At 67.3% G+C, this 56,262-nt stretch carries 53 protein-coding genes, 2 pseudogenes and 1 riboswitch (1 of these 56 only partly in view); of the genes and pseudogenes, 19 read left to right on the top strand and 36 right to left on the bottom strand.

The genetic code is table 11. The features are described from left to right. On the bottom strand, positions 1-525 hold the 5' portion of the coding sequence (locus tag CSC71_RS07610; protein ID WP_162373764.1) for a hypothetical protein. Its footprint begins 357 nt before the window's first position; 525 of the gene's 882 nt are visible here — the first part of the coding sequence; its start codon is at positions 523-525; its stop codon lies off the left edge, out of view. A 140-nt stretch (positions 526-665) separates the two neighbouring features. Next, positions 666-790: riboswitch (glycine riboswitch) on the top strand. 48 nt (positions 791-838) lie between these two features. On the opposite strand from CSC71_RS07610, the gene gcvP reads away from it, so the two are divergent. Together gcvP and CSC71_RS07600 are read left to right on the top strand one after the other, a co-directional pair. Further along, positions 839-3,697, top strand: a complete 2,859-nt coding sequence (gene gcvP / locus CSC71_RS07605; RefSeq protein WP_425501930.1) for an aminomethyl-transferring glycine dehydrogenase — start codon at positions 839-841, stop codon at positions 3,695-3,697. Positions 3,698-4,093: 396 nt separating this feature from the next. Then, positions 4,094-4,528: a nuclear transport factor 2 family protein gene (locus tag CSC71_RS07600; protein WP_246192065.1), complete on the top strand. Its 435-nt coding sequence runs from the start codon at positions 4,094-4,096 to the stop codon at positions 4,526-4,528. A gap of 69 nt (positions 4,529-4,597) precedes the next feature. Here CSC71_RS07600 and CSC71_RS07595 read toward each other — a convergent pair whose 3' ends face one another. Continuing rightward, complete coding sequence (locus CSC71_RS07595; protein WP_162373761.1) at positions 4,598-7,255, bottom strand: M1 family metallopeptidase; 2,658 nt, start codon at positions 7,253-7,255, stop codon at positions 4,598-4,600. A 183-nt stretch (positions 7,256-7,438) separates the two neighbouring features. Between CSC71_RS07595 and CSC71_RS07590 the strand changes: the two genes are divergently transcribed. From CSC71_RS07590 to CSC71_RS07570, 5 genes are all read left to right on the top strand, one after another. Continuing rightward, complete coding sequence (locus CSC71_RS07590) at positions 7,439-9,793, top strand: GH92 family glycosyl hydrolase (protein WP_162373760.1); 2,355 nt, start codon at positions 7,439-7,441, stop codon at positions 9,791-9,793. Further along, positions 9,790-11,418 carry a family 20 glycosylhydrolase gene (locus tag CSC71_RS07585; protein ID WP_162373759.1) on the top strand — a complete coding sequence of 543 codons (1,629 nt, stop codon included), beginning with the start codon at positions 9,790-9,792 and terminating at the stop codon, positions 11,416-11,418. Before CSC71_RS07590 ends, CSC71_RS07585 begins: the two co-directional genes overlap by 4 nt. A gap of 334 nt (positions 11,419-11,752) precedes the next feature. Continuing rightward, positions 11,753-12,631 (top strand): acyltransferase, encoded by an 879-nt coding sequence (locus tag CSC71_RS07580; protein WP_162373758.1) that lies wholly within the window; start codon positions 11,753-11,755, stop codon positions 12,629-12,631. A 234-nt stretch (positions 12,632-12,865) separates the two neighbouring features. Then, positions 12,866-13,426, top strand: a complete 561-nt coding sequence (locus tag CSC71_RS07575) for a YaeQ family protein (RefSeq protein WP_162373757.1) — start codon at positions 12,866-12,868, stop codon at positions 13,424-13,426. A 13-nt stretch (positions 13,427-13,439) separates the two neighbouring features. After that, positions 13,440-14,630: a BaiN/RdsA family NAD(P)/FAD-dependent oxidoreductase gene (locus CSC71_RS07570; RefSeq protein WP_162373756.1), complete on the top strand. Its 1,191-nt coding sequence runs from the start codon at positions 13,440-13,442 to the stop codon at positions 14,628-14,630. Between the two features lie 22 nt (positions 14,631-14,652). Here CSC71_RS07570 and CSC71_RS07565 read toward each other — a convergent pair whose 3' ends face one another. After that, positions 14,653-15,123 (bottom strand): VOC family protein, encoded by a 471-nt coding sequence (locus CSC71_RS07565; RefSeq protein ID WP_162373755.1) that lies wholly within the window; start codon positions 15,121-15,123, stop codon positions 14,653-14,655. A gap of 36 nt (positions 15,124-15,159) precedes the next feature. Beyond that, positions 15,160-15,627, bottom strand: a complete 468-nt coding sequence (locus CSC71_RS07560; protein WP_162373754.1) for a RidA family protein — start codon at positions 15,625-15,627, stop codon at positions 15,160-15,162. 154 nt (positions 15,628-15,781) lie between these two features. On the opposite strand from CSC71_RS07560, the pseudogene CSC71_RS07555 reads away from it, so the two are divergent. Then, positions 15,782-16,222: pseudogene (locus CSC71_RS07555) on the top strand (IS110 family transposase); the annotation flags it as partial. A gap of 262 nt (positions 16,223-16,484) precedes the next feature. Here the strand turns inward: CSC71_RS07555 and CSC71_RS07550 are convergent. From CSC71_RS07550 to rlmE, 10 genes are all read right to left on the bottom strand, one after another. Then, positions 16,485-17,777: an adenylosuccinate synthase gene (locus CSC71_RS07550; protein ID WP_162373753.1), complete on the bottom strand. Its 1,293-nt coding sequence runs from the start codon at positions 17,775-17,777 to the stop codon at positions 16,485-16,487. 316 nt (positions 17,778-18,093) lie between these two features. Next, positions 18,094-18,957 (bottom strand): protease modulator HflC, encoded by an 864-nt coding sequence (gene hflC / locus CSC71_RS07545; protein WP_162373752.1) that lies wholly within the window; start codon positions 18,955-18,957, stop codon positions 18,094-18,096. Further along, positions 18,954-20,060 (bottom strand): FtsH protease activity modulator HflK, encoded by a 1,107-nt coding sequence (hflK, locus tag CSC71_RS07540; protein WP_162373751.1) that lies wholly within the window; start codon positions 20,058-20,060, stop codon positions 18,954-18,956. The genes hflC and hflK overlap by 4 nt, the downstream gene beginning before the upstream one ends. 142 nt (positions 20,061-20,202) lie before the next feature. Beyond that, a complete protein-coding gene (hflX, locus tag CSC71_RS07535) occupies positions 20,203-21,495 on the bottom strand; it encodes a ribosome rescue GTPase HflX (RefSeq protein WP_162373750.1) in 1,293 nt (430 codons plus the stop codon). A gap of 113 nt (positions 21,496-21,608) precedes the next feature. Next, positions 21,609-21,878, bottom strand: coding sequence for an RNA chaperone Hfq (hfq, locus tag CSC71_RS07530; protein WP_162373749.1), 270 nt, complete (start codon positions 21,876-21,878; stop codon positions 21,609-21,611). A 124-nt stretch (positions 21,879-22,002) separates the two neighbouring features. Then, positions 22,003-22,962 (bottom strand): tRNA (adenosine(37)-N6)-dimethylallyltransferase MiaA, encoded by a 960-nt coding sequence (gene miaA / locus CSC71_RS07525; RefSeq protein ID WP_162373748.1) that lies wholly within the window; start codon positions 22,960-22,962, stop codon positions 22,003-22,005. Continuing rightward, positions 22,963-23,118, bottom strand: a complete 156-nt coding sequence (locus CSC71_RS07520; protein WP_162373747.1) for a hypothetical protein — start codon at positions 23,116-23,118, stop codon at positions 22,963-22,965. A 5-nt stretch (positions 23,119-23,123) separates the two neighbouring features. Further along, entirely contained in the window at positions 23,124-24,017 is an 894-nt protein-coding gene (gene folP, locus CSC71_RS07515) for a dihydropteroate synthase (RefSeq protein ID WP_162373746.1), read from the bottom strand. 74 nt (positions 24,018-24,091) lie between these two features. After that, the gene (gene ftsH, locus CSC71_RS07510) at positions 24,092-26,011 is read right to left on the bottom strand and encodes an ATP-dependent zinc metalloprotease FtsH (protein ID WP_162373745.1); all 1,920 of its coding nucleotides are present in this window, start codon (positions 26,009-26,011) and stop codon (positions 24,092-24,094) included. 48 nt (positions 26,012-26,059) lie between these two features. Further along, positions 26,060-26,692, bottom strand: a complete 633-nt coding sequence (rlmE, locus tag CSC71_RS07505) for a 23S rRNA (uridine(2552)-2'-O)-methyltransferase RlmE (RefSeq protein ID WP_162373744.1) — start codon at positions 26,690-26,692, stop codon at positions 26,060-26,062. An 82-nt stretch (positions 26,693-26,774) separates the two neighbouring features. Here rlmE and yhbY point away from each other — a divergent pair, with 82 nt between their 5' ends. Both yhbY and CSC71_RS07495 read left to right on the top strand, forming a co-directional pair. Next, a complete protein-coding gene (yhbY, locus tag CSC71_RS07500; protein WP_162373743.1) occupies positions 26,775-27,080 on the top strand; it encodes a ribosome assembly RNA-binding protein YhbY in 306 nt (101 codons plus the stop codon). A gap of 43 nt (positions 27,081-27,123) precedes the next feature. Further along, positions 27,124-27,498, top strand: coding sequence for an Mth938-like domain-containing protein (locus tag CSC71_RS07495; protein ID WP_162373742.1), 375 nt, complete (start codon positions 27,124-27,126; stop codon positions 27,496-27,498). A 79-nt stretch (positions 27,499-27,577) separates the two neighbouring features. On the opposite strand, the gene CSC71_RS07490 is transcribed toward CSC71_RS07495, so the two are convergent. From CSC71_RS07490 to surE, 5 genes are read right to left on the bottom strand one after another with little or no spacing between them, the layout of a single operon-like run. Further along, entirely contained in the window at positions 27,578-27,889 is a 312-nt protein-coding gene (locus CSC71_RS07490; protein WP_162373741.1) for a DUF5076 domain-containing protein, read from the bottom strand. 17 nt (positions 27,890-27,906) lie between these two features. After that, a complete protein-coding gene (locus CSC71_RS07485; protein WP_162373740.1) occupies positions 27,907-28,710 on the bottom strand; it encodes a peptidoglycan DD-metalloendopeptidase family protein in 804 nt (267 codons plus the stop codon). Positions 28,711-28,747: 37 nt separating this feature from the next. Further along, positions 28,748-29,365: a YqaA family protein gene (locus tag CSC71_RS07480; RefSeq protein WP_162373739.1), complete on the bottom strand. Its 618-nt coding sequence runs from the start codon at positions 29,363-29,365 to the stop codon at positions 28,748-28,750. Beyond that, positions 29,365-30,057, bottom strand: a complete 693-nt coding sequence (locus CSC71_RS07475) for a protein-L-isoaspartate(D-aspartate) O-methyltransferase (RefSeq protein WP_162373738.1) — start codon at positions 30,055-30,057, stop codon at positions 29,365-29,367. The genes CSC71_RS07480 and CSC71_RS07475 overlap by 1 nt, the downstream gene beginning before the upstream one ends. Continuing rightward, positions 30,054-30,848 (bottom strand): 5'/3'-nucleotidase SurE, encoded by a 795-nt coding sequence (gene surE / locus CSC71_RS07470; RefSeq protein ID WP_162373737.1) that lies wholly within the window; start codon positions 30,846-30,848, stop codon positions 30,054-30,056. The genes CSC71_RS07475 and surE overlap by 4 nt, the downstream gene beginning before the upstream one ends. Before the next feature lie 86 nt (positions 30,849-30,934). Between surE and CSC71_RS07465 the strand changes: the two genes are divergently transcribed. Next, complete coding sequence (locus tag CSC71_RS07465) at positions 30,935-31,501, top strand: Smr/MutS family protein (RefSeq protein WP_162373736.1); 567 nt, start codon at positions 30,935-30,937, stop codon at positions 31,499-31,501. Here the strand turns inward: CSC71_RS07465 and truD are convergent. The 9 genes from truD to CSC71_RS07420 all read right to left on the bottom strand — a co-directional run bounded on the left by truD (position 31,488) and on the right by CSC71_RS07420 (position 39,633). Further along, the gene (gene truD / locus CSC71_RS07460; protein WP_162373735.1) at positions 31,488-32,528 is read right to left on the bottom strand and encodes a tRNA pseudouridine(13) synthase TruD; all 1,041 of its coding nucleotides are present in this window, start codon (positions 32,526-32,528) and stop codon (positions 31,488-31,490) included. The genes CSC71_RS07465 and truD overlap by 14 nt on opposite strands. Before the next feature lie 89 nt (positions 32,529-32,617). Further along, the gene (ispF, locus tag CSC71_RS07455) at positions 32,618-33,103 is read right to left on the bottom strand and encodes a 2-C-methyl-D-erythritol 2,4-cyclodiphosphate synthase (RefSeq protein WP_162373734.1); all 486 of its coding nucleotides are present in this window, start codon (positions 33,101-33,103) and stop codon (positions 32,618-32,620) included. Next, the gene (gene ispD, locus CSC71_RS07450; RefSeq protein ID WP_425501931.1) at positions 33,100-33,804 is read right to left on the bottom strand and encodes a 2-C-methyl-D-erythritol 4-phosphate cytidylyltransferase; all 705 of its coding nucleotides are present in this window, start codon (positions 33,802-33,804) and stop codon (positions 33,100-33,102) included. The genes ispF and ispD overlap by 4 nt, the downstream gene beginning before the upstream one ends. Beyond that, a complete protein-coding gene (gene ftsB / locus CSC71_RS07445; RefSeq protein WP_162373732.1) occupies positions 33,804-34,151 on the bottom strand; it encodes a cell division protein FtsB in 348 nt (115 codons plus the stop codon). The genes ispD and ftsB overlap by 1 nt, the downstream gene beginning before the upstream one ends. A 13-nt stretch (positions 34,152-34,164) precedes the next feature. Then, positions 34,165-35,457: a phosphopyruvate hydratase gene (eno, locus tag CSC71_RS07440; RefSeq protein WP_162373731.1), complete on the bottom strand. Its 1,293-nt coding sequence runs from the start codon at positions 35,455-35,457 to the stop codon at positions 34,165-34,167. Between the two features lie 569 nt (positions 35,458-36,026). Further along, on the bottom strand, positions 36,027-36,869 hold the full coding sequence (locus tag CSC71_RS07435) for a sel1 repeat family protein (protein ID WP_162373730.1): 843 nt from the start codon (positions 36,867-36,869) through the stop codon (positions 36,027-36,029). Positions 36,870-36,917: 48 nt separating this feature from the next. Next, positions 36,918-38,597, bottom strand: coding sequence for a CTP synthase (gene pyrG / locus CSC71_RS07430; RefSeq protein ID WP_162373729.1), 1,680 nt, complete (start codon positions 38,595-38,597; stop codon positions 36,918-36,920). A gap of 127 nt (positions 38,598-38,724) precedes the next feature. Next, a complete protein-coding gene (locus tag CSC71_RS07425) occupies positions 38,725-38,988 on the bottom strand; it encodes a hypothetical protein (protein ID WP_162373728.1) in 264 nt (87 codons plus the stop codon). A gap of 153 nt (positions 38,989-39,141) precedes the next feature. Next, complete coding sequence (locus CSC71_RS07420) at positions 39,142-39,633, bottom strand: hypothetical protein (RefSeq protein WP_162373727.1); 492 nt, start codon at positions 39,631-39,633, stop codon at positions 39,142-39,144. A 170-nt stretch (positions 39,634-39,803) separates the two neighbouring features. Between CSC71_RS07420 and parE the strand changes: the two genes are divergently transcribed. Beyond that, the gene (gene parE, locus CSC71_RS07415) at positions 39,804-41,693 is read left to right on the top strand and encodes a DNA topoisomerase IV subunit B (protein WP_162373726.1); all 1,890 of its coding nucleotides are present in this window, start codon (positions 39,804-39,806) and stop codon (positions 41,691-41,693) included. A gap of 118 nt (positions 41,694-41,811) precedes the next feature. Then, positions 41,812-43,767 (top strand): alpha/beta hydrolase family protein, encoded by a 1,956-nt coding sequence (locus CSC71_RS07410; protein ID WP_162373725.1) that lies wholly within the window; start codon positions 41,812-41,814, stop codon positions 43,765-43,767. Positions 43,768-43,814: 47 nt separating this feature from the next. Here CSC71_RS07410 and hutG read toward each other — a convergent pair whose 3' ends face one another. The 4 genes from hutG to CSC71_RS07390 all read right to left on the bottom strand — a co-directional run bounded on the left by hutG (position 43,815) and on the right by CSC71_RS07390 (position 48,163). Next, positions 43,815-44,591, bottom strand: a complete 777-nt coding sequence (gene hutG / locus CSC71_RS07405; RefSeq protein ID WP_162373724.1) for an N-formylglutamate deformylase — start codon at positions 44,589-44,591, stop codon at positions 43,815-43,817. Positions 44,592-44,601: 10 nt separating this feature from the next. Further along, positions 44,602-46,209, bottom strand: coding sequence for a DUF418 domain-containing protein (locus CSC71_RS07400; protein WP_162373723.1), 1,608 nt, complete (start codon positions 46,207-46,209; stop codon positions 44,602-44,604). Between the two features lie 78 nt (positions 46,210-46,287). Beyond that, positions 46,288-47,538 carry an NAD(P)/FAD-dependent oxidoreductase gene (locus CSC71_RS07395; RefSeq protein ID WP_162373722.1) on the bottom strand — a complete coding sequence of 417 codons (1,251 nt, stop codon included), beginning with the start codon at positions 47,536-47,538 and terminating at the stop codon, positions 46,288-46,290. Positions 47,539-47,683: 145 nt separating this feature from the next. Then, positions 47,684-48,163: an FKBP-type peptidyl-prolyl cis-trans isomerase gene (locus CSC71_RS07390; protein WP_162373721.1), complete on the bottom strand. Its 480-nt coding sequence runs from the start codon at positions 48,161-48,163 to the stop codon at positions 47,684-47,686. 76 nt (positions 48,164-48,239) lie between these two features. Between CSC71_RS07390 and CSC71_RS07385 the strand changes: the two genes are divergently transcribed. Beyond that, the gene (locus CSC71_RS07385; protein ID WP_211367927.1) at positions 48,240-48,782 is read left to right on the top strand and encodes a C40 family peptidase; all 543 of its coding nucleotides are present in this window, start codon (positions 48,240-48,242) and stop codon (positions 48,780-48,782) included. A 121-nt stretch (positions 48,783-48,903) separates the two neighbouring features. Then, the gene (locus CSC71_RS07380) at positions 48,904-49,752 is read left to right on the top strand and encodes a C40 family peptidase (protein WP_425501929.1); all 849 of its coding nucleotides are present in this window, start codon (positions 48,904-48,906) and stop codon (positions 49,750-49,752) included. Positions 49,753-49,822: 70 nt separating this feature from the next. Here the strand turns inward: CSC71_RS07380 and CSC71_RS07375 are convergent, their stop codons facing one another. Genes CSC71_RS07375 through CSC71_RS07365 form a run of 3 tightly spaced genes read right to left on the bottom strand, consistent with a single transcriptional unit; the run spans position 49,823 to position 52,105 of the window. Then, entirely contained in the window at positions 49,823-50,302 is a 480-nt protein-coding gene (locus CSC71_RS07375) for an acyl-CoA thioesterase (protein ID WP_162373720.1), read from the bottom strand. Positions 50,303-50,360: 58 nt separating this feature from the next. Continuing rightward, positions 50,361-50,786 (bottom strand): GNAT family N-acetyltransferase, encoded by a 426-nt coding sequence (locus tag CSC71_RS07370; RefSeq protein ID WP_343037678.1) that lies wholly within the window; start codon positions 50,784-50,786, stop codon positions 50,361-50,363. Beyond that, a complete protein-coding gene (locus CSC71_RS07365) occupies positions 50,783-52,105 on the bottom strand; it encodes a dicarboxylate/amino acid:cation symporter (protein WP_162373810.1) in 1,323 nt (440 codons plus the stop codon). Before CSC71_RS07365 ends, CSC71_RS07370 begins: the two co-directional genes overlap by 4 nt. A gap of 258 nt (positions 52,106-52,363) precedes the next feature. On the opposite strand from CSC71_RS07365, the gene CSC71_RS07360 reads away from it, so the two are divergent. Next, positions 52,364-54,055 (top strand): alkaline phosphatase family protein, encoded by a 1,692-nt coding sequence (locus CSC71_RS07360; protein ID WP_162373719.1) that lies wholly within the window; start codon positions 52,364-52,366, stop codon positions 54,053-54,055. A 27-nt stretch (positions 54,056-54,082) separates the two neighbouring features. Here the strand turns inward: CSC71_RS07360 and CSC71_RS07355 are convergent. Then, positions 54,083-54,289, bottom strand: a pseudogene (locus CSC71_RS07355) (phage integrase N-terminal SAM-like domain-containing protein); the annotation flags it as partial. A 188-nt stretch (positions 54,290-54,477) separates the two neighbouring features. On the opposite strand from CSC71_RS07355, the gene CSC71_RS07350 reads away from it, so the two are divergent. From CSC71_RS07350 to CSC71_RS07340, 3 genes are all read left to right on the top strand, one after another. Further along, positions 54,478-54,993, top strand: coding sequence for a hypothetical protein (locus CSC71_RS07350; protein WP_162373718.1), 516 nt, complete (start codon positions 54,478-54,480; stop codon positions 54,991-54,993). Between the two features lie 57 nt (positions 54,994-55,050). Beyond that, positions 55,051-55,320, top strand: a complete 270-nt coding sequence (locus CSC71_RS07345; RefSeq protein ID WP_162373717.1) for an Imm32 family immunity protein — start codon at positions 55,051-55,053, stop codon at positions 55,318-55,320. Between the two features lie 91 nt (positions 55,321-55,411). Continuing rightward, positions 55,412-55,771 carry a hypothetical protein gene (locus CSC71_RS07340; RefSeq protein ID WP_162373716.1) on the top strand — a complete coding sequence of 120 codons (360 nt, stop codon included), beginning with the start codon at positions 55,412-55,414 and terminating at the stop codon, positions 55,769-55,771. Positions 55,772-56,262: the final 491 nt, after the last annotated feature.

Here is a 56,262-nt window from a genome sequence, read left to right as displayed (position 1 = left end):
CATGCCCAGCAGGATTCCGGTCGGGAACGAAAACCCCGACCAACCCATCACGCGCTGCAGGAAACCGCCGCGCTTTTCCCGGTACGGGAACACCAGCAGCAGGCGTCCCCACCAGTGGCCGCGCACCCGTTCGTAATACGCCTGCCCTTTTTCCCGTGCGTACTCGTGGAAGTTCAGCAACAGCATCAGCGCCATCGCCAACGCGACGATCAGCAGGTTGACCGGATCGCGCAGGCCGACGGTGATGTAGTCGCTGGGGTCCATGTAGTCCATCACCGGGATGCCGAAGCTGGCGAAGAACCAGTAGCTGGCCCACAGGCCCAGCGCCGACGCGCCCAGGTAGAACAGGGTCAGCGCATGCGCCGGCTCGTGGCGCAGCGCGTCCAGCAGCCAGTCGACCCAGGTGGCGGGGGCCGGCGCGGCAGGTTCGGCGGCGACCGCTTCGGTCGCGGCGGCGGCGGTGGATGCGGGCACGGCCCGGGCTTCGGGCGCCGCAGGCGGCGCTACGGTGGTTTCGGTGGTCATGGGGCCATTCTATCCGGCGCCGGGCCGGGGACCGGCCGGGCTATAATGCCGGGGCAATTCCCGGTGGGAGAAGCGCGGGCCCCGGCCCCGCTGCCGAAGGCGCAAACGCCCGTAATCGCTCAGGCCGAATACCACCATCGCAACAACACTCTGGAGAGACCGGCCCGCCAAAGCATCGGCGCACGCCGGCGCCGAAGGGGCACGAGGCCGGCTTCCATCGGAACGCCGCCTCCAAACTCTCAGGCAAAAGGACAGAGGGGCACCCGCGCGCGGTTTCGCGCGCGATTCCGTCAGCCCCTTCCGGATGCAGCCCATGTCCAAGCCCTCCCTGCGCGACCTCGAACACCCCCAAGCCTTCGTCGAACGCCACATCGGCCCCAACGATGCCGAAGCCGCGCAGATGCTGCACGCGCTCGGCTACGACTCGCTGGACGCGCTGACCGACGCCATCGTTCCCGCCACGATCAAGTCGCCCGCCCCGCTCGACCTGCCCGCCGGCCTGTCGGAAGTCGAGGCGCTGGCGAAGATCCGCGCGATCGCCACCAGGAACGACGTGTTCCGCAGCTTCATCGGCCAGGGCTACTACGGCACCCACGTGCCGAACGTCATCCTGCGCAACATCCTCGAGAACCCGGCCTGGTACACCGCGTACACGCCGTACCAGGCGGAGATCTCGCAGGGCCGCATGGAGGCGCTGGTCAACTTCCAGCAGATGGTCGCCGACCTGACCGGCATGGAGATCGCCAACGCCTCGCTGCTCGACGAGGCCAGCGCCGCGGCCGAGGCGATGACCCTGGCCAAGCGCGCATGCAAGTCGAAGTCGAACACCTTCTTCGTCGCCGACCACGTGCATCCGCAGACCCTGGAGGTGCTACGCACCCGCGCCGAACCGCTGGGCATCGAGCTGCAGGTCGGCCCGGTCGCCGACGCGCTGGACGCCGATGCCTTCGGCGTGCTGGTGCAGTACCCCGACACCTGGGGCCACGTCGCCGACCACGGGGCGCTGGCCGATGCGGTGCACGCGCGCGGTGGCCTGCTCGCCGTGGCCAGCGACCTGCTCGCGCTGACCCTGCTCGCCGCGCCCGGCGAATGGGGCGCCGACATCGTGGTCGGCAACTCGCAGCGCTTCGGCGTGCCGTTCGGCTTCGGCGGCCCGCACGCCGCGTTCATGTCGTGCCGCGACGCGTACAAGCGCTCGATGCCGGGCCGCCTGATCGGCGTCTCGGTCGACGCCGAAGGCAATCCCGCCTACCGCCTCACGCTGCAGACCCGCGAGCAGCACATCCGCCGCGAGAAGGCGACCTCGAACATCTGCACCGCGCAGGTGCTGCTGGCGGTGATGGCCTCGATGTACGCGGTCTACCACGGTCCCGAGGGCCTGACCCGCATCGCCCGCCGCGTGCACCGCTACACCGCGATCCTGGCCGCCGCACTGCGTGGCGCCGGCCTGCGGGTCGGCGACGCCTTCTTCGACACGCTGCGCGTCGATGGCGTCAACGCCGACGAAATCCACCTGTACGCCAGCCACGACCGGATCAACCTGCGCAAGATCGGCCCGGACAGCGTCGGCATCAGCCTGGACGAGACCACGACCCGCCACGACGTGGTCGCGATCGCCAGGATCTTCGGCGTCGGCATCGACGACATCGACGCGCTCGATGCCGCCACCGCCGACGCCCTGCCCGCCGGCCTGGTGCGCACGTCTCAGTTCCTGCAGCATCCGATCTTCAACACCCACCACAGCGAGCACGAACTGCTGCGCTACCTGCGCCAGCTGGCCGACAAGGACCTGGCGATGGACCGCACGATGATCCCGCTGGGCTCGTGCACGATGAAGCTGAACGCGACCGCCGAGATGATCCCGGTGACCTGGCCGGAGTTCGCCGGCATCCATCCGCTGGCCCCGGCCTCGCAGACCCGCGGCTACAAGGAGCTGGTCGAGACGCTGGAAGCGATGCTGGTCGAGATCACCGGTTACGACGCGGTCAGCTTCCAGCCCAACTCCGGCGCGCAGGGCGAATACGCCGGCCTGCTGGCGATCCGCGCCTACCACCGGTCGCGCGGCGAAGGCCATCGCGACATCTGCCTGATCCCGGAATCGGCGCACGGCACCAATCCGGCATCGGCGCACATGGCCGGCATGAAGGTCGTGGTGACCAAGTGCGACGCCAACGGCAACGTCGACGTCGAAGACCTGCGCGCGAACGCCGAGAAGCATTCGGCCAACCTCGCCGCGCTGATGATCACCTACCCGTCCACGCACGGCGTGTTCGAGGAAGACATCGTCGCGATCTGCGACATCGTCCACCGGCACGGCGGCCAGGTCTACACCGACGGCGCCAACATGAACGCGCTGGTCGGCGTGGCCAAGCCGGGCAAGTGGGGTTCGGACGTGTCGCACCTGAACCTGCACAAGACCTTCTGCATCCCGCACGGCGGCGGCGGCCCCGGCGTCGGCCCGTGCGCGGTGAAGGCGCACCTGGCGCCGTTCCTGCCGAAGGCGTTCGGCGGCGAAGGCGGCGGCATGGTCAGCGCGGCGACGCACGGCTCGGCCTCGATCCTGCCGATCAGCTGGATGTACATCGCGCTGATGGGCGCGGCCGGCCTGCGCAAGGCCACCCAGGCCGCGCTGCTCAACGCCAACTACATCGCCAAGCGGCTGGAACCGCACTACGAGACGCTGTACACCGGCCGCAATGGCCTGGTCGCGCACGAATGCATCCTCGACCTGCGTCCGCTGGAGAAAGCCACCGGCATCACCGCCGAGGACGTGGCCAAGCGCCTGGTCGACTTCGGCTTCCACGCGCCGACGCTGAGCTTCCCGGTCGCCGGCACGCTGATGGTCGAGCCGACCGAAAGCGAATCCAAGCACGAACTGGACCGCTTCATCGACGCGATGATCCAGATCCGCGACGAGATCCGCGCGATCGAGGACGGCCGCCTGGACCGCGCCGACAACCCGCTGAAGCATGCGCCGCACACCGCGGCGGTCGTTTCGGCCAGCGAGTGGACGCACGGCTACCCGCGCGAACTGGCCGCGTTCCCGCTGCCGTCGCTGAAGCAGAACAAGTACTGGCCGCCGGTCGCGCGCGTCGACAACGTCTACGGCGACAAGAACGTGTTCTGCGCCTGCATCCCGGTGGATGCGTACAAGGAAGAAACCGAGGCCTGAGAAACGCCTCAAGCCCCCCTCCCCTCGGGGGAGGGGTTGGGCGAGGGTACGGCGAAGCGACATTACCCGCACTCGCGACGTTTCATCCGCGGGCGAAGCACCACCCGCCGAATGGCTACCGGCATGCTGGCGTCGCGACTTCCGCCGAACCCTCACCCGCCCCTTCGGTGCACCCCCTGCCTCCGCGGGGGCAGGCCCTCCTCCCGAAGGGAGAAGGAAAAGCAAAAAAGCCCCGCGCAAGCGGGGTTTCCTTTTGCCCGGCTTCCCCGCGACACTAGGCAATCCAGAAACCCAGCGAACGGATCCCGGATGCACCTCAAACGCATTGCCCTCATCGCGTCGATCGTGTTGGCGTCACCCCTTGCCGCACACGCCGAACAGAACAATCCGAAGGACGTGGCCGCGATCCGGGACGTGGTGGAGAAGTTCCGCACGTCGATCATCAACCGCGACAAGGCGACTTTCGTGGCCTTGTTCTTCTCCGAAAAGCCGGAGCAGGTCGTCTGGCAATTCTCGAACGACGACGCGCGCATCGCCCGGTTCCGGAAAACCAAGCCGGAGGCCCGCAAGGCGCGCCACCTGCCCGGGGTCAATTACCTGACCTTCATCGACTCCATCGTCTCCGGCAAGAACACCAGCGAGGAAGTCTTCAAGGACGTCCGCGTCGACACCGACGGCGAGATCGGTTCGGTCGCCTTCGACTACGAATTCCTCTCCAACGGCAAGCAGACCAACTGGGGCCGCGAAATGTGGCAGCTGGTCCGCACCGAGGAGGGCTGGAAGATCATTTCCGTCATCTGGACGATCCACGATCCCGTCGAAATCGGCTGACGATTCCGTGCCGGACAAAACGAACCCGCCTGCCGGCGGGTTCGTCTTTCGGGCCAGGGAGCGACGCGCCTACTTCGCGTTCTTCTTCAACCACGCATCGATCTGCGGGCGGCGGGCGGCGTTGAGCTTGATCCGCGTCTGGATGCCGGCGATCGCCGATTCGGTGTCGCGGCGCGAGGTCGGCGCGATGTACTTGTCGGCGTAGTCCTTCAGCTTGTCGACCATCTTGATGTCGTCCGATCCCGCGCCCAGGCGCGGGTAGTAGCGCGAGCGCGACGTCGAATCGACCAGCTCGTCCACCTGCTCGCGGTGCGCCAGCGCGAAGTCGAAGGCCATGTCCGGGTTCTCGCGGGACACCATGCCGATCATCGCCGCGCTGTTGGTCGCGCCCGGCTCGCCGGTCAACGCCATGTCCAGCGCCTTCTGCGCCAGGGCCTTGTCCTTCGCCGCGGCCAGCAACTGGTAGTACTGGTCGCGGATCATCGACGAGGTTTCCTTCTGCGCCATCGCGTGCAGCTTGTCCCAGGTGGCGGCGTCGGCGTTGCGCGCGACGATGCCCAGCACGGTGCGGCGCAGTTCGGCCGGCAGCGCGGACGGGTCGGTCTCGGAAGCGGCGAAGCGGCGGCGCGCCTCGGCCAGCACCTTTTCGTCGCCCAGGCCGCTCAGCTGCGCGATCAGGCGCGTACGCAGCTGCTTGATGGCGGCCGAATCGTCCGGCTTGTTCTCCCAGCCCAGCTTCTGCAGCAGTGGCGACAGCCGCGACCGCGCGTAGCGCTTGGCCGGCGCCGCGGCCTTCTCGTCGTCGCCGTACACGCCGACCATGCCGCCGAGCGTGCCGGCCACGATCGACCAGACGTCCGGCGAAGCGTCCAGCGACACGCCCTTGGTCAGGTCGAGCGCGTCGGCGACCGGCTGCAGGCCGGCGCTCGACAGCGCGCCGACGTCCATCATCACGCCGAGCTGGTCGACGGGGGCGAGCTGGTCGAAATTCGCGCTCAGCGCCTGGAACTGCTCCGGCGAATACAGCGTGCGGAAATAGCCCTTCTGCCCGGCGTTGACCAGCACCGGCGCGCCGCAGCCCGGCAGCTCGATGCTGGCATTGCCGTCGACCAGCACCTTGACCGGCTGGCCGCCGACGGCCTGCACCGCGACCGGCACGTGCCAGCGCAACGGCTGCTTGTCCGGGCGGTCGACGGTGAATTCGCCCTGCTCCAGTTCGACGACGGTCTTGTGGTCGTCGCAGCGCGCGCTCGCCTTGATCAGCGGAACGCCCGGCTGCAGGGTGAACTCGTGCGCCACGGTGGCGAACTGCTTGCCCGGCGCCACCTGCTCCATCTCCGCCCACAGGTCGTCGGTGGCGGTGTTCGAGTAAGCGTGCTTCTTGATGTAGCTGCGCACGCCTTCGCGCCAGGCATCGGCGCCGATGTAGTCCTCGAGCATCGAGATCACCGCGGCGCCCTTCTGGTAGGTGATGCCGTCGAAGGCCTGGCTGGCCTGCTCGACGGTTTCCACGTGCTGCACCACCGGATGGGTGGTGGCGATGGCGTCCTGGCCCATCGCGCTGCGGCTGGTCATCGCCGGATCGACGCCGTCGATGTCCCATTCCGGGTGCAGCTTGCGGGTGGTGCGGCCGGCCATCCAGGTGGCGAAGCCTTCGTTGAGCCACAGGTCGTCCCACCACTGCATGGTCACCAGGTCGCCGAACCACTGGTGGGCGATCTCGTGCGCGTCGGTGCCGAAGATGCGCTGCTTGTCGCCGATGGTGGAAATGGCCGGGTCGAACAGCAGCGAGCCCTCGAAGGTGAAGATCGCGCCCCAGTTCTCCATCGCGCTGAAGAACTGGCTGCGGCCCGGCGCGGCGATGTTGTCCAGCTTCGGCAGCGGGAACGGCACGCCGAAGTAGTCGTTGTATTCCTCCAGCACCACCTTGCCGGCTTCCAGCGCGTACGCGGCCTGGTCGACCTTGCCGGTCTGCGCGATCACGCCGATCTCCACGCCGTCCTTCGTCTTGGTGGTGGCGCGCTCGAATTCGCCGACGCTGAAGAACAGCAGGTAGGTGGACATCTTCGGCGAGGTGCCGAAGGTCACCTCGGCCAGGCCGTTGCCCAGTTCCTTGCGCGCCTTGACCGGCATGTTGCTGACCGCCATCTGCGCGGCCGGCACGGTCGCGGTCAGGTCGAAGGTGGCCTTGTAGTACGGCTCGTCCCACGACGGCGCGAAGCGGCGGAAATCGGAGTTCTCGAACTGCGTGTACAGCGCGCGCTTCTTGCCGGCCGGCGTGGCGTAGTCGAGCGCGAAGATGCCGTTGGCCTGGGTGCCGATCTTGCCGGCGTAGTCGGTCGAGAGCACGTAGCTGCCCGGCTTCAGCGGCTTGTCGAAAGCGAAGGTGGCGGTCTGCGCCTCGTTGTCGACGGCGACCTTGGCCGCCAGCTTCTTCTTGCCCTGCACCAGCACGGCGTTGGAGAAGCTCATGTCGAGCTGGTTCAGGGTGATCGACGAGGTGGCTTCCAGCACGTCGATGCCGATGTCGACGTGGGCGTCGTAGTCCATCGTCTCGGCGTGCGGGGTGATGCGGATCGCGTAGTGCGAGGGCTTCACGCTGCGCGGCAGCTGGGTGGTGACCGGCGCGCGGGCGGCGGGCGCGGCATCGGCGGCAAAAGCCGCGGGAACGGCGGACAGGCTGCTGGCAATGACCAGGGCGAGGGCGGTAGCGAGCGGACGACGCATCGTGAGTCCTTGGGATGGCAGGCAAAGGAAGGCCCGCCTGCGCGGGCCAATGGGCGATGGTCGCGCGAACGGGCGCGGCGGAGCACCCCCAAAAGTCATGCCCCGCGGCGACGCGCCCGATCCGGCGGCGGACGGCGGCACTCGTGTTAGGTTTCCACCTTCCCCCGCCATGGAGAAGCGCGCATGACCCCGCCCCGGACGAAGTCGTCATTCAGGAACTGGGGGAGCCTGGCCCTGCTCGCCTTCGCGGCGCTGCCCCAGGCCCGCGCCGCCAGCCCGGGCGACGCGGCCTACGCGGCGGTCGATCCGTTCATCGGCACCGGTGGCGAAGGCCACACCTTCCCCGGCGCCACCGTGCCCTACGGCATGGTCCAGCTCTCGCCGGACACGCAGATCAGGTCGCGCAAGGAAGGCTACGGCTGGGCCGCCGGCTACCGTTACGACGACCGCACCATCGTCGGCTTCTCGCACACGCATTTCTCCGGCACCGGGCACTCGGACCTGGGCGACGTGCTGGTGATGCCGACCACCGGCGCGGTGAAGCTGGAGCGCGGCGACGTGGGCAAGCCGGGCAGCGGCTATACCTCGCGCTTCCGCCACGAAACCGAGACCGCGCAACCCGGCTACTACGCGGTGACGCTGGACGATTCCGGCGTGCGCGCCGAACTGCCCGCCAGCGCGCGGGTCGGCCTGCACCGCTACGCCTCCCCCGCCGGCAAGCCGGCGCACGTCGTCGTCGACCTGCGCACCAGCATGTACGACTACCCCGGCAAGGTGCTGTGGTCGCGGCTGCGCGTGCGCGACGACGGCACCGTCACCGGTTTCCGCGAAACCCGCGGCTGGGCCCCGGGGCGGCAACTGTATTTCGCCATGCGCTTCTCGCAGCCGGTCAGCGGCAGGCAGCTGCACGACACCGAACAGGACGTGGCCTACCGGGGCTTCCCGCCGCCGGGCGAAAAGGATCCGCATCGACGCGCGCAGATCGAAGGCCGGCAACTGGTCGCCGCGTTCGACTTCGACTCGGCGACCGGCAGGCAATTGCTGGTGAAGGTGGCGATTTCGCCGGTCAGCGAGGAAGGCGCCATCGCCAACCTCGACGCCGAGGCGCCGGGCTGGGACTTCGACGGCATTCGCAACGCGGCGAAGCGGCAATGGAGCGAAGCGCTCGGCGCGGTCGATGCGCAGGGCGACGAAGCGCAGCGCAAGCGCTTCTACACCGCGCTCTACCACACGATGCTCGGCCCCACCCTGTTCATGGACAGCGACGGCCGCTACCGCGGCCCGGACAACGCCGTGCACCGGGCGAAGGGCTGGACGAACTACTCGACCTTCTCGCTGTGGGACACCTATCGCGCGCTGCATCCGCTGATGACCCTGCTGCAGCCGCCGCAGCGCACCAACGACATCGTCAATTCGATGCTGGCCGCGCGCCGCGAAAGCGCGTACGGCGTGCTGCCGGTGTGGGCGTTCCACGGCCTGGAAACGTGGTGCATGATCGGCTACCACGCGGTGCCGGTGATCGCAGACGCGTACATGAAGGGCATCCGCGGCTACGACGCCGACGAGGCGCTGCAGGCGATGGTCGCCAGCGCCGACTACGGCCCCTACGACGGCATCTCCCAGTACCGCGAGCTCGGCTACGTGCCGATCGACGAGGAGGGCGAAGCCGCCAGCAAGACGCTGGAATACGCCTTCGACGACTGGACCATCTTCCGCATGGCGCAGGCGATGGGCAGGAAGGACATCGCCGCCGAATTCGGCAAGCGGGCGGCGAACTGGAAGCATGCCTTCGATCCTGCCACCGGCTTCATGCGCGCGCGCGGGCGCGACGGCGGTTTCCGCGAACCGTTCGACCCCACCGCCAGCGGCTACGGCACCGATTACACCGAAGGCAACGCCTGGCAGTATTCGTGGTACGTGCCGCAGGACGTGGCCGGGCTGGCCGCCGCGCACGGCGGCGCCGACCGGCTGCTGGACAAGCTGGACCAGGCCTTCGACGCGAAGGTCGATCCGAAGGTGTTCGAGCACATGGAAGACATCACCGGCCTGATCGGCTGGTACGCGCACGGCAACGAACCCAGCCACCACGTCGCCTATCTCTACGCCCATGCCGGCCAGCCATGGCGCACGCAGGCGCGGCTGAAGCAGATCATGGACACGCAATACGCCGCGCGCCCCGACGGTCTGGCGGGCAACGACGACCTCGGCCAGATGTCGGCCTGGTACGTGTTCACCGCGCTGGGTTTCTACCCGGTCGCGCCGGGCAGCAACGAATACATCATCGGCCGCCCGTTCCTGCCGCGCGCCACGCTGGACCTGCCCAACGGCAAGCGCTTCGCCATCGTCGCCGAAGGCCTCGACGATGCGCACGGCTACATCGGCAACGCCACGCTCAACGGCAAGCCGCTGGAGCGCGCCTACCTGACCCACGCGGAAATCATGGCCGGCGGCGAGCTGCGCTTCACGATGCAGGCGGAACCGGACAAGGCGTGGGCGACGGATCCGTCGCAACGGCCGTATTCGATGTCCGCCCGATGAAGCGCGTTGCCTCGCCATCTTCCCGCATCGCGGCCTTCCTTTTCTGCGCGACCCTGGCGGCGCTCGCGTCCGGGTGCGCGGCACTGCCGAAAGCCCGCGGCGGGGATGCGCCCAACAGCAAGCCGTTCGTGGTGCCGGCACTGCAGGAATGGAGCGGCAGGCACGGCCGGGCGCAACTGGGGCCGGCTTCGCGGATCGTGCTGGATGCGGCCGACGCCGGGGCGCTGCGCGGCGTCGCGGAACAGTTGCAGGCCGATCTCCGCGACCTCTGCGGCTGGCGCGTCGCCGTGCACTCCGGCGCGCCGGCCGCCGGCGACATCGTGCTCGATCTGGATGCGGCGCTGGCGGTCGGGCCCGACACGGCACTGACCCGCGACGAAGGCTACGTGCTCGAGGTCTCCGACAAGGCGACGATCAGCGCACGCACGCCGAAGGCGGTGTTCTGGGGCACGCGCAGCCTGCTGCAGATGCTGGCCGCGCAAGCCGGCGCGGACGGCAAGCTGGTGCGCGGCGCGCTTCCGGCCGGCACCGCGGCCGACTGGCCGAACTACAGGACGCGCGGCTTCCTGCTGGATGTCGGCCGCCAGTGGTTCGGCGAGCAGTTCGTGCTCGACTACGTCCGCCACATGAGCTGGTTCAAGTTGAACACCTTCCAGCTGCACCTCAACGACAACCAGATCAAGGCCCCGGGCGGCGACTGGTCGAAGGCTTACGCCGCATTCCGGCTGGCCAGCGACAACCCGGCGTTCGCGGGACTGGCCGCCGCCGACGGCGCGTACACGCGGACCGAGTGGGACGAACTGGAACAGGTCGCCGCGAACCACTTCGTCACCATCGTCCCGGAGATCGATGCCCCCGCGCATGCGCGGGCGTTCATCGCATTCAAGCCCGGACTCGGGCTGGACGGCGGCAACTCCGATCATCTGGATTTGTCCAAACCCGCAACCACCACGTTCATGGCGTCGGTCTACGACGAATTCGTGCCGTGGTTCAGGGGCCCGGTCGTGCACATGGGTGCCGACGAGTATCCGAAGGAACTCGCCGCCGACTACAGGAACTACTTCAACCGCATGGCCGCCCATATCCGCGAACTGGGCAAACAGCCCGCGGCCTGGGGCTCGTTCGTCTGGATGTCCGGCACCAGCGCCGGTTACGACAAGGACGTGCTCATCGAGGCCTTCTCGAAGGACTGGTTCCCCGGATCCCAGTCCCTGCGCGAGGGCTACCACACCATCAACGCCATCGACAGCTGGCTCTACCTCGTGCCGATGGCGAACTACTACCACGGCCGCGGGCTGGAGGGCGAGAAGCTCTTCAACGAGTGGGAACCCCACGTCTTCGGCAACGGGGACGACATGCCGGCGCGGCACCCGTTGCTGGACGGCGCGATATCGTCGCTCTGGAACGACTGCGCGGCCCCCTTCGGCCTCGACTGTTCCGCTCCCGGAAACGGCTACGGGTGGCGCGAGGTGCACCGGCTGCTCGAGCCCACGCTCGGGCTGCTGGCGCAGAAGATGTGGCGGGGCGTCGAATCCGGGCAGACCTATGCCGAATTCATGGCGGGCGTGGCCCGCCTGGGCGTCGGCCCCGGCGCAGGGTTGAGCGAGGCGCGAAGCGCCGACTGACTCGCGCTATCCGCCCCGAGCGGAGCTGCCGGTGCTCATGGATCGCCGGTGAGGATGGATGCCAGGCAGATCATCGCGGCCCGCAAGCAGATGGATGACAACCAGCACCTCGCACTCATGCGCGACCAGATGGGGCTCTGATGCGGTTACAGTCGAGATTTCCGTCGTAAATCAGGCGGCGTCTCGAAATGCCGTTCGAGTGTCATCGAACGACCACTCCTGGCCTTTAGCGCGGCAGACCGGGATGGAACGAAATGCCCCCCGGCGTCCAGGCAGGGTGACGCGCCCGGGTTTCCCCGGGACAATAGGCAACCTCCCGAAGCTCCGCGTTGCCATGCTCCCCCTGCGCCTGGTCCTGATACCCCTGCTGATCGCGGCCAGCACCGTGCTGCATGTGGTGCCGCTGTTGTTGATCACGCTGGTAAAGGCGCTGCTGCCGTTCGACAAGCTGCGGCTGGCCAGCAATCCCCTGCTCACCGGCCTGGCCGAAAGCTGGATCGGGGCGAACAATTGGATGATCGACCGATTCACCCGTACCCGCGTCCACCTGCAGCAAGACGCGCCGCTGCGGGCCGACGGCCACTATCTGGTGCTGGCCAACCACCAGAGCTGGGTGGACATCGTGGTGTTGCAGAAGGCTTTCAACCGCCGCATCCCGCTGCTGCGCTTCTTCCTGAAGCGACAATTGTTCTGGGTGCCGCTGCTTGGACTGGCGTGGTGGGCGCTGGATTTTCCGTTCATGGGCCGCTACACGCCCAAGCAGGTCAAGCGCAACCCAGAGCTGGCAAAGCGCGACATCGAAACCACCCGCCGCGCCTGCGAAAAATTCCGCGCGATCCCGATCTCGATCATGAACTTCGTGGAGGGCACGCGCTTCACGCCCGCCAAGCATGCGACCCAAAGTTCGCCCTTCCGGCACCTGCTCAAGCCGAAGTCCGGCGGCGTGGCGTTCGTGCTGGACGCGATGGGCCAGGGCTTGCACGCGATCCTGGACGTGACCATCGCCTACCCCGCCGGCAGTCCCTCGATGATCGACTTGCTGGCCGACCGCATTCCCGAGGTCCGGGTGCACGTACGCCAACGCCCGATCCCCGACGAGTTCCTGCAGGGCGACTATCAGAACGACCGTGCGTTCCGCGCGCGTTTCCAGCAATGGATGAACGGCCTGTGGCGGGAGAAGGACGAGGACATGGCGCGCCTGCTGGCGGACTGAGGGCTAACGCATGATGCCTATCCTCCCCGCACACATGGGGAGAAGGAAACCTCTGTCAGGTCAACGCCGGACGCCCCCATTTGGACAAATTTTTGTCCATCTTCAGGCTTCCGGGCCCGGCGCTCCGCCCGTTTTGCCCCGCCGGCACCGCCGGAACCCCGCCCGCGTTTTCTGGCCGGGTTTGCGGCAAGCGCCTAGAATGCCGCCTCCGTTCTCGCCCAAGGCATCCCGCACATGGCGCTCAAGGCGACCGTGGTCAAGGCCGAACTGCAGCTCAGCGACCTGGACCGGCACCACTACGCGACCTACCCCCTCGTCCTTGCCCAGCACCCGTCGGAAACCGACCAGCGGCTGATGGTGCGGCTGGTCGCCTTCGCGCTGTTCGCCGACGAGCGCCTGGAATTCGGCAAGGGCCTGAGCACCGACGACGAACCCGACCTGTGGCGCCGCGACTACACCGGGCAGATCGAGCAGTGGATCGACCTGGGCCAGCCCGACGAGTCGCGCATCCGCAAGGCGTGCGGCCGCGCGCGCCAGGTCGTCGTGGTCAACTACGGCGGCCGCGCGTCCGACCTGTGGTGGGACAAGAACGCGGCCGCGCTGTCGCGGCTGGACAACCTGACCGTCGTCGACATCGATGCCGCGGCGGCGGCGGAACTGGCCGCGATCATCGAACGCAGCATGCGTTTCTCCGCGCTGATCCAGGACGGCGAACTGCAGCTGATGGGCGACGCCGGAACCACGATCACTATCGCCCCACGCACGCGCATGGCGTCGGCCGCGCAGGCGGCCTGATCGCGGAACCGGCATGGGCGGGCATTTCGACGTCATCATCGTCGGCGGCGGCGCTGCCGGGCTGATGTGCGCGCTGACCGCCGGCCAGCGCGGCAGGCGCGTGCTGGTCGTCGAACACGCCAACCGCATCGGCAAGAAGATCCTGATGTCCGGCGGTGGCCGCTGCAATTTCACCAACACCGGCGCCACGCCCGCCAACTACCTGTCGGCCAATCCGCATTTCTGCAAATCGGCGCTGGCGCGCTACACGCCGTGGCATTTCATCGAGATGGTCGAACGCCATCGCATCGCCTACCACGAGAAGGAACTGGGCCAGTTGTTCTGCGACGACTCGTCCAAGCTGATCGTGAAGATGCTGCTGGACGAATGCCACGCCGCCGGCGTGCGGATCGAGACCGGTTGCAGCATCGAACGCGTCAACGACGGCGACAGCGACGAAGCCCGGTTCCGCCTGCACACCGGCCACGGCAATTTCTCCGCGCCGGCATTGGTAATCGCCAGCGGCGGGCTGTCGATACCGAGCATGGGCGCCAGCGGTTTCGGCTACGAACTGGCGCGCCGCTTCGGCCACGCCGTGCTGCCCACGCGCGCGGGCCTGGTGCCGCTGACGCTCAGCGGCAAGCACCAGGAGCGCCTGGCCGACCTCAGCGGCGTCGCGCTGCCGGTGACCGCGCGTTGCAACGGCGCCAGCTTCAGCAACTCCCTGCTCATCACGCACCGCGGCGTCAGCGGTCCGTCTATCCTGCAGATTTCCTCGTACTGGCAACCCGGCGACGACCTGCGCCTGGACCTGCTGCCGGGCCGCGACGCGCTGGAAACGCTGCAGCAATGGCAGCGCGAACGTCCGGCGGCCGAACTCAAGACCATGCTCGGCGAGGTCATGCCCAAGCGCTTCGCCCAGCGCCTGTGCGAGCACTGGCTGCGCAACCTGCCGATGAAGCAGTACAACGCGCCGCAACTGCGCGAGATCGCGCAGGTCCTCGGCGACTGGCCGCTGGTGGCCAGCGGCACCGAAGGCTACCGCACCGCCGAAGTGACGCTGGGCGGCGTCGATACCGACGAACTGTCGTCCAGCACGATGCAATCCAAGCGCGTGCCGGGGTTGTACTTCATCGGCGAAGTCGTCGATGTCACCGGCTGGCTCGGCGGCTACAACTTCCAGTGGGCGTGGGCGTCGGGGCACGCCGCCGGCAACGCGGTGTAGCGCGCGGCGGCATTTCCGTCGATCACCGCTCCACGGGATTCGCCCGGGAAGCCTGCTGCCCGAGCTGTTGCGCCAGGCCGATGAGGATTCCCTCGGGGCTGCGGATGTAGCAGAGCCGGTACATGTCCTGGTACTGGACCACGTCGCCGACGCGCTGCGCGCCGCGCTTGCCGAGCCGCGCGAGCGTGTCGTCGAGGTCGTCGACGGCGAACATGACGCGCAGGTAGCCGAGGGCGTTCACCGGGGCGTTACGGTGATCGGCAACGACGGCCGGTTCGAGGAACCGCGAGATCTCGAGCCGGCCATGGCCGTCGGGCGTGACCATCATGGCGATCTCGACGCGCTGCGTGCCCAGCCCGGTAATGCGCCCGGCCCATTCGCCTTCGACCCTGGCCCGCCCTTCCAGCCCGAGGCCGAGTTCGGTGAAAAAATCGATGGCGGCATCGAGGTCTTCCACCACGATGCCGACGTTGTCCATGCGATTGACGGCCACGCTGCCTCCTCGGCGTCCGACGCCTGGAACGGATCGTCAGTGCGCGGCGCCCTGCACCTGCGGCAGGACGGCTTCAACCGAAACTTCGACGAGCAGGTCCGGCCGGAACAGCCCGTCGACGACCAGCAGGGTGCTGGCCGGAGCGCCATCCGCGGGCAGGTAGCCCGCCCTCACCTTGCGCAGGATCGGCAGGTATTTGCGGTCGGTGATGTAGTTGTCGGTGCGGATCACGTCCTTGAAGGTCAATCCCAGCGAGGCAAGCGCCGCCTTGATGTTCTCGTGCACCTGGACGCACTGCGCCTCGAAGTCGCCTGCGCCGACGAGTTCCCCCTTCGCATCCAGCGCGACCTGACCGGAGACGACAACCAGCCGCCCGGCCGGAGCCACGACGACATGGGAGTAGCCGTTGGTGGGAGGCAGTTCAGGCGGATTCTTGTACTCCTGCGCGGAGGCGTCCAGCGAAACCAGGAAGGCGAAACAAGCGAATAATTTTGGAAGCTGCATTGATCTGTCTCCGCATGCCAATGCTGAGTCAGGCCGAGCCGTGACGCGATTTCGGCTTGAATGATGAGATGGACTCCTCCCGCGTCGCCACACGGCTTCGACGAGCCAGGCCGATACTGGATCGGGACACGGGAGCACGAGAGGAGTCCACGCCATGCATGCTAGTACCGTCGCCATCGATCTGGCAAAAGACGTCTTCGAACTGGCCTTCGCCGACGCGCAGGGCCGGGTGATCGAGCGCAAGCGGCTGTCGCGCAAGGCGTTCACGCGGACGTTGGAACTGCGTCCCCCGTTGCGGGTGCTGATGGAGGCGTGCGGCAGCGCGCACTACTGGGCGCGGCGTTTCCAGCGTCAGGGGCACGCGGTGCGGCTGATTCCGGCGCGGGACGTGCGGCCTTACGTGCGCGGCAACAAGACCGACCGAAATGACGTGGCCGGGATGCGGGAAGCCGATCGCTGCGCGGTCATTGCCGAAGTGCCGGTGAAGACGCCGGAACAGCAGGGCATCCAGGCCTTGCACCGGCTGCGTGAACACCTGAAGGCCGAACGCACTGCCACGCTCAATCTGTTGCGTGGTGTGCTGCGCGAGTTCGGGGGGACGTCGGCCGGACCCAGAGACTCTCGTTGCTGATCCCCAATTGAAGGCGACTCTTACATGCTGTCCAACATCCGCTTGTTGATCCGGCCGCAAACTGTAGGAGCGGCGTAAGCCGCGAGTCTTTTGGCAAGAGCGTTCGCGGCTTACGCCGCTCCTACAAAAATTCGGGACGGATCGATAGGGTCAGGAACAACCACCCCAACCCCATCAACAGGAAACCCCGCTTTCGCGGGGTTTCCTGTTTGCGTTCCGGTTCGCCTTAGGCCCACGGGTCCTGCAGCACCATCGTGTGCTCGCGGTCCGGACCGGTGGAGACGATGCTGATCGGGCAGCCGGCCAGTTCCTCCAGCGCACGCAGGTAGGCGCGGGCGGCGGCGGGCAGCTTGTCCCATTCGGTGATGCCGTGCGTGGTCTCCTCCCAGCCGGGGAATTCCAGGTACACCGGCGTGCACTCCTCCCAGCCCTGCGCGTCCAGCGGCGCGTATTCGGTGCGCTTGCCGCGGTATTCGTAGGCGATGCAGACCTTCAACTTGTCCATGCCGTCGAGCACGTCGAGCTTGGTGATGCACAGGCCGCTGATGCCGTTGATCGCCACCGCGCGCTTCAGCGCGACGATGTCCATCCAGCCGCAGCGGCGCGGCCGGCCGGTCGAGGCACCGTATTCCTGGCCGCGATCGCGGATGCCCTGACCGATCTCGTCGTCCAGCTCGGTCGGGAACGGGCCACCGCCGACGCGGGTGGCGTAGGCCTTGGCGATGCCGAGCACGTAGTCGATCGCGTCGGCGCCGACGCCGCTGCCGGCCAGCGCGCCGCCGACCGTGGTGTTCGACGAGGTGACGTACGGATAAGTGCCGTGGTCGATGTCGAGCAGTGCGCCCTGCGCGCCTTCGTACAGCACCTTCTTGCCCTGCCGGCGCAGGTCGTGGAGGATGCCGGCCACGTCCGACTTCATCGGCTGCACGTATTCGCCGAAGGCCAGCGCCTCGTCGTAGGTCTGCTGGAAGTCGACCGCGTCGACGCCCAGGTACTGGGTCAACACGAAGTTGTGGTAGTCCAGCGCGGCGCGCAGCTTTTCGGCCAACTGGTCCGGGTAATGCAGGTCGGCCACGCGGATGCCGCGACGCGCCACCTTGTCCTCGTACGCCGGGCCGATGCCGCGGCCGGTGGTGCCGATGGCCTTGCCGCCGGCGGCCTTCTCGCGCGCCTGGTCCAGGGCGATGTGGTACGGCATGATCAGCGGCGTCGCAGGGGAAATCTTCAGCCGCGAACGCACCTCGACGCCACCGGCCTCCAGTTCCTCGATTTCCTTCTTCAGCGCGGCCGGGCTCAGCACCACGCCGTTGCCGATCAGGCACAGCGCGCCGTCGCGCAGGATGCCCGAGGGGATCAGGTGCAGGACGGTCTTCTTGCCGCCGATGACCAGGGTGTGGCCGGCGTTGTGGCCGCCCTGGAAGCGCACCACGGCACCGATTTCCTCGGTAAGCAGATCGACGATCTTGCCCTTGCCTTCGTCGCCCCACTGGGCGCCGAGAACGACCACTGACTGGCCCATGACGTTTGACTCCTGGAACTGCGGCCATCGGGGCCGCGGTGAATGATCGTGTCCGGCCGGTTGCCGCGGGGTGACGGTGCCATCGGGGCAGCGCCGGCCGCATCCGGCCCAGACACGGAAAAAGCCGGCAGGGTCGGGCCCCGTCCGGCTTTTGCGAATTATCCGGGTTTTCTGGGGTGGGGGCTACCCCGGGGCGGCCCCCGTCCTTTCCTCCGCTTCAGCGGAGTGACCATGCCGGACCCCTCCTCCTTCTCCCCCCGTTTCAGCGGGGAGAAGGAGACTGCCGGGCCCTCGGCGGGCGGGCAGAAGGCGATTCCTAGCGATCGCTGCGCAAGTACTGCAGGAACGGGTCGTTGCGGTCCAGCACGATCACGCCGTTGCCGTCGGCGAACGCGGTGCGGTAGGCCTCCAGGCTGCGGTAGAAGGCGTAGAAGCCCGGGTCCGCGGCGGTCGCCGCGGCGTAGATGCGAGCCGCCTCGGCGTCGCCCTCGCCGCGCATGCGCTGCGCGTCGCGCTCGGCCTCGGCCACCAGCACCGCCTGGTCGCGGTCGGCCTGGGCGCGGATGGTGCGGGCCTGCTCTTCGCCCTCGGCGCGCAGCTTGCTGGCCACCTGCTTGCGCTGCGCGCGCATGCGCTCGTAGACGTCGGTGATGACCTGGCTGTCGGTCGGCAGGTCGATCTGCTTGATGCGGATGTCGACGATCTGCACGCCCAGGTTGCGCGCGGCCGCATTGATCGCCTGCAGCTGGCCCGCGACGATTTCGTTGCGGTCGCCCGAGACCAGTTGCTGCAGCGTGCGCGAATTGATCTGGTTGCGCAGCGAATCGGTGACGATCGGCGCCAGCCGTTCGGCCGCGGCGCTCTCGACGCCGCTGGTGGCGCGATAGAAGGCGCGCGAGTCGGCGATGTAGCCGATCGCGAAGAAGTCGACGGAGACGTCCTTCTGCTCGCTGGTGAAATAGCGCTCCGGGTTGGTTTCCAGGATCTGGAAGCGGCGGTCGAAGGTCTTCGCCGACTCGACCAGCGGCCACTTGAAGTGCAGGCCGGGCTTGAGGTCGGCGCGCACCACCTTGCCCAGGTTCAGCACCAGCGCGGTCTGGTCCTCGCGCACCACGAACACCGAGCCGAGCAGGCCCAGCAGCGCCACCACCGCGACGGCGACGATCACCGAAGCCTTCATCGTTGCACCTCCTCGCGCCCGGTCGGTCGCGGCGGACGCGAACTGTCGCGCTCCGTCGCCGAACTCTCAACCGCGGGCATCGTCAGTTCCGGCGTCGTCGGCAGGACCGGCGCCGCCGTGGCCGCACCGGACTGGGCCGGCATCGGCACGTAGATCAGCTGGCGGCCGTCGCCGCCGACCACCTTGCGGTTCTGCGCCAGCACGCGCTGCACCGTTTCCAGCCACAGCCGCTTGCGGGTGACTTCCGGCGCCGACTTGTACTGCTCGTACAGCTGGCTGTAGCGGCTGGCGTCGCCCTGCGCCTTGGCGACCACCGAGGCCTTGTAGCCCTCGGCCTCGGCGCGGCGCCGCGCGGCGGTGCCGCGCGCTTCCGGCACGACCTGGGCCGCATAGGCCTGCGCCTCGTTGACCAGGCGTTCCTTGACCTGCTGCGCGCCGTTGACCTCGTCGAAGGCCGGCTTGACCTCGTCCGGCGGGCGCGCGTTGGGCAGGGTCAGGCCGGTCACCGTCAGGCCGGTGCGATAGGCGTCCAGCGCGTGCTGCAGGCGTTCCTTAGCCGACGAAGCCAGCGGACCGCGCTTGTTCAGCACGTCCTCCAGGTCGGAACGCCCGACCTGTTCGCGCACCGCGCTCTGCGCCGCCTGTTCGAGCACCTGCGCCGGATCGCGCGTACCGTAGAAATACAGGCGCGGATCGCTGACCCGGTACTGCACGTTGAGGGTAACGCTGACGATGTTCTCGTCGCTGGTCAGCACCGGCACGACCTTGTTGATGCCCTTGATCTCGGTGGCGTTGACCTTGCGCATGCTCTCGATCGGCCACGGCCACTTGAAGTTGGGGCCGGGCTGCATGATCCGGTTGAACTGGCCGAAGCGCAGCACCACGCCGCGCTCCTGTTCGCCGATCAGCTTGAAGCTGCTGAACAGCACCAGCAGGCCGAGCACGACGCCGGCCCAGCGCCACCAGCCGCCATTGCCGCCCTCGAACAGCCCGCGCAGCCGCGCCAGCAGGTTGTCGAACGGGCTGCCGCCGCCGCGCGGCTGCCAGGGGTTGCGCTTGTTGTCGTTGCCGCCAGAACCGCTGCCGGGGGTGTTCCAGGCCATGCCCGCTCCACTTGGTTGATGTCCGCGCGGGCCGCAGCCGTCGCGGTTTCGATTCTACAAGATGGGGCCGGGGTGCCGGGCTAGCAAGTCTCGGCGCCCCTCTCCCGCTTGCGGGAGAGGGAAAGCATGCAAGAGCAAGGGTTCACGCCTCGATTTCGGGCAGCAGGGCCTCGAGCGGGTGTCCGCCGGCCTGCACGGCCAGCCGCTGCGCGTCGCCCAGGGCCAGGTCGATGGTCAGGTGCCAGCCGTGCTCATCGTGGTCTTCGTCGAGCACCGCGCCCAGCGCGTGCAGGCGCGAGCGCAAGCGCGCCGAATGCGCCGGCAGGTCGATCCGGCCGCGCACCCGGCGGAAGCCCAGCTGTTGCGCCAGCACCCCGCGCAGCAGGTCGATGCCGAGGCCGTCGCGCGCCGAGACCCAGACCCGCTCATGGCCGTCGCCGGGCACGTCGTGGCGCGGCTGCACGCCCTCGATGCGATCGATCTTGTTGAACACCAGCAGCTGCGGGATGTCGCCGGCGCCGATCTCGCGCAACACCTCGTCGACCTGGCGGATGCGTTCCTCGCGCAGCGGGTCGGCGGCGTCGACCACGTGCAGCAGCAGGTCGGCCTCGCGCGCTTCCGACAGGGTCGAACGGAACGCCGCGACCAGTTCGTGCGGCAGGTCGCGGACGAAGCCGACGGTGTCGGCCAGCACCACGCCGCCGCCGGGCAATTCGACGCGGCGCACGGTCGGGTCCAGCGTGGCGAACAGCTGGTCGGCCGCGTAGGCCTCGGCGCCGGTCAGCGTGTTGAACAGCGTCGACTTGCCGGCGTTGGTGTAGCCGACCAGCGCCACCCGCGGCAATTCGCTGCGCATCCGCGCGCGGCGCATCTGCGTGCGCTGCACCTCGACCTTCTCCAGCCGCCTCTGCAACTGCTCGACCCGCTTCTGCAGCAGGCGGCGGTCGGTTTCCAGCTGGGTTTCGCCGGGGCCGCGCAGGCCGATCGAACCGCCGCGCTGGCGCTCCAGGTGGGTCCAGCCGCGCACCAGCCGCGTGGCCATGTGCCGCAGCTGGGCCAGTTCGACCTGCAGCTTGCCCTCGTGGCTGCGCGCGCGCTGGGCGAAGATGTCGAGGATCAGCCCGGTGCGGTCCAGCACGCGCCGCTGCAACGCCTTCTCGAGGTTGCGCTCCTGGCCCGGCGACAGGGCGAAATTGACCAGCACCAAGTCGGCCTCGGTCGCGTCGGCGATCGCCTTGGCTTCCTCCAGCTTGCCACTGCCGATCAGCGTGGACGGATTGGGGCGGTCGATGCGCGCGGTGACCAGGCTGGCGATGGTGGCGCCGGCCGAGCGGGCCAGTTCGGTGAATTCCTCGGCCACGCCCTCGTCGGGCGGGCCGCCGGCATGCGGCAGGATCAGCAGCGCGTGTTCGCCCTTGCGGGATCGTTCAAACATCCGCTAAGTGTGGGGGCTGGCGGGCGGAAAACAAAGGGAGGACGGCTGGCGGCCACGCCCGGCACTTCATCCGCCTTCGTCGCCCCGCTTCCCGCGCAGCGGGAGAGGTGCGGTCACTCGCCCGCTTCGCCTTCCTCGGCGGATTCGCCTTCCGGCGGCTGGCCGCCCATGCCCACGCGCACGTTGCGCGCCGGCACCACGGTCGAGATCGCATGCTTGTAGACCATCTGGCTGACCGTATTGCGCAGCAGCACCACGAACTGGTCGAAGGACTCGATGGTGCCCTGCAGCTTGATGCCGTTGACCAGGTACACCGAAACCGGCACACGTTCGCGCCGCAACGCATTCAGGAATGGATCCTGCAAGGACTGCCCCTTGGACATTTCACTGCTCCTGTCCCTCTCGCGGAGGGATCGTTCTTATTGCCGGCGCGGCTCTGCGTTTTCCCCACGCGCCGCCCGGTCCAGCGATGTTACACAACCACGGCCGTTTGGCCAGCCCAGCGCGTCACAATGGTTTCGCCAGGAACATTTCCAGCGCCTGCTGCAGTGCGTCGTGGCCGGTTTGCGGATCGAACCAGCGCGCGTCCATTTCGCCGCGCAGCCAGGTCAGCTGGCGCTTGGCCAGCTGGCGCGTGGCGGAGATCGCGCGGTCGCGGAATTCCGCCGCGTCGCTGGCGCCGTCCAGGTGCGCCCAGGCCTGCCGGTAGCCGACCGCGCGGATCGCGGGAAGGTCGAACGCGGCGGGATGCTGGCGCAATGCCGGCAATTCGCGCAGGCGCCTGACCTCGTCGAGGAAGCCCGCTTCGAGCATCGCGTCGAAGCGCTTCCCGATGCGCTGGTGCAATACGGCGCGGTCGCGCGGCGCCAGCACCAGCTTCAGCACGCGGAACGGGAAACGCTCGCGCACGGACTCGCGCTGCCATTCGCTGATCGGCTTGCCGCTGAGCCGGAACACCTCGAGCGCGCGCTGGATGCGTTGCGGATCGGTCGGCTTGATCTTCTTCGCGGCATCGGGATCGACCCTGGCGAGTTCGGCGTGCAGCGCCGGCCAGCCGAGCTCTTCCGCGCGCGCCGCGATCTCCGCGCGGATGCCGGCATCGGCTTCCGGCATCGGCGACAGGCCCTTGAGCAGCGCCTGGAAATACAGGCCGGTACCGCCGGCGAGGATCGGCAGCCTGCCGCGCGCGGCGATGCCGTCGAGTGCGGCGCGCGCATCGGCGGCGAATTCCGCCGCCGAATACGGCTGCCACGGTTCGCGCACGTCGATCAGGTGGTGCGGGACGAGCGCCTGTTCTTCCCCGCTCGGTTTCGCCGCGCCGATGTCGAGGCCGCGGTAGACCAGCGCCGAGTCGACGCTGACGATTTCGCCGTCGAGCCGCTGCGCCCATTCCAGCGCCAGCGCGGACTTGCCCGACGCGGTCGGGCCCATCAGGGCAATGGCGGGGGGGCGATTATCCGTCGCCACTCAACCCAGCCCCGAGAATGCATCGCTGACGATTCCCCACCAGCGCTTCAATCGCTCCTTCAACGACCCGTGGCCCTTTCGGAAGCACGTCGCCAGCAGCCAGGCGGTAGCCCCCAGCATCATCAGCAGCCCGATGGCGACGAATGGCCAATCCATGCCGCTCAATCTTCCGGCCAGGCGATCGCCGGCTTCGCTTCCCTGCGCGGCAACGGCACCGCGGCGACGGCGCTCCACACCTTCAGCGCGTCGACGGTGGCGGCGACGTCGTGCACACGCAGGATCTTCGCACCGCGCTGCGCGGCGATCAGGTGCGCGGCGACCGAGCCGGCGACGCGCTCTGCGGGCCTGTCGCGCCCGGTCAGTTCGCCGATGGTGCGCTTGCGCGACAGGCCGGCCAGCGCCGGCACGCCGAGTTCGGCGAAGCGTTCGAACTGCGCCAGCAACGCCAGGTTGTGCGCGGTGGTCTTGCCGAAGCCGAAGCCGGGGTCGACGACGAGGTTCTTCTTCGCGATGCCGGCCATCTCCGCGGCGAAGATGCGTTCGGTCAGGAAACGGTGCACGTCGCCGACCACGTCGTCGTACTCCGGCGCGTCCTGCATCGAACGCGGTTCGCCGAGCATGTGCATGATGACGACCGGCACGCCGAGTTCGGCCGCCGCATCGAGCGCCCCCGGCTGGCGCAGGCCGTACACGTCGTTGACCATGCCGGCGCCGGCGGCGACCGCGGCGCGCATCACTTCCGGCTTGTAGCTGTCGACGCTGATCGGCAGCGACGTTTCCTTCGCCAGCCTCTCGATGACGGGAATCACGCGCCGGAGCTCTTCGTCGAGCGGCACTTCGCCGGCGCCCGGCCGGGTCGATTCGCCGCCGACGTCGAGGATGTCGGCGCCCTCCTCCGCCAGCTTCAGCCCGTGCGCGACCGCCGCTTCCAGGGTGTCGTGCGCGCCGCCGTCGGAGAACGAATCCGGGGTGGCATTGACGATGCCCATCACCCGCGGGCGGTCGAGCTTCAGGATGCGGCCGGCGCAGTCGAGTTGCGGAGTGGTGTCGAACATGGATCGATCCGGATGCGGAAACAAGAAAGGCCAGACGGAAGTCTGGCCTTTCGCTGTCGGACTGGCAACGCGCCTCAGGTCTGCGCCGCCGGGCCGCCGATCGGCGGCAGCGGGCGCGGTTCCTTGCGGCCCTTGTCCGACTTGCCCCAGTCCGCCGGCGGCGGCACGTCGCGGCCTTCCATGATCGCGTCGATCTGCGGCGCGTCGATGGTTTCGTACTCGAGCAGCAGCTTGGCCATCTGGTGCAGCTTGTCCAGGTTGTCGGTCAGGATCTTCGTGGTCCGCGCGTAGGCCTTGTCGAGGATGCCGCGCACCACCTCGTCGATCCTGCGCGCGGTCTCGTTCGACACGTTCTTGTGCTGGGTCACCGAGCGGCCGAGGAACACCTCGTCCTCCTCCTCGCCGTAGGCGATCGGGCCCATCTCGTCGCTCAGGCCCCACTTGGTGACCATGTTGCGCGCCATCTTGGTCGCGCGCTCGATGTCGTTGGACGCGCCGGTGGTGACCTTGTCGGTGCCGAAGATCAGTTCCTCGGCGACGCGGCCGCCGTACAGCGAGCACAGCTGCGATTCGATGGCGACGCGGTTCATCGAATACTTGTCGCCCTCCGGCAGGTACATGGTCACGCCCAGCGCGCGGCCGCGCGGGATGATCGTGACCTTGTAGACCGGGTCGTGCTCCGGCACCAGGCGGCCGACGATGGCGTGGCCGGCCTCGTGGTAGGCGGTCAGCGTCTTCTCGTCCTCGCTCATCGCCATCGAGCGGCGCTCGGCGCCCATCAGGATCTTGTCGCGCGCCTTGTCGAAGTGCTCCATGCGCACTTCCCTGGCGTTTTCGCGCGCGGCGAACAGCGCCGCCTCGTTGCACAGGTTGGCCAGGTCGGCGCCGGAGAAGCCCGGCGTGCCACGCGCCACCACCATCGGCTCGACGTCGTCGGCCAGCGGCAGCTTGCGCATGTGCACCTTGAGGATCTGCTCGCGGCCCTTGACGTCGGGCAGGCCGACCACGACCTGGCGGTCGAAGCGGCCCGGGCGCAGCAGCGCCGGGTCGAGCACGTCGGGCCGGTTGGTCGCGGCGATCACGATCACGCCCTCGCCGCCCTCGAAGCCGTCCATCTCGACCAGCAACTGGTTGAGCGTCTGCTCGCGCTCGTCGTGGCCGCCGCCGAGGCCGGCGCCGCGATGGCGGCCGACCGCGTCGATCTCGTCGATGAAGATGATGCACGGCGCGTGCTTCTTCGCCTGCTCGAACATGTCGCGCACGCGGCTGGCGCCGACGCCGACGAACATCTCGACGAAGTCGGAGCCGGAAATCGAGAAGAACGGCACCTTGGCCTCGCCGGCGATCGCCTTGGCCAGCAGGGTCTTGCCGGTGCCCGGCGGGCCGACCATCAGCACGCCGCGCGGGATCTTGCCGCCCAGCTTCTGGAACTTGGACGGGTCGCGCAGGAATTCGACCAGTTCGCCGACTTCCTCCTTGGCCTCGTCGCAGCCGGCGACGTCGGCGAAGGTGATCTTGATCTGGTCCTCGCCCTGCAGCTTGGCGCGCGACTTGCCGAACGACATCGCGCCCTTGGCGCCGCCGCCGCCGCCCTGCATCTGCCGCATGATGAAGATCCAGAAGCCGATGATCAGCAACACCGGCAGGAAGTTCATCAGGATCGCCACCAGCGAGATGCCGCTGCTCGGCTTTTCGCGGGTGACCACCACGTTCTTGTTGACCAGGACGTTGATCAGGTCGTCGTCCTTCGGCCCGTACACGGTGGCCGACGAGCCGTCGGCGCGCTTGTACTTGATCGCGTTGGTCGCCAGCGTGGTGTCGTTGGTGAATTCCACCGACTGCACGCGGCCGTTGTTCACTTCCTGCAGGAAGTCCGAATAGGCGGTTTCGCTCGCCACGGCGCCGCCGCGGTTCGGCGAGAAGCTCTGGAACACCACCATCAGCACGACGGCGACGACCACCCACAACAGCAAATTCTTGGCCAAGTCGTTCATCCTCTTGGGTTTCCGGTGTTCCTGCCTGCCTACCTTACTGCAATTGCCTCAATGCGGCTGCGGCCTCTTGCCCTGCCCCAGCGCGTAAACCTCCGGCGACCGCTTGCGCGAGGCGTCCGGCTTGCGGATCGCGACCTTGTCGTAGCGCTTCCGCATTTCCCTGACGTAGTCGTCGAAACCCACGCCCTGGAACAGCTTGATCAGGAACGCGCCGCCGGGCCGGAGGTGGCCGTCGGCGAAATCCATCGCCAGTTCGGCCAGGTACATCGCCCGCGGCTGGTCCACCGCATCCATGCCGCTTTTATTGGGGGCCATGTCGGAAAGCACAAGGTCGACCGGCTGCCCGTTCAGCATCGCCTCCAGCTGCGATAACACGCCCGCTTCCCTGAAGTCGCCATGAAGGAACTCCACCCCCGCCAGCGGCGGCATTTCCAGGATGTCCATCGCCACCACCCGGCCGGTATCGCCGAGGGCCTGGCGTACGTACTGCGACCAGCCTCCCGGCGCGGCGCCCAGGTCGACCACGACCATCCCCGGCTTCAGCAACCGGTCGCGGGCGACCAGCTCCTCGAGCTTGTAGGCCGCGCGCGAACGCATGCCCTCGGCCTGGGCCTTCTTCACGTAGGGGTCGGAGAAATGTTCCTTCAGCCAGCGCTGGCTGCTTTTGCTGCGGGTAGCCATGGGCGAGGCCGGCGGGGGCCCGTCGTGGGAGAACGGTTGGCCGCCATGATACCCTGAACCCCCATCCCAGCCCGTATTTCGCATGTCCACGCCGTTGACCGCCGCCCAGAACCGCTTCCTGCGCGGCCACGCCCACGATCTGAAGGCGTTGCTGCAGACCGGCGGCAAGGGCGTCACCCCGGCCTTCCTGGCCGAGCTGGACGAGGTGCTGGAGCGCCACGAGCTGGTCAAGGTCAAGGTGGCGGCCGAGGACCGCGAGGCGCGCGAGGCGCTGGTTTCCGAGATCGTCGGCCGGACCGGCGCCGCCCTGGTCCAGCGGATCGGCCACGTCGCCATCCTGTACCGGCCGAGCAAGGACAAGCGGCAGATCGTGCTGCCGCGCGGCTGACGAATCCCATCCTGCTTGAGGGGGCGGGCCGGAAAGTCGAACCATGCACCTGAACCGCGAAATCCCCGACTACGCCTTCATCCTGCGCGCCGCCGACGGCCGCAGCGCGAAGGTCAACGACCGCGTGCTGCCCGCCAGCTTCATCCTGTCGCCGGCGCAGCTGCTCGAGGACTGGGCGCCGGCCGGCGCCGGCGCGCGGCCCGCCGACGACCTGGCCCCGCTGCTGGCACTGAACCCGGAACTGGTCCTGCTGGGCACCGGCGAACGCCAGGTGTTCCCGCCCGCCGCGGCAATGGCCGCCTGCCTGACCCGCGGCATCGGCATCGAGGTGATGGCCAACCCCGCCGCGGCACGGACGTTCAACGTGCTGGCCAGCGAGGGCCGGCGGGTCGTCGCGGGATTCCTGCTCGGCGCGTGATTTGCAGGAACCGGTAGAGCCGAAGGCGAAGCGAAGTGGCAGGCCAGCCCTGCGTGGCAGATGCTTCACCCGCGGGCCGTCAACTATGGCCGGGATGAAGCTCTCCCGATGCATCTGAAGTCGGCTCTTTGAATTCAACCCACAACGATTCGATGATGCTCAGCGCCGTTTCTGTCGAATCGGAACCATCCATGTCTCGAATGGCATTCGAGACATGCCGGACCACGTCGGCAAGCAATATCCCCCATGCCGCCGCTTCATCATGACCCTGCTCTTTCCACATGCCGACATTTAACGTGCAGTGCAGACCTTTCTCTGCAATCCATGCGCTCAGCATCTGTATCGAGTTTTCATCACGCTGTGCTGCTGGAGGAATAACCAGAGTTCGCATGCTCTTCCCCGATCAAGTCAACGTTTCGGCAAATATTCCTGCGGATTGACCGGCTTGCCGTTGTAGCGGATTTCGAAGTGCAGCATGTCGCGCGAGGCGCCGCTGCGACCCATTTCGGCGATCTGCTGGCCGGCCTTGACGATCTGGCCTTCGTTGACCAGGCGCTTGCGGTTGTGGCCGTAGGCCGACAGCCACTGCTCGTTGTGCTTGACGATGATCAGTTCGCCGTAGCCAACCAGCCCCGCGCCGGAATACACCACCATGCCGTCGGCCGCCGCGCGCACCGGCTGGCCGCCGGAACCCGCGATGTCGATGCCCTGCCGGGTCGCGTCGCCGGCGGCATAACCGCCGATCACCTGCCCGTCGGTCGGCCAGCGCCATTTGAAGCCGCTGCCGGACGGGACCGCCGCAACCGGCGGCGGCGCGGGCGTCGTGTTGCGCGGAGCCGGGGCCGGCGGCTTCGGCCTGCCCGTCGTCGTCGCCGGGACCGAGGGCTTCGACGCGGACGCGGACGCATCCGACGGATACAACCGCAGCGTCTGTCCCGGGTAGATCGTGTAGGGCGGCGAGATGTTGTTCCACAGCGCCAGATCCAGCGGCGTGATGCCGTTGTCGACCGCAATGCGGTACAGCGTCTGTCCCTTCCGCACGCGCGCGGTGGCGCCGTACTTGGGCTGCGAAACCTTCGGCGCGGGCCGCGAAGAGGGCTGGGACGTGCGCGTCACCGTGGCGGTGCCGCACGCCACCAGCGCAGCGGCGGCGAACGCGAGGACGGAGGCCTGGGCCAGTGCGTTGCGCGCGGGTTTCATCCGTCTGCTCATCCTTCCTCGTTCCGTGCGTCCGTCGTCCTGCCGGATTCTATCCGGCGTATTTGGCCTTCCACACCAGCCAGCCGACCAGCGCCGCCAGCAGCGCGCTGGCGATCCAGCCGACCGGCTCGATCCAGCGGTGCAGCGCCGCCTCGGCGCGTACCCCGCCAAGGCGGATCGCGCCGGCGACCAGATACAGGCGCTTGCCGCGACCGACCGCCATGCTCGCGAGGAACGGTAGCAGCGGCACGCCGACGATGCCTGACGCCCAAGTGAATATCTTCAGCGGGATCGGCGTGAATCCGGCCAGCACCAGCAGCCAGAACGCCTTCCACGGCGATTCGGCGACGATCTGGCGCAGGTGCTCGACCTGGATATCGATGGCGTTGCGCCAGCCCAGCCATTCGATCGCCGGCTGCAGCGCGGCGAAGGCGAAATGGCCCAGCGCATAACCGAGCAGCGCGCCGAACAGGGAGCCGACCAGACTCAGCGTGGCGAACCACAAGCCGCGCTCCGGTTGCGCCAGCGACATCGGCGCCAGCATCACTTCCGGCGGCACCGGGAAGATCACCGCCTCGGCGAAGCTCAGCGCGGTCAGCAACGCCGGCGCGCGCGGATGCGCGGCCCACTGCATCGCGCGCCGGTACAGCGGCCCGAAGATCCGCATCAGTCGAGGGTTCCGGACAACAGGGGCACGAAGGCCACCGCGGCCAGCTTGGCTTCTTCGACGCTGCCGTCCGCGCGCTTGGTCAGCTTGACCAGCGACTGCGACGATGCGCCGCCGACCGGCGCGACCAGGCTGGCGCCGACCGCGAGTTGTTCGATCAGCGCCGCCACCAGCGCCGGCCCGGCGGCGGTGACGATGATCGCGTCGAACGGCGCGTGTTCCGGCCAGCCGGCGCGGCCGTCGTCGTGCTTGCTGCGGATGTTGAGGCCGAGCGTGCGGAAGCGCTTGCGCGCCTGGCGCAACAGGTCGCCGATGCGCTCGACGGTGTAGACCTCCATGCCCAGCGCGGCCAGCACCGCGGCCTGGTAGCCGGAACCGGTGCCGACTTCGAGCACCCTGGTCGGGGCGGCCGTCTTCGGCGCATTCTCGAGCAGCGCCTCGGTCATCCGCGCCACCACCCACGGCTGCGAGATGGTCTGGCCGTGGCCGATCGGCAGCGCGGTGTCCTCGTAGGCGCGCGTGGCCAGCGCCTCGTCGACGAACAGGTGCCGCGGCACGGTGCGGATCGCGTTGAGCACGTTCTCGTTGCGGATGCCGTTCTCCCGCAACCGCTCGACCAGGCGGTCGCGCACGCGCTGCGAGGTCATGCCCAGCCCGACCGCGTGCGGCCGCAGGTGCAGCTTCGACATCATGCCCGGCCCTCCGGCGACGAGGCCTCCAGCGATGCGGTCAGCCCGTCGACCCAGCTGGCGACCTTGTCCAGCGCCTGGAAGCGGGTCAGGTCGACGTGGATCGGGCTGATCGAGATGTTGCCGGTGCGCACCGCGTGGAAATCGGTGCCGGGGCCGGCATCCTGCTCCGGGCCGGCCGGGCCGATCCAGTACACCGTGCCGCCGCGCGGATCGCTCTGCGGAATGCAGGCTTCCGAACGGTGGCGGTTGCCGAGCCGGGTGACTTCGAAGCCGGCCACCTCGTCCCAGGGCAGGTCGGGCACGTTGACGTTGAGGATGGTGTCGGCCGGCAGCGGATCGGACTTCAGCCGCGCCACGATCTCGACCGCGGCGCGCGCGGCGGTGGCGTAGTTGCGCGCGGTGTGGTCGACGGTGACCAGCGATACCGCCACCGCCGGCAGGCCGAGGAAGCGCCCCTCCATCGCCGCCGACACGGTGCCGGAATAGATCACGTCGTCGCCGAGGTTGGCCGAGTTGTTGATGCCCGACACGACGATGTCGGGCTCGAAGTCGAGCATGCCGGTCAGCGCCAGGTGCACGCAGTCGGTCGGCGTGCCGTTGACGCGGATGGTGTGCTCGTCGAGCCGCTTGGTGCGGATCGGCAGGTCGAGCGTCAGCGAATTGCTGGCGCCGGAACGGTCGCGGTCGGGCGCCACCATCCACACCTCGTGGCCCGCGCCGCGCAGGCCTTCGGCCAGGGCGTGGATGCCGGGCGCGTCGACGCCGTCGTCGTTGCTGACCAGGATTCTCATGCGTTCCCTCATTCGCGCCCATGATACCGGAAGCGCATGACGACTTGCCCGCCCGCATCGCCCGTTTCCGGCGTTAACCTTGCCGCATGTCCCCGATTCCGACCAATGTCCCGGACGACGACGAAGGCGACGACGCGGCCCTGTTCCGCGCCGCCGTCGGCCCGGTCAAGCCGCAGGCCGCCGCCCCGGAAGCGCCGCGCAAGGCGCCGCCGAGGCCACGGGCGCGGATGGCCGAGCGCGACGAGATCGACGCGCGCAGCCGGCTCCAAGACAGCGTGTTCCAGCACGGGCTGGCCGAAATGGAGCTGCAGGCCGGCGATGCGCTCAGCTACCGCCGCGATTCGCTGCCGCCGCGCGTGTTCCAGCGGCTGAAGCGCGGCCAGTTCTCGGCGCAGGACGAACTGGACCTGCACGGCGCGACCGCGCTGCAGGCCGAGGGCCTGCTGCGCCGGTTCCTGAAGGAAGCGCACGACCACGATTTCGGCTGCGTGCGCATCGTCCACGGCAAGGGTTTGCAGGCCGACGGCGCGCCGGTGCTGAAGAACCTGGTCGACCGCCTGCTGCGCCAGCGCAACGACGTGCTGGCCTTCCATTCCGCGCCGGCGAACCAGGGCGGGACCGGTGCGGTATTGGTGTTGCTCAACCGCGCGTGACGTCGCGGCAATCGCCCAATTCGTGCAGCAGCGCCGTCGCGTAGCTGCCCGGCGGCAATGCGAATGACAGCTGCAGCGTCGCCGCATCGGGCCATTCCCACTCCAGTCCGGCGACCTTGAGCCGCAGCGCGCGGCGCTCCTGCTTGAGTTCCGCCGCTTCGAGGCCGGTGCGCAGCCGTAACGAAACATCGTCGGCAATCGCCGCGAGTTCGACTTGCGCGCATTCGCCCGCGCTGCGCAGTTCACCCGTACCCCATAGCGGACCGCTGGGATGGATGTCGAATTCCGCGAGCCGCCGCGCCAGCGCGTCGCCCCACGGCTCCGGCCCGAACACGCTGCGACTGCCGTCGAGCATCCAGACTTCGCCGTCGAGCGGCTTGTCCCAGGTGCCGTTGGCGACGCGGGCGGCGAGGACGCGGTTGAACAGTTCCGAACGGGCGGACGAAAGCAGCATCGAGCGTTCTTCGCGCTTCACCCGCCGGCCATCGAACATTGCCAATGCCTTGCCGATGTTGCCGCCATCGCGGCCGAAGCGCTGCTCGCCGAACCAGTTTGGCAGCCCGCGCGCGCCGATCTGCGCCAGCCGCGCATCGATCGCGCCCCGCTCGCCTTCGACATTGCGCAACGCGAGCACGAAGCGGTTGCCGGCCAGCGCGCCGCGCGGCAGCTTGCGGTTGTGCCAGGTCGATTCGACGACCTTCAACCCTTCGACCTGCAGCGCGGCGAAATCCGGTGCGACCTTTTTCGGCAGGTGCACGCTGAACCACTGCCGCGTGACCGCGTGGCGGTCCTTCAGGCCGGCGTAGCCGACGCCCATCTCCGGAATCTTCGCCCAGCGCGCCAGTTCCTTCGCGACGAAGGCGGTGTTGAGGCCGCGCTTCTCGACGGTCAGCAGCAGGTGTTCGCCCTCGCCCGTCGGGGCGAAAGCGGGAATTTCCCCGACGAAGAAATCTTCGGGCACGGTACGGATTTGCGCCGTGAGGACGGCATCGCCGAACGCACATGGCAAGATCGAAGTGTCGGTCATCGCATGCTTTGGTAGAGCCGAGCTTGCCCGGCTGCTGTTGCTGTTGATCTTCCGCAATCGTACTGGTAAGCAGCCGAGCAAGCTCGGCTCTACAAGGGCAGAAGCAACACCACCGCCTGCGCGGCGATGCCCTCGCCACGACCGGTGAAGCCGAGCTGCTCGCTGGTCGTCGCCTTGACACTGATGTCGTCGATGCCGATGCCCAGGTCGGTGGCGATGGCCTCGCGCATCGCCTGCGCATGCGGACCCACCTTCGGCCGCTCGCAGACCACGGTGACGTCGGCATTGCCGACCTTCCAGCCCCGCTCCGCAATCAGCTTGTTGCAGTGACGCACGAAGGCCCGGCTGTCGGCGCCCTTCCATTGCGGGTCGCTGGGCGGGAAATGCCGGCCGATGTCGCCCAGCGCCAGCGCGCCCAGCATCGCGTCGCACAGCGCGTGCAGCACCACGTCCCCGTCGCTGTGCGCCAGCACGCCGCGGTCGTGCGGCACGCGCACGCCGCCGAGCACCACGTGGTCGCCGTCGCCGAAGGCGTGCACGTCGAATCCCTGGCCGATGCGGATACTCGTTGTCATCGTTGCGACAGTATGAACCGGAACCGCGCCAGGTCGGCCGGCGTGGTGATCTTGAAGTTGTCCTCGCTGCCCTCGACCAGCAACGGACGCAGGCCTTGGCGTTCCATCGCCATCGACTCGTCGGTGGCCTCGACGCCGGCCTTCGCCGCGTCTTCGAGGGCTTTCGACAATTGCAGGCGACGGAACATCTGCGGGGTCAGCGCGCGCCACAGCCGCTCGCGCGGCTCGGTGCGGTCGATGCCGCCGTCGTCGCCGGCGCGCTTGAGCGTGTCGCGCACCGGTGCGGCGAGGATCGCGCCGACCGGATCCTCGCGGCCGCGTTCGACCAGCTTCTGCAGGTCGTCGAGGGCGAGGTTCGGGCGCGCCGCGTCGTGCACCAGCACGAAATCGTCGGCGCGCACGCTGTCCGGCAGCGCGCTGATGCCGGAAAGCACCGATGCCGCGCGCGTGGCGCCGCCGATCGCGGTCGAAACCGGCTTGCCCGCGGCTGCAATCCGGAATGTTTCGTTCCAGCCCGGCCAATCAGCGTCGTTTTCGGAAACCACGACGACCGCGCCTTCCACCAGCGGATGCGCCAGCAACGCGGCCAGCGTGTAGGCGATCAGCGGCTGGCCGTCGACGTCGAGGTACTGCTTCGGCACCTCGCTGCCGAAGCGCGTGCCGCGCCCCGCCGCCGGCACCACCGCCCACAGGCCGCGAATCAAGGCTGCGGCTCCTCTGCCTTGTCGTCGTCGGGCGATTCCCCGGCATCCGCCGGCACGCTGCCCGGCGGCTCGACCACGCGGTAGAACTTCTCGCCCGGCTTGATCATGCCCAGCTCGCTGCGCGCGCGCTCCTCGACCGCCGCTTCGCCGGACTTGAGGTCCTCGACTTCGGCGGCGAGCGCGGCGTTGCGCTCCTTCAGCCCTTCGTTCTCGCGCTTCTGGTGCTCGACCTGGTTCTCCAGCGCGACCACTTCGCCGGAACTGCCGCGGCCGAACCAGAACTGGTACTGCAGGAACGCCAGCAGCACCAGCAGAAACAGCAGCAGCCAGCGCATCCCGCGCATGCGGCGTTCTCCGTCAGCCCTTCAGCGAAACGAAAGCCTTGCGGCCGGCGTAGCGCGCCCTGCCGCCCAGCGCCTCCTCGATGCGCAACAGCTGGTTGTACTTGGCGACGCGGTCGCTGCGGCACAGCGATCCGGTCTTGATCTGCGTGGCCGTGGTCGCCACCGCGATGTCGGCGATGGTCGTGTCCTCGGTCTCGCCGGAACGGTGCGAGACAATCGCCGCGTAATCGGCGTGGTGCGCCATCGCGATGGCCTCCAGCGTCTCGGTCAGCGTGCCGATCTGGTTGACCTTGATCAGGATCGCGTTGGCGGTGCCGGACTCGATGCCTTCCTTGAAGATCTTCGGGTTGGTGACGAACAGGTCGTCGCCGACCAGCTGCACCTTCCTGCCGATGCGTCCGGTCAGCTGCTTCCAGCCGGCCCAGTCGTCCTCGGCCATGCCGTCCTCGATGGTGACGATCGGGTACTGCGCGGCCCAGTCGGCGAGGAAATCGACGAACTGCTCGCTGGACAGGCGCTTGTTCTCGCCGACCAAGTGGTACTTGCCGTTCTCGAAGAATTCGCTGGAGGCCACGTCCAGGCCCAGCAGCACGTCCTCGCCGGCCTTGTGGCCGGCCTTGCCGATCGCCTCGAGGATGGTATCCAGCGCTTCCACGTTGCTGCGGAAGTCGGGGGCGAAGCCGCCCTCGTCGCCGACCGCGGTGCTCAGGCCGTGGCCCTTCAGCACCGACTTCAGCGCGTGGAAGATCTCGGTGCCGGCGCGCAGCGCCTCGGAGAACGATTCGAAGCCGACCGGCAGGACCATGAATTCCTGGAAGTCGACGTTGTTGTCGGCGTGCGCGCCGCCGTTGATGATGTTCATCATCGGCACCGGCAGTTCGACCCGCGATTCGGTGGTGTCGGACAGGTGCTGCCACAGCGGCACCTTCTTCGACGCGGCCAGCGCGTGGGCATTGGCGAGCGACACGGCGAGCAGTGCGTTGGCGCCGAGGCGGCCCTTGTTCTCGGTGCCGTCCAGATCGATCATGCGCCGGTCGAGGCCTTCCTGGTCGACGGCGTCGAAGCCCTTCAGCGCCGCGGCGATGACGGTGTTGACGTTCTCCACCGCCTTGCGCACGCCCTTGCCCATGTAGCGGGTCTTGTCGCCGTCGCGAAGTTCGACGGCTTCCTTGGTGCCGGTGGATGCGCCGGACGGCACCGCGGCGCGGCCGAACGAGCCATCGGCGAGGGTGACTTCGGCCTCAAGGGTGGGATTGCCGCGGGAATCGAGGATTTCGCGGGCGTGGATCTTGGCGATGGTGGTCATTGCTTATGCGCCCCCCTGTATAGCCGTGTCGCAATAAGGCGCATTACTCAGCGTCACTCTAACATCCATCAGCCGATATCTCCGTTTGTACATTCGCATAAATTGGCACGTAATCCTTAATGAAGGTTTCAGTAGTACAGCCACTAGGGGTACATACTTGGCTGGTACCGTAGATGGGCTGGTACCCCACAACACTGGTCCCCATAGTTCCCGGCACCCCACACATTCCGCCCCCGCCTCCGCCACTAAGAATGGGAGCCGACGCCACCTGCAAGAAGTTTCCATTCGCCTGATATTGATAAACGACGCACTTAGTTGCATTACAAATCGTGACCGTCTTTCCTTTCCCCGTGCTTGAATTCCACCAAGTTGTCACATCCTGATTTACGACCGCTCTGATAAAAATCAGAGTATCTCCATCCGGCACTGGACCTGTTAGCTGACACTCGTTACAGGTGTACGTCCCAACGGATTGCGCATATACCCCAACCGAAAAAAGAGAAAGAGCAAGCGCGATACCGCTTTGCATATGAACCTGCTTAGCACGACACCCTCCTTGTCTTTGATTTTTAATCGGCCCGACAACATTCGGAATACAGCGAATTCCCTCTGGTCTGTGCAACGCTTTGTTGACTAGCACTCAGCCCAGACGCCGCATTTGAAAGCAGGCTTGAAATCCTCCCTCCCGGCCTTGAAAGGCTATAGGCATACAGGTAGGCATAAGCCTGCTCTGGATTTTTTTCCGTGAGGATTCCATCCTCATAAGCAAATCCCAACTGCAATAAAGCATCTATATTCCCAGATGACGCAGCCCTATTTAGATACTCGATGCTTTTCCGCTTGTAATCGATGAGCTTACCGGGCTCTACGATGGCATCTTGCAGAGTCATAGAATTCGCAACAACCGTACTAAAGGCAAGCTGCGCTTCCACAACTCCAGACCGAGCCGCAAAATCGATCAAATCAACGTATTGACCTGTTTGTTCGTCTGTAAGGCCTTTGCATCTTTCCAGCACACCTTCTGCGGTGAGCAGCGCTGCCTCAGGCGATGCCTCCGCGCCATTTGCAGTTCGACCTAAATCGTCGGCGGCATCCAACATTCCACCTACATTACGGCACTCATTAAGTTTCAGCGCAAATGCATAAGCATAGACTGGGTCTGACTTCGACAAGTCCATGAATTTTTCATAGTCTCGCGCTAGGTCCGCTGAAGCCACAGACCTCTCGATCGCAGACACATTTGGATCTGACTTAACAACAGAATTCACTGCTTCCGCAGCGACATTTCCAGCACCTTGAAAGACGCTATTACTTGCATCCGCTTTTTTGGTTCCAGATACTTTTGACCCCATAAAGAGCCAAGCCATCAAGGCCACGCCGAAGAAAAGCGCCAATCCTAATAGTCTTTTCATCGCATCCCTCCAATTCAAATTACGGGAACAGCCTGTGTTACTTACCGCTCACGCCCGCGCTTCCTTCAGCAGCTTGCCGCCGGCCTTCTTCTCGCGCGCGGCGCGGATGAAGCCGACGAACAGCGGATGGCCGTCGCGCGGGGTCGAGAGGAACTCCGGGTGCGCCTGGCAGGCCAGGAACCACGGGTGCACCGAGCGCGGCAGCTCGATCATCTCGACCAGCAGGTCGTCCATCGACTTTGCCGCGATGATCAGTCCCGCGTCTTCCAACTGGGTGCGGTAGCGGTTGTTGAACTCGTAGCGGTGGCGGTGGCGCTCGGCGACCACGTCCTTGCCGTACAGCTCGCGCGCCAGCGTGCCCGGCTTCAGCCGCTGCTCCTGCAGGCCCAGGCGCATGGTGCCGCCGAGGTCGGATTTCTCGTCGCGCTTCTCGACATCGCCGCTGGCGGTGCGCCACTCGGTGATCAGGCCGATCACCGGGTGCGGCGACAGCTTGTCGTTCTCGGTGCTGTTGGCCCCTTCCAGGCCCAGCACGTGGCGCGCGTAGTCGACCACCGCCGCCTGCATGCCGTAGCAGATGCCGAAGTACGGAATCGAATGCTCGCGGGCGTACTTCGAGGTCAGCACCTTGCCCTCGAAGCCGCGGTCGCCGAAGCCGCCCGGCACCAGGATGCCGTCGACGTCCTTCAGCGCCGACATGTCGGAGCCTTCCAGGTCCTGCGCTTCCAGCCACTTCAGGTTGACCCTGGTGCGCTGGCGCAGGCCGCCGTGCTTGAGCGCCTCGCCGACCGACTTGTACGCGTCCTGGTGGTCGACGTACTTGCCGACCACGGCAATCGTGACTTCGTCGAGCGGATGCAGCGTGGCGTCGACCGCCGCTTCCCATTCGGAAAGGTCGGCGTCGGGCTTCGCCGGCAGCTTCAGCTGGTCGACGACGATCTGGTCCAGGCCCTGCTCGTGCAGGCCCAGCGGGATCTTGTACAGCACGTCGACGTCCTGGACGCTGATCACCGCACGCTCGGAAACGTTGGTGAACAGCGCGATCTTGCGGCGCTCGCCATCCGGCAGCGGTTGTTCGGTGCGGCACAGCAGCACGTCGGGCTGGATGCCGATCGAGCGCAGCTCTTTCACCGAGTGCTGGGTCGGCTTGGTCTTCAGCTCGCCGGCGGCGGCGATGTACGGCACCAGGGTCAGGTGCATGAACAGCGCCTTGTCCGGGCCGCGTTCGGTGCGGATCTGGCGGATCGCCTCGAGGAACGGCAGCGACTCGATGTCGCCGACGGTGCCGCCGATCTCGACCAGCGCCACGTCGTAGCCCTGGGTGGCCTCGTCGATGCTGCGGCGGATCTCGTCGGTGATGTGCGGGATCACCTGCACGGTCGCGCCGAGGTAGTCGCCGCGGCGCTCCTTGCGGATCACGTTCTCGTAGATGCGGCCGGTGGTGACCGAGTTCTTGCGGCTGAGCCGGGTGCGGACGAAGCGTTCGTAGTGGCCCAGGTCCAGGTCGGTCTCGGCGCCGTCGTCGGTGACGTAGACCTCGCCGTGCTGGAACGGGCTCATCGTGCCAGGGTCGACGTTGATGTAGGGGTCCAGCTTCATCATCGTCACCCGCAGGCCGCGGGCTTCGAGGATGGAGGCCAGGGACGCGGCCGCGATGCCCTTGCCGAGCGAGGACACGACGCCGCCGGTGACGAAAACCAGGGGAGTGACGGGATTGAGGGGGGTCATGGCGCGAGGCCTCCCGAAAGCCATAGTTTACCGGCTTGGCGGCTGGGCGACAAAGCTGGGCCCGAAACGCCGACGCCCCGGCTGGCCGGGGCGTCGCTGGCATCGTATTGGTGCGCTCCTGCGCGGATCAGGGCGTCTTTTCCTTCTTCTTCGCCTCTTCTTCCTCTTCCTTCGGCGCCTGCTCGCCGGCCTGCTTGGCCTTGGCGCGCTCGGCGGCGATGGCCGCATTGGCGGCGCGGCGATCGGCGCGCTTCTGTTCCTCGGTGCGGGTGTCTTCCTGCTGGGCGCCGCTCTTCTTTTGATCGGCATTGCCGCCGGACTGGGCGTAAGCGTAGGCGGCGACACCGGCCAGGCTGATGAGGGCCAGCGCGATCAGGGACTTGTGCTTCATCGTGCTTCTCCTGTTTCCGTTTCCCACAGGCATGCGCCGCATCTTACACCCCGCCCGCCGACGCGGCCTGCGGACAACTGAACGGCGATCCCGGACGCGGGGCCGGGGATGGCGCGCATCTCCCGGCCCCGCGAAGACGCCCGTCCATGCCGATCATTCGGGAGATTCGGGGTTGTCGTCCTGGTCTTCCTCCGCGGCCTTCTTGCTCTTGTCCTTGCTCTTGGCCTTCTCGGCCTTGGCCTTGCCGGCCGCGCTGGCGTCGGCAGCGGTTTCGGCGCCCATCGTGGCCGCGGACGCATCGGCCGAAGTCGTGGTCGTCACGGCCGAATTCGCGCCGGCGGTCTCGCTGCCCGACACGGCGTCGACGGCCTGGTCGCTGGCGTGTCCGGCCGCCTGTGCGCCGGTGCGTGCCGTATCGCGAACCATCGTGCCGACCTCGTCGCCCGAATCGCGCGCGGACTGGACCGCGCTCTGCACCGCATCGGCGTGCATGCTGGCGTCGATGCCGGTCTGCGCCTGCATGCCCATCGACCCGGCCTGCACGCGGGCGCCCGCACCGGCGACGCCGCCCGCCTGTTGCGCAGACGCCAGGGCCGCGAACAGGAGGGACGATGCGGCGACGCCGACAATCATCAGCTTGCGCATAAAAGTTCCTCTACCGTTGGTTTGGCGCCACCCATCGTGGCGCCGCAACCCTAGGCAAACGCGCCTGATGGAAGAGTGAAACCCGCGCCGAAGCCTTCATCGGCGAGACAGGTTCTTGACCGGCGCAGACGCTGCCCCCATCCTGCCGAATCCCGATGGCAAGCTGAACCATGAGTACCCGCTACAACGCTGCAGACATCGAAGTCCTCTCCGGCCTGGACCCGGTCAAGCGCCGGCCGGGCATGTACACCGACACCAGCCGGCCCAACCACCTCGCGCAGGAAGTCATCGACAACGCGGTCGACGAGGCGCTGGCCGGCCACGCCGGCGAAATCGAGGTGACCCTGTACAAGGACGGCAGTTGCGAAGTCGGCGACGACGGCCGCGGCATGCCGGTGGACATCCATCCGGAGGAAAAAATCCCCGGCGTCGAGCTGATCCTGACCCGCCTGCACGCGGGCGGCAAGTTCAGCAACAAGAACTACACGTTCAGCGGCGGCCTGCATGGCGTCGGCGTCAGCGTGGTCAACGCGCTGTCGACCCTGGTCGAGGTGCGCATCAAGCGCGACGGCAACGAATACCGGATGACGTTCAAGGACGGCAACCGCGCCTCGCCGCTCGAGGTGGTCGGCAGCGTCGGCAAGAAGAACACCGGCACCCGCGTGCGCTTCTGGCCGGACCCGAAGTACTTCGACACGCCGAAGTTCAACCTGCGATCGCTGAAGCACCTGCTGCGCGCCAAGGCGGTGCTCTGCCCCGGCCTGACCGTGAAGCTGTTCGACGAGGCCAGCGGCGAACGCGACCAATGGCATTACGAGGACGGCCTGCGCGACTACCTCAAGGGCGAGCTGCAGGGCACCGAAGCGCTGCCGCCGGAGCTGTTCACCGGTTCGCTGAAGAAGGACACCGAGGTCGTCGACTGGGCCGCGGCATGGGTTCCCGAAGGCGACCTGGTGCAGGAGAGCTACGTCAACCTGATCCCGACCGCGCAGCACGGCACCCACGTCAACGGCCTGCGCAGCGGCCTGACCGACGCGTTGCGCGAGTTCTGCGACTTCCGCAACCTGCTGCCGCGCGGCGTCAAGCTGGCGCCGGAGGACGTGTGGGACCGCGTCGCCTTCGTGCTGTCGCTGAAGATGACCGACCCGCAGTTCAGCGGGCAGACCAAGGAACGCCTCAGCTCGCGCCAGGCCGCCGGCTTCATCGAAGGCGCCGCGCACGACGCCTTCAGCCTGTGGCTGAACCAGCACGTCGAGTTCGGCGAGAAGATCGCGCAACTGGCCATCGAGCGCGCCAGCGCGCGGCTGAAGACCGAAAAGCAGATCGTGCGCAAGAAGGTCACCCAGGGCCCCGCCCTGCCCGGCAAGCTGGCCGACTGCATTTCGCAGGACCTGTCGCGCACGGAACTGTTCCTGGTGGAAGGCGATTCGGCCGGCGGCTCGGCCAAGCAGGCGCGCGACAAGGATTTCCAGGCCATCCTGCCGCTGCGCGGCAAGATCCTGAACACGTGGGAAGTCGCGTCCGGCGGCGTGCTCGCCTCGCAGGAAGTGCACGACCTCGCCGTCGCCATCGGCTGCGACCCGGGCAAGGACGACATCAGCGGCCTGCGCTACGGCAAGATCATCGTCCTGGCCGACGCCGACTCCGACGGCCTGCACATCGCCACGCTGCTGAGCGCGCTGTTCCTGCGCCACTTCCCGGCGCTGGTGAACGCCGGCCACGTGTTCGTGGCGATGCCGCCGCTGTTCCGCGTCGACGTGGGCAAGCAGGTGTTCTACGCGCTGGACGAGGAAGAGAAGCGCCTGCTGCTGGAGAAGATCGAGCGCGAGAAGATCCGCGGCCAGGTCAACGTGACCCGCTTCAAGGGCCTCGGCGAGATGAATCCGGCGCAATTGCGCGAATCGGCGATCCACCCGGACACCCGCCGGCTGGTGCAACTGACCGTCGACGACGCCGACCGGACCCGTTCGCTGATGGACATGCTGCTGGCGAAGAAGCGCGCTGCGGACCGCAAGACCTGGCTGGAGACCAAGGGCGACCTGGCTTCGCTGGAAGTGTGACGACCGCCGGCTCCCCCGGACGCTACCGGGATTGGCCTTGCAAAGCCGCCACGTGGCGCCGTTAAACTGGGATACCCGCGCGGGAGAGGCGCGGCCATCGCAGCAATCGAGGGGAGCCATGAAACCGATCGCATTCGCCGGCAGCACGCTCGTGCTCGCTGGCATCCTGTCTGCACCTGCCTTCGCCCAGGGCATTCCGGTCACGGATTTTTCGAGGCACCCGGAAATCAGCGACATAGCGCTGTCGCCGGACGGCAAGTACGTCGCGCTTGCGGTACCCACGCCCGACAACATGGAAACGCGGCTGCTCATCCTGCCGCTGGATCAGGGCGGCGAGACCCGATCGCTGCGTTTCGGTCGCCAGCAGCACGTCACCGACATCGTCTGGAGCGACGACGACCAGATCGTGGTCGCACGCGCCAGGATGGAACCGCTGCGGGCGCGCCCGTACAGCTATGGCGAGCTCATGAGCTCGGACGTGAACGGCAAGACCCAGGAAACGCTGTTTGCCTACGTGAGCGACGACGGCGTGCGCACCGGCGGGCGCAAGGACCAGGGATTCGCCAGCATCGTCAAGGTCCTGGACGACGAACCTGGCAAGGTGCTGGTCGACTTCACTGCATGGCCAACCAGCCGCAATGACGAAGACCGGACCACGTCGATCTACAAGGTCGACACCCGTACCGGCAACCGCCAAGAACTCGAACAATCGAAGGAAACCGCAAGCTTCATGTTCGACCATGCGGGACGCGCGCGCCTCAAGGTCACATCGGACGACAACGACGATCCCGTGCTCGCATACCGCCCGGACGGAAACAGCGAATGGAAACCCGTGCCGAAGTCGCTGGCCGGATACGACATGAGCCTGCTGTATGTCGAACCGGACAACAACACTGGCTACGCCCGCATCACCGACAAGGGCGAGCCCGCGCAGCTGTACAGGATCGACCTTGCCAAGGGCACGCGCGAGCGCCTCGCCGGCCGCGATGACGTGGCCATCTCGCGGGTGCTGTATGCGGGCCACGACGGCGCGCCGTTCGGCGTGATCTACGATGCGGCCAAGCCCTCCGTGCAATACCTCGACCCGACTTCGGAATGGGCGAAGCTGCACGCCGGCCTGCTGAAGTCGTTCCCGGGCCAGATGGTGTCCTTCCTGCAGTGGACGCGCGACAACCGGAAGCTGTTGTTCACGACATGGAGCGACCGCAATCCCGGCGCCTATTACCTGCTGGACCGGGACACGAACAAGGTGCAGTTGATCAACGAGGTCATGCCGTGGATCAAGGCCGCCGCGCTGTCGCCGACGGCGCCGATCAGCTTCAAGACCCGCGACGGACTGACGCTGTACGGCCTCTATACCGCTCCTGCCGGGAATGGCGGCCCCAGGCCGATGGTCGTGCTGCCGCACGGCGGTCCGCACGGCCCGTACGACAGCTGGGGTTACGATGCCGATGCGCAGTTCCTCGCCAGCCGCGGATACGCGGTGCTGCAAGTGAACTTCCGCGGCTCCGGTGGACGCGGCAAGGACTTCGAGGAAAGCGGTTACCGCGAATGGGGCGGCAAGATGATGGACGACATCGCCGACGGCGTGCGCTGGGCAATCGCCAGCAAGCTGGCCGATCCCGATCGCATCTGCACCTTCGGCGCCAGCTTCGGCGGCTATGCCGCGCTGATGCAGCCGATCCGCTACCCGGAGCTGTACAAGTGCGCGATCGGCTACGTCGGCGTCTACGATCTCGAGGTCATGTACAAGGCCGGCGACATCAAGTCATCCAAGTCGGGGCGGCGTTACCTGGAACGCGTGCTCGGCAAGGACGAGGCCACGCTCGCGGCCAACTCGCCTTCGCGGAACGTGGACAAGATCAAGGTCCCGGTGATGCTGGCACAGGGGTCGATCGACCAGCGCGTGCCGATGGCGCAGTTCGACGCCCTGGTCGATGCTTTCAGGAAACAGGGCACGCCCGTCGAAACCATGGTCGCTTCCGGCGAAGGGCACGGCTTCTACAAGCCGGAGAACCGGGCCGAACTGTACAAGCGCATCGAGGCCTTCCTCGACAAGAACATCGGGCACTGACCCATGCCTGCGGGGCGCGGCACCGATGCCGCGTCCCGCATCTTCTATCATGCCAATGCCGTTTCGAGCAGGCGGCGGATCAACGCCTGTGTCGGCGTTGCCCGCTCCGGCAGGTATTCGAAGCTGTCCTCGTCCATGTAGTTCAGCTGCGCCAGTTCCAGTTGCAAGGCGTCGATGCCGTTGGCCGGGTCGCCGTAATGGCGCGTGATGTAGCCGCCCTTGAAGCGGCCGTTGACGACGAAGCTGTAATCGCGCTGCCCTTCGAGTACGCCGAGCAGGCGTTGCTGCAATGCCGGCGAGCAGCTCGCGCCGCCGGCGGTGCCGAGGTTGAAATCCGGCAACCGGCCATCGAACAGGAACGGCACCACGCTGCGGATCGAGTGCCCTTCCCACAGCACCGCGCGGCCGTGTTCGCCGCGGATGCGCTCGAGTTCGTCGCGCAACGCCGCGTGGTACGGCCGCCAGAACGCTTCGACGCGGCGGCGGACTTCGTCCGGCGACGGCTCCAGGCCCTCGCGGTACACCGGCGCGCCGCTGAACATCACCGCCGGGCACAGGCCGGTGGTGTTCTGCCCGGGGTACAGCGAGACGTCGTCCTCGGGCCGGTTCAGGTCGACCACGTAGCGCGAATGCACCGGCACGATGACCGAGGCGCCGAGTTCCTTCGCGAAGTCGTACAGGCGCGCGACGTGCCAGTCGGTATCCGGCACGCGTCGCGCAGCGTCGGTCAGGCGCGCGGCGATGTCGTCCGGCACGCGCGTGCCGTCGTGCGGCAGGCTGACCAGCAGCGGCGCCGTGCCGCGATGCAGTGCATGGGTTTCCATGCCGCGAAGTCTAGCGGATCGGCTGCGCGGCGCCGGCGTTGCGCAGCATCGGCTGCCAGCGCCAGTAGGTGATGCAGCGCCACAGCCACTCCATCGGTCCGTACTGGAAGCGCGCCAGCCACCAGTGGCTGAACGCGACCTGCAACGCATAGACGACGAACACGAACAGCAACTGCCAGGCGCGCCCCAGCCCCCAGTGGCCGAGGAAGAACCCGTAGAAGAACAGGCACTGGAGCAGCGACTGCATCAGGTAGTTGGTCAGCGCCATGCGCCCGACCGGCGCCAGCACCGATATCCGCGACAGCCATCCGCCGGAATGCAGCATCAGCACCACCAGGCTGGCGTAGCCCAGGCAGGCCGGCAGGTTGCCGGCCATCGTCAGGCCCATGGCCGTCTGGAACTGCAAGTCGTTCTGGCCGGGGACGTGGGTGGTCGTGATCAAGGCGCCGGCAATGCCCATGGCCAGGCCGATCGGCAGGCCGACGAAGGCCAGCTTGCGGAACAACGGCAGGTGTTCGCGGGTACGGCGCATCACGCCCGAGCGCACGAACCACACGCCCATCAGGAACATCGCCACCACCAGCGAGGCGAAACCCAGGTTCTGCGCCGCCTCCTCGGGGAACTTCTTCGCCCGGTATTCCACCGCGGCGACGTAGCTGTCGCCGCTCATGATCCGCGTCTCCTCGCGCATCTCCTCGACGTGCTCGGTACGCTGCTTCTGCTGCTGCTCCAGCTGCTTGGCGTCGGGCTGGTGGCGCAGCTGCGGCTGCCACGTCATCAACGCGCCAAGCAGGGCCATGGTGAGGAACGGCCCCAGGTAGAAGAAGGCGCCGGCGCGCAGGGTGCGCATGGATTCCGGCTCGCGGTAGCGGGTCGCAAGCCAGCCGGCCAGCGCGACGATCGCCGCGGCCACGCCCATCGGCACGCTGGCTTTCGCCACCGCGCTGGCCAGCACGACCAGGCTGACCGGCCAGCAGACCAGCGTCAGCACGTGCCAGCGCGTGAGCAGGCGCCAGCGACGTGCGAACAGATGCGCGCCGATCTCCTTGCGCAGGTACAGCGCGAGCACGATCGCGATGGCCAGGGCCGAGGCGGCGGGGAAGAACCCGTCCAGTCGCGTCGCCGCGCCCAGGCCGATGCAGGCAAGCACCCCGGCGAAGATCCACGACGGCCGCGCGTAGAACAGCAGCAGCAGCAAGGCAGCGCCCAGCGAATAGGCGAACAGGATGTCGCCCGCCCACAGGAAGATGAAATGGCACGCGCCGAAGATCCCCAGCGCGACGATGCGCCGCAGGTACGGCACGACGAAGTCGCGGCCGGCGCTTTCCGCCCGCGCCAGCATCACCGCGAAGCCCATGCCGAACAGCAGCGAGAACAGGGTCCAGAACTTGCCGCGCACGAACACGTGGATCAGCCAGCCGGCCAGCCAGTCCACGCCCTGCGCGTCGGCCGGCATGCCCGCGCCGAGGTCGGCGATGGGCCGGTTGAACCACTCGACGTTCATCAGGAAGATGCCCAGCAGCGCGAAGCCGCGGATCACGTCCAGCGCATCGATGCGTTCGCTCGGCGCGATCGGCGCCAGCGCGGCGGGAACGGAACTCGTGTCGGATTCCAGCATGGCCGCGCCTCCCCGGGATTGTGGCGGCCAGCTTAGCGCCTGCGCGTCGCGCGCGCAGTGCGGGAAGTAACCCTCGGACTAGCGGAAGCGATCGGCCCGGTACGGCGCCGGGTCGATCGCCGGCGGCCGGCCGCCGACCAGGTCGGCCACCAGTTGCCCGGTCGCCGCGCTCATGCTGACGCCGAGCATGCCGTGGCCGGTGGCCAGCCACAGGTGGTCGTGCCCCGGCGCGCGGTCGATCACCGGCATGTCGTCGCTGCTCATCGGCCGCCAGCCGTACCAGCGTTCCTCGACGATGGCGCCGACCGGCTCGCGCAGGTATTCGCGCGCCGCGCTCTCCAGCATGCCCAGCCGGGTTTCGTTCAACGACGTGTCGTAGCCGGAGAACTCCATGGTGCTGCCGAGGCGGAAGCCGCTGTCCCAGACGGTCACGCAGACCGAACGGTCCTTCAGCGTGATCGGGCGCTTCGGCACCAGGCTCGGCCGCGAATAGGTGATCGAATAGCCCTTGCCCGGCTGGATCGGCAGGTAGAAACCCAGCGACTTCGCCAGCTGCGGCGACCATGCGCCGAGCGCGATCACCGCCTCGCGCCCGCGACGCTCGCCCAGCGAGGTGCGCGCGCGCGCGCCGGAAGCGTCGGATCGCACGCTTTCGACCCTGCAGCCCTCCTCGATCGTGCCGCCGCGCTCGCGCACCACGCGCGCCAGTTCGGCCACGTAGCGGTCCGGGCGCAGGCGCGCATCGCCGGGGAAGCGGATCGCGCCGACCAGGCCTTCCTTCAGCGACGGATCCGCGGCGAGGTAGTCGCGGCCGGAGATGAACTCGCTGGCGATGCCGAATTCGCGCAACGCTTCGCAATCGGCCATGTTCCTCTCGAAATTGGCCTGCTCGCGGAACACGTAGTCCATGCCCTCCTCGACGAATTCGCATTGCAGGCCGTAGCGGCCGATCCACTCGGCCATGCGCGTGCGCGAATCGTTGAGGATCGCCGCGCGCCCCAGCGTGCTGGCATGCCAGTCCCTGCGGTTGCAGCGCGCGGCGAAACGCAGCAGCCAGCGCCACAGCGCCGGGTCGAAACGCGGCTTGACGTACAGCGGCGCGCCCGGGGTCAGCATCCAGCGCATCGCCTGCAGGATCATGCCGGGCGCGGCCAGCGGCGGCGCATGGCTCGGGGTGATGGTGCCGCAATTGCCGTGCGAGGCGCCGCTGCCGGCGGTCTGCGCCTCGAGCACGCGCACGCCGCGGCCGGCTTCGAGCAGGGCAAGCGCAGTGGCGAGGCCGATCGCGCCGCCGCCGATGATGAGTATGTCGTCGCTGGAAGAAGTCACTTTCGTAGTTTATCCCAGCCCCCGCAGGCCGGCGCGCACGCGCCGGCCTGCGGCCTGCCCCGACCGCACAGCCGCCACGCCGCCACGAAGCAGAACGGCCCGCGCGAGCGGGCCGTTCTGCCGATCGCGGTTTCCCGCGCGGGGTTCAGTGGTGGTGGCCGCCGTCGCCGTGCACGTGGCCGTGCTCGATTTCCTCCGGCATGGCCTCGCGCACGTCGACCACCTCGATGTCGAAGTGCAGGTCCTTGCCGGCCATCGGATGGTTCAGGTCGACGTCGACCACGCTCATGCCGATCTTCTCGATGGTCACCGCGCGCGGGCCGAAGTTGGTCTGCAGCACCACCTGCTGGCCCGGCTCCAGCTTCTGGTTGCCGAAGTGCTTCTTCGGCACGCGCTGGGTCATGTTGTCGCGGCGCTCGCCGTAGGCGTCGGCCGCGGCCACGTCGACGCCGAAGCTTTCGCCGGCTTCGCGGTCGATCATGGCGTTCTCGAGGCCGGGGATGATGTTGCCGTGGCCGACCAGGATGGCCAGCGGCTCGCGGTCCTTCGAGCTTTCGAGGGGTTCCTTGCCCACTTCGGACACGGTGTAGTGGAAGCGGACGACGCTGTCTTTGGCGATTTTCATTCGTGACTCTGTGCTGGCTGCGAAGGCAGCGTTGGCGGCTTGCCGGCCGGGGCGGTTGCGGCCAAGATGGCCGGCGATGAAGAACAGGCATTATCCCGGCTCGACCGGCCGCATGCCAGCCGCGGCCGTGCTGACCATCGCTGCCGCCCTGCTTTCCGCCTGCGGCGGCAACCGGCCGGCGACAAGGGCGAGACCCGCCCACGACGCGCGCGACTGGCCGCAGGTCGCCCCCGCCGATCCCGCGATGGCCAACGCGGTGGTGATCCGCGCGCTGGGCCTGGTCGGCACGCCCTACCGCTACGGCGGCAACACCCCCGAAGCGGGTTTCGACTGCAGCGGCCTGGTGACCTACGTGTTCCGCGACATGCTGGACCTGCGCCTGCCGCGCACCTCGCGCGAGCTGGCCAAGGTGCAGGGCCCGAAGATCGCGCCGAAGAAACTGGCGGCCGCCGACCTGGTGTTCTTCGGCAACAAGGGCAGCGTCAGCCACGTCGGCATCTATGTCGGCGAGGGCCGCTTCGTCCATGCCCCGAGCACGGGCGGCACGGTGCGGCTGGATTACCTGGACGGCCCCTACTGGCGCGACCACTACACCGGGGCGAAGCGGGTACTCGACTGACATCGGTGCGGAAATTGCGACATTGCGTTCGCAATTTATTCGCAATTTAACTATTAATTAACAAATTAGGGGATTTCCCCCGGCATCATTCGTCCAAGTTCCTGATTTTCCACGACGTACCGTGACCACCGACGCCCAGCCGACAGGCCAACCTGCCGCCGCCTGCCGCCCCCGCGGTACCCGTCTTCCGCTCTTCCTGCTGCTGGCCTGCTGCGCTTTCTGCGTCCCGGCCCTCGCCCAGAACGCCACGCCGCCGATCGAGCTGCCGCCGGAATCGGCAGCGCAGCCCACTGCCGAATCGCCGGCCGAGCCGGTCGCCGCCAGCACCGATGCCGTCGAGACCACGGCGGCCGAAACCGCGCCGGCCGCTGCCGCGACGCAGCCGGCCGGGAAGCCCGACGCCATCGACGGCATCCGCGACAAGGCCTCGCAGGTCGCCACCGCGACCCTGACCGCGTTGCTGCCGCGCCTGGCAGCGACCGACGCGCTGCCGCTGCTCGATCGTTCCACCGTGCTGGCCGGCGACCTCGGCCGCCTGCTGTCCAGCTACGAGCACTCGGCCCTCGCGCCGCGCGACGCCGGCGACAACAAGGTGCAGACCATCCTCAAGCGCGCGCTGACCCTGCTCGGCACGCCGTACCGCTGGGGCGGCACCACGCCGGAAGGCGGCCTCGACTGCAGCGGCCTGGTCGGCTACGTGTTCCGCACCGCGCTGGGCGTCGAGCTGCCGCGCGTTTCGCGCGACATGGCCCGGATGTCCGACGCCGAACTGATCCGCAAGCGCGAAGACCTGCAGCAAGGCGACCTGGTGTTCTTCGGCCGCAAGGGCCGGGTCAACCACGTCGGCATCTACGTCGGCGAAGGCCGCTTCCTGCATTCGCCGAGCACCGGCAAGGACGTGCGCGTCGACTCGCTGGTGAGCGGCTACTGGGCCGGCAAGTTCATGCAGGCGCGGCGCCTGGCGCTCTGAGCGCGCGCCGCCCGCATGGGGGAACGGGGAAGGCCGCAGGAGTGCGGCCTTTTTCGTGCCCGGCAGGGCTTCACCCCGCCGCGTGGTAGCGGGCCACGGTTTCCTCGATGCCCTTGCTCAGTTCCATCACCTTCAGCGCGTATTCGGCCAGGCGGCGGTCCTCGTCGCATTGCGGCTGCCATGCCGGCACCGGCGTCGGCTTGCCGCCGTCCATCGCCACGAACACGATCACGCAGTGCGTGCACAGCCGCTCCTCGCCCTGCATCGGGTCGCGCGCACGCACGTCGATCGCGAAGTGCATGCTGGTGGTGCCGGTATGCACCAGCTTGGCGTTGACCGTGACCAGGTCGCTGGTGGAGATCGGCGACACGAAGCGGATCCCGCCGACCGCGACGGTCACGCTGTAGCGGCCGCTCCAGCCGACCGCGGCGGCGTAGCCGGCCTGGTCGATCCACTTCATCACCACGCCGCCGTGGACCTTGCCCCCGTAATTGACGTCGCTCGGTTCGGCAAGGAAACGGAAGGTCAGTTCGCGCTGTTGCCCGCTCATCGCCGGCCTCCTTCGATCGATGCGGCGAGTATGCCCGCTCCGCGGACCGGCGGCGAAGTCAGACCCGGTAGAACATTCCGACCGACTTGTCGGACTGGGCGAAGCCGTATTTCGCGTACAGGTGCTTCGCGTCGCCGTCGGCGAACAGCGAGACATGCGCGGTGGCCGGCGCGTTCGCGCGCAACCAGGCGTCCAGCGCATCCATGATGCGCTTGCCCAGGCCGCGGCCCTGCAGCTCGGGAACCACCGCGATGTCGACCACGAAGTAGAAGCAGCCGTCGTCGCCGACGATCCGCCCCATGCCGACCACGGCGCCGTCCTGCAGCAGGCTGACCCCGTAGCTGGTGCGCGCCAGGCCGCGCCGGGCGGCCTCGGCGGATTTCACCGACAGGCCGGTGAGCGCGCGCAGGCGGCAATAGTCCGCCACGTCGGGGAAGCGCTCGGCCAGTTCGATGGCCGTCTCCCGGGAGGCCGCTTCGCTCACGCGCCCTCTCCTTCCTCCACGCCGACGTTGGTCGGCGCGGCTTCGTAGACCTGGCGATCGAGCATGCCGGTTTCCTTCGCCACCAGTACCGGCACCAGCATCTGCCCGGTCACGTTCGTCATCGTGCGCATCATGTCGAGTACGCGGTCGATCGCGTACAGGTAGCCGATCGCCTCCAGCGGCAGGTTGGCCGCGCTCAGCACCACCGTGGCCATGATCACCGCGGTGCCCGGCACGCCGGCGGTGCCGAAGCTGCCCAGCACCGATGCGATCAGCACGATCAGGTACTGGTCGGCGCTGAGCGGCGTGCCGGTGTACTGCGAAATGAACAGCGCGCACAGCGCCGGGTAGATCGCGCCGCAGCCGTCCATCTTGATGCTGGCGCCCAGCGGCACCGCGAACGAAGCGTAGTTCTTGTCGACGCCGAGGTTGTGGGTGATCGAACGCAACGCCACCGGCATCGCCGCGAAGCTGGACGAACTGACGAACGCCACCTCCATGCCGGGCGCGGCGCCGCGGAAGAACTTCAGCGGGTTCAGCCCGTGCGCCAGCAGCAGCAGGCTGTAGACGACCACGATCATCAGCGCGCAGGCCACGTACAGCGCGATCACGAACTTGCCCAGCGGCAGCAGCTTCTCGAAGCCGTAGGCGCCGACCAGCGAGGCGATCAGGCCGAAGGTGCCGATCGGGGTGACTTCCAGCACGAATCGCGTGACCTGCACCATGATCTCGCTGGCCTCGCCGGCCAGCTTGCGCGCGCCGGCGACCTTGTCGCCGAGCTTGACCATCGCGAAGCCGAGCAGTGCGGCGAAGAAGATCACCGGCAGGATCGATCCCTTGCCCTCGGCAAGCACGGTTTCGCCGGCGGCATTGACCTTGGTGCCGATGCCGGCCAGGGCGTAGAACGGATTGCTCGGCACCACGTCCAGCAGCACCCGGGCCACGCTGGGCACGTCGCGCGGCACGTAGTCCGGATCGACCTGCAGCGCGCCGACGCCGACGCCCGGCTGCAGCAGCGTGCCGACGCCCAGGCCGACGCCGACCGCCAGCACCGCGGTGACCGCGAACCAGCCGAAGGTGCGCCCGCCGAGCGCGGCGACCGACTTCTGCCCGTGCAGCGACGAGATCGCGTTGATCACCGCGAAGAACACCAGCGGGATCGCGATCATCTTGATCCCGGTGACGTACAGGTCGCCCAGCGGCTTGAACCACACGTCCGCGGCCGGTCCGAACAGCCAGCCCGCCAACCCGCCGAGCACGAAGCCGGCGACCACGCGTTGCCAGAACGGAATCCTCAGCCAGGCATTGACCCACTTCATTCGCACATTCACCGCGATCAGGAGACGGGCAAACATAACCCGGAGCCGCCGCGATGGCGACCGCACGGCTGGAAAACGGCGTCGCACCTGCAGGAACGGCGTAAGCCGCGACCGCCCACCATCCCGCCCGGCGAAGCCTTCCGCGGAGCGCCGACTATGGCGTCGCGGCTCACGCCGCTCCTACAAGAGCCGTGTCATCGACAAGACATTTGCGCCTGTTGGCATAATCGTTCCCTATTCGCCCCCCGGAACCGTCAAATGCATCGCTTCGCTCCCGCCCTTTCCTGCACCGCCGCCCTGACCCTGCTCGCGGGCTGCGCCACGACGGCGCCGACGACCGGCGCGACCGACAAGTCCTGGCACGTCGACGTGCCGGCGGTCGCCCACCCCGGCGGCGAGACCCCGCAGTGGTGGTACCGCAGCGCCGCGGCGCGCGCGGCGGCCAACGGCGCGATGGGCGGCAAGGCGAAAAACGTGATCCTGTTCCTCGGCGACGGCATGAGCCTGACCACGGTCGCCGCCGCGCGCATCTTCGACGGCCAGCGCAAGGGCAAGCCGGGCGAGGAAAACCTGCTGTCGTGGGAGAAGTTCCCCGCCACCGCGTTCAGCAAGACCTACAACACCAATTCGCAGGTGCCGGATTCGGCCGGCACGATGAGCGCGATCACCACCGGCGTGAAGACCCACATGGGCGCGATCGGCGTCTCCGCCGGCGACCGCAAGGACTGCGCGCAGAGCCTGCGGCACCGCCTGCTCAACTGGCTGGAACTGGCCGACAGCGCCGGCCTGTCCGCCGGCATCGTCACCACCACACGCGTGACCCACGCCACCCCGGCCGCATCGTGGGCCCATTCGCCGAACCGCGGCTGGGAGAACGACACCGACCTACCGGCCGAGGCGGTGCAGCAGGGTTGCCGCGACATCGCCCAGCAATTCCTCGACACGCGCTACGGCCGCGGCCCGCAGGTGCTGATGGGCGGCGGCCGCCGCAACTTCCTGCCGACGACCGCGGCCGATCCCGAGGAAACCGGCGAGATCGGCGCGCGCCGCGACGGCCGCAACCTGATCGAGGAATGGAAGGCCGCGCATCCCGGCGGCGCGTACGTATGGAATGCGCAGCAGTTCGCCGCGGCGAAGGACGCGCCGACGCTGCTGGGCCTGTTCAACTACGACCACCTGCAGTACGAGCACGACCGGCCGAAGGACAAGGGCGGCGAGCCGAGCCTGGCGCAGATGACCGTCGCCGCGATCGACGTGCTGAAAAAGAACCCGAACGGCTACGTGCTGATGGTCGAAGGCGGCCGCATCGACCACGCCAGCCATTCCGGCAACGCCTACCGCGCGCTCAGCGACGCGGTCGCGCTGTCGGAAGCGGTGCAGGCCGCGGCCGATGCGACTTCGGCCGACGACACGCTGATCATCGTCACCGCCGACCATTCGCACACGATGAGCTTCGTCGGCTACCCGGTGCGTGGCAACCCGATCCTCGGCAAGGTGCGCGGCGGCAGCGGCGAAAGCACCGGCGGCGGCTACGCGCTCGACGGCCTCGGCCTGCCCTACACCACGATCAACTACGCCAACGGCCCCGGTTACGCCGGCGCCAGCGACAAACAGCCGGCCGGGCCGAAGCGTTTCGAGCATTCGCCGCGCAGCTTCGAGCCCGCCGCCGGCCGCCCCGACCTGCGCAGCGTCGACACCGAGGACCCGGACTACATGCAGGAAACGCTCTTCCCGACCCGGGCCGAGACCCACGGCGGCGACGACGTCGGCATCTGGGCGCGCGGCCCGGGCAGCGAGGCGATCCACGGCACGGTGGAAGAGAATGTCATCTACCACTTCATCGTGCAGGCCACGCCGAAACTGCGCGAACGGCTGTGTGCGGCCGGCACCTGCGACGCGAACGGCGTGCCGGTGGAATTGCCAAAGCCGGCGGATTTCGAGAAGAAGTGAACCGCTACGCGGTTCCGGTTGGAATATGGCCTCGACTTCGGCGGCGCCCATGTCGCGGGGATGGCGCTTGCCGTTGGCGAGGATGAAGCGCCTTATCCAACCGACATAGATGTGCTCGGTGCGCAGGCTGTAATGCCTGACGCGGATGCGCCGCCTGACTTCATCGAGCAACCGGGGCGATCCGCTACCGATAGCAGACCGGTTTATCGGCGCATTTCGTGATGGATATGGCATATCGCCTCGCAAATTGAAATATGCAAGGCAGGATTGTCGCCATGACCGGCCCGTGGCTATCGGTCAACAGCTTGATTATGCGTAGGAATTCGCCCCTTGAACGCCCCGCCCGGGCCGCGGATACTTCGTCATATCACCCCGATTTGGGGTCTATTAGGCGTTAGGCCGCACACCGATTGAGGTCGCAAATGGGGGCAACTCAAACAGCTTTTCTGCTGGAGTTCACTGAGGCATTCCTCAAAAAGGCACCAAATGCCTCCTGGGCAGGCGGACAAGCCAGGGCCAACACCGCCAGTCTGCTAACACATCAAGCCGGAAGGCGCGGCGGGCTATACAACAAAGCCGAGCGCTTTGAGCTTGGAGACCTAACGACTACCTTTAATGGCCATAAGATCGTCATTGAGTTTGAGAGCAAGCAAGTACCTATTTCCAACTTGCTCAAATACTGGCCATATCTTCGCGGTGAGCTAAGCTCCAAGCCAGATTGTCCAGTCATTATTTGCCACTTCTCCGACTGGTGGAGCTACGGAATATACCGCGACCTTTGGCAGTGGACGCTTGATCAAATGCAACAGGATCCAAAATGCTTGCAGAGCGTTTCTGGCTGCCAGTTTGATCACGGCGGACATGATCTTTCTATTCGTGACAGCTCAATTAACCAATCCATTGAGTGGATACTCAGCCGGGTCGCAAGTGCGGCCTAACAATTCATTCAAGCCGACGCCGCTTCGCGGCGCGGCTTAATTCAGGCGTTAGGCCTCATGACCGAAATTTCCGCCATCGTTGAAGCGGTGAAACTCCAATATGGCAACGCCGGCGGTGCCGTGGCGTCCTTCATCGAGATTCGAGACAACGGCCACGAGGTTGTCGTTGGGGCAAATCGCGCCGGTCTTCTGCAGCTAGCCGTGGATTTGCTTGTTCTTGCCGACCAGGGCGTCAAAGGTTCCCATGTCCACATCGACGAACACTCCAATGCGGACGTTGCAGAAAGAGCGCTTGTCCTGCGCTTGTCAGACGCCAATGAGGCCTAACAATTCATTCAAGCCGAGCCCGCTTCGCGGTCTCGGCCAAAACCCACCCTCCTCGGGCGGGCCGGCTTAATTCAGGTGTTAGACCTGCATCATGCAATTTCGCACCCCAGACAAAGACAGTCTCATCACCATCGGGCTTCTCGCCATATTGCTCGTTGTTTTCCTCTTCGAGCATGGCGCGTTTCATGGCATGGCAATTTTTGCTGGGCTACTGCATTTTTTGGCCGTATTGGTCTTGGCATTTCGCGCGCTTTCGTCGCTCATCCATAGACAATGGATTTTCGGCAAAGCTCATCTGCTCGTGACTGGATACTCAATTTCTTACCTGGCATTTGCCACATTGCATCAGTGGTCTTTTGCTTGGACCATCACAGCAATGGCCGTTGCCGTTGCGCTCGCCATAACTTTCAGTCTAGCTTTGTGTAAGTGGTTAGGCTTTCTCCGTCAGTGAGCCGCGGCAGGTCTAACAATTCATTCAAGCCGAAGCCGCTTCGCGGCTCGGCTTAATTCAGGCGTTATGCGTGGTCGTAAAAGCGATAGTAGTCAGCCGCAATGGCTGGCTTATCGCGAAAGCCAAAACAGCCCGCGTCCCGCAATCGCTCGCTCGCGCCGCTCTGCTGACGGCTACATTTTTGGGTTCACGTGGGCGGCGCCTTGGCTCCGGCACACACAAACCCCGGCCACTCACTTTCCCGGCTTACATCCAGTGATTCCCGCATCCCAATTGTCCCGGGCTAAGATCTCTTCAGCAGCCTCACTTCACCGGCTCTCCGGGCTGCATAACAATTCATTCAAGCCGAAGCCGCTTCGCGGCTCGGCTTAATTCAGCAACTGTCTTGAGAAGACGCCTTTTAGGCGACAGCCGCCAAGGCCATCAACTCGTCCCGACGCCGTGCATTGACGATCGTCAGCAGCTTGCGCATGCAGGCTACCAGCGCGACC

Origin of the sequence: Pseudoxanthomonas sangjuensis, from assembly GCF_010211755.1 — a bacterium.
Lineage (GTDB): Bacteria > Pseudomonadota > Gammaproteobacteria > Xanthomonadales > Xanthomonadaceae > Pseudoxanthomonas_A > Pseudoxanthomonas_A sangjuensis.
Note: the sequence above shows the minus strand (reverse complement) of the source record. Positions and strands in the feature narration are given on the sequence as shown.

Coding starts and splice junctions, on each gene's coding strand:
- folP (WP_162373746.1), bottom strand. CDS start 24,017: ATGTTCGACACCACTCCGCAACTCGACTGCGCCGGCCGCATCCTGAAG.
- eno (WP_162373731.1), bottom strand. CDS start 35,457: ATGACCACCATCGCCAAGATCCACGCCCGCGAAATCCTCGATTCCCGC.
- CSC71_RS07520 (WP_162373747.1), bottom strand. CDS start 23,118: ATGGATTGGCCATTCGTCGCCATCGGGCTGCTGATGATGCTGGGGGCT.
- ispF (WP_162373734.1), bottom strand. CDS start 33,103: ATGACAACGAGTATCCGCATCGGCCAGGGATTCGACGTGCACGCCTTC.
- CSC71_RS07410 (WP_162373725.1), top strand. CDS start 41,812: ATGAAACCGATCGCATTCGCCGGCAGCACGCTCGTGCTCGCTGGCATC.
- CSC71_RS07560 (WP_162373754.1), bottom strand. CDS start 15,627: ATGCAGCTTCCAAAATTATTCGCTTGTTTCGCCTTCCTGGTTTCGCTG.
- CSC71_RS07480 (WP_162373739.1), bottom strand. CDS start 29,365: ATGCGGATCTTCGGGCCGCTGTACCGGCGCGCGATGCAGTGGGCCGCG.
- CSC71_RS07495 (WP_162373742.1), top strand. CDS start 27,124: ATGCACCTGAACCGCGAAATCCCCGACTACGCCTTCATCCTGCGCGCC.
- CSC71_RS07595 (WP_162373761.1), bottom strand. CDS start 7,255: ATGCGTCGTCCGCTCGCTACCGCCCTCGCCCTGGTCATTGCCAGCAGC.
- hutG (WP_162373724.1), bottom strand. CDS start 44,591: ATGGAAACCCATGCACTGCATCGCGGCACGGCGCCGCTGCTGGTCAGC.
- truD (WP_162373735.1), bottom strand. CDS start 32,528: ATGACCGACACTTCGATCTTGCCATGTGCGTTCGGCGATGCCGTCCTC.
- CSC71_RS07385 (WP_211367927.1), top strand. CDS start 48,240: ATGAAGAACAGGCATTATCCCGGCTCGACCGGCCGCATGCCAGCCGCG.
- ftsH (WP_162373745.1), bottom strand. CDS start 26,011: ATGAACGACTTGGCCAAGAATTTGCTGTTGTGGGTGGTCGTCGCCGTC.
- CSC71_RS07575 (WP_162373757.1), top strand. CDS start 12,866: ATGGCGCTCAAGGCGACCGTGGTCAAGGCCGAACTGCAGCTCAGCGAC.
- parE (WP_162373726.1), top strand. CDS start 39,804: ATGAGTACCCGCTACAACGCTGCAGACATCGAAGTCCTCTCCGGCCTG.
- CSC71_RS07570 (WP_162373756.1), top strand. CDS start 13,440: ATGGGCGGGCATTTCGACGTCATCATCGTCGGCGGCGGCGCTGCCGGG.
- hfq (WP_162373749.1), bottom strand. CDS start 21,878: ATGTCCAAGGGGCAGTCCTTGCAGGATCCATTCCTGAATGCGTTGCGG.
- CSC71_RS07420 (WP_162373727.1), bottom strand. CDS start 39,633: ATGCGCAAGCTGATGATTGTCGGCGTCGCCGCATCGTCCCTCCTGTTC.
- CSC71_RS07340 (WP_162373716.1), top strand. CDS start 55,412: ATGCAATTTCGCACCCCAGACAAAGACAGTCTCATCACCATCGGGCTT.
- CSC71_RS07345 (WP_162373717.1), top strand. CDS start 55,051: ATGACCGAAATTTCCGCCATCGTTGAAGCGGTGAAACTCCAATATGGC.
- rlmE (WP_162373744.1), bottom strand. CDS start 26,692: ATGGCTACCCGCAGCAAAAGCAGCCAGCGCTGGCTGAAGGAACATTTC.
- CSC71_RS07350 (WP_162373718.1), top strand. CDS start 54,478: ATGGGGGCAACTCAAACAGCTTTTCTGCTGGAGTTCACTGAGGCATTC.
- CSC71_RS07365 (WP_162373810.1), bottom strand. CDS start 52,105: ATGAAGTGGGTCAATGCCTGGCTGAGGATTCCGTTCTGGCAACGCGTG.
- gcvP (WP_425501930.1), top strand. CDS start 839: ATGTCCAAGCCCTCCCTGCGCGACCTCGAACACCCCCAAGCCTTCGTC.
- ftsB (WP_162373732.1), bottom strand. CDS start 34,151: ATGCGCGGGATGCGCTGGCTGCTGCTGTTTCTGCTGGTGCTGCTGGCG.
- CSC71_RS07485 (WP_162373740.1), bottom strand. CDS start 28,710: ATGAGCAGACGGATGAAACCCGCGCGCAACGCACTGGCCCAGGCCTCC.
- pyrG (WP_162373729.1), bottom strand. CDS start 38,597: ATGACCCCCCTCAATCCCGTCACTCCCCTGGTTTTCGTCACCGGCGGC.
- hflC (WP_162373752.1), bottom strand. CDS start 18,957: ATGAAGGCTTCGGTGATCGTCGCCGTCGCGGTGGTGGCGCTGCTGGGC.
- CSC71_RS07590 (WP_162373760.1), top strand. CDS start 7,439: ATGACCCCGCCCCGGACGAAGTCGTCATTCAGGAACTGGGGGAGCCTG.
- CSC71_RS07375 (WP_162373720.1), bottom strand. CDS start 50,302: ATGAGCGGGCAACAGCGCGAACTGACCTTCCGTTTCCTTGCCGAACCG.
- CSC71_RS07360 (WP_162373719.1), top strand. CDS start 52,364: ATGCATCGCTTCGCTCCCGCCCTTTCCTGCACCGCCGCCCTGACCCTG.
- hflX (WP_162373750.1), bottom strand. CDS start 21,495: ATGTTTGAACGATCCCGCAAGGGCGAACACGCGCTGCTGATCCTGCCG.
- CSC71_RS07490 (WP_162373741.1), bottom strand. CDS start 27,889: ATGCGAACTCTGGTTATTCCTCCAGCAGCACAGCGTGATGAAAACTCG.
- hflK (WP_162373751.1), bottom strand. CDS start 20,060: ATGGCCTGGAACACCCCCGGCAGCGGTTCTGGCGGCAACGACAACAAG.
- surE (WP_162373737.1), bottom strand. CDS start 30,848: ATGAGAATCCTGGTCAGCAACGACGACGGCGTCGACGCGCCCGGCATC.
- CSC71_RS07550 (WP_162373753.1), bottom strand. CDS start 17,777: ATGGGCCAGTCAGTGGTCGTTCTCGGCGCCCAGTGGGGCGACGAAGGC.
- CSC71_RS07585 (WP_162373759.1), top strand. CDS start 9,790: ATGAAGCGCGTTGCCTCGCCATCTTCCCGCATCGCGGCCTTCCTTTTC.
- CSC71_RS07580 (WP_162373758.1), top strand. CDS start 11,753: ATGCTCCCCCTGCGCCTGGTCCTGATACCCCTGCTGATCGCGGCCAGC.
- yhbY (WP_162373743.1), top strand. CDS start 26,775: ATGTCCACGCCGTTGACCGCCGCCCAGAACCGCTTCCTGCGCGGCCAC.
- CSC71_RS07465 (WP_162373736.1), top strand. CDS start 30,935: ATGTCCCCGATTCCGACCAATGTCCCGGACGACGACGAAGGCGACGAC.
- CSC71_RS07475 (WP_162373738.1), bottom strand. CDS start 30,057: ATGATGTCGAAGCTGCACCTGCGGCCGCACGCGGTCGGGCTGGGCATG.
- CSC71_RS07435 (WP_162373730.1), bottom strand. CDS start 36,869: ATGAAAAGACTATTAGGATTGGCGCTTTTCTTCGGCGTGGCCTTGATG.
- CSC71_RS07400 (WP_162373723.1), bottom strand. CDS start 46,209: ATGCTGGAATCCGACACGAGTTCCGTTCCCGCCGCGCTGGCGCCGATC.
- CSC71_RS07390 (WP_162373721.1), bottom strand. CDS start 48,163: ATGAAAATCGCCAAAGACAGCGTCGTCCGCTTCCACTACACCGTGTCC.
- CSC71_RS07425 (WP_162373728.1), bottom strand. CDS start 38,988: ATGAAGCACAAGTCCCTGATCGCGCTGGCCCTCATCAGCCTGGCCGGT.